General features: G+C 62.3%; 53 protein-coding genes and 1 pseudogene (2 of these 54 running past the window's edge). 41 read left to right on the forward strand and 13 right to left on the reverse strand.

Annotated elements, in window-relative coordinates:
* Together argE and argA are read left to right on the forward strand one after the other, a co-directional pair.
* Positions 1-425 carry the 3' portion of an acetylornithine deacetylase gene (argE, locus tag WM94_RS01575; protein WP_061550274.1) on the forward strand. The gene continues 718 nt to the left of window position 1, outside the view, so only the last 425 of its 1,143 coding nucleotides appear in the window; its start codon lies off the left edge, out of view; the stop codon is at positions 423-425.
* Positions 426-549: 124 nt separating this feature from the next.
* Entirely contained in the window at positions 550-1,848 is a 1,299-nt protein-coding gene (gene argA / locus WM94_RS01580; RefSeq protein WP_013974710.1) for an amino-acid N-acetyltransferase, read from the forward strand.
* Positions 1,849-1,998: 150 nt separating this feature from the next.
* On the opposite strand, the gene WM94_RS01585 is transcribed toward argA, so the two are convergent.
* A complete protein-coding gene (locus WM94_RS01585) occupies positions 1,999-3,375 on the reverse strand; it encodes a glutamine synthetase family protein (RefSeq protein ID WP_003259348.1) in 1,377 nt (458 codons plus the stop codon).
* Positions 3,376-3,647: 272 nt separating this feature from the next.
* Positions 3,648-3,908, reverse strand: coding sequence for a hypothetical protein (locus WM94_RS01590; protein ID WP_023663073.1), 261 nt, complete (start codon positions 3,906-3,908; stop codon positions 3,648-3,650).
* A gap of 41 nt (positions 3,909-3,949) precedes the next feature.
* Here WM94_RS01590 and WM94_RS01595 point away from each other — a divergent pair, with 41 nt between their 5' ends.
* From WM94_RS01595 to WM94_RS01625, 7 genes are all read left to right on the forward strand, one after another.
* Positions 3,950-5,308, forward strand: a complete 1,359-nt coding sequence (locus tag WM94_RS01595; RefSeq protein WP_013974708.1) for a glutamine synthetase family protein — start codon at positions 3,950-3,952, stop codon at positions 5,306-5,308.
* Positions 5,309-5,354: 46 nt separating this feature from the next.
* Entirely contained in the window at positions 5,355-6,716 is a 1,362-nt protein-coding gene (locus WM94_RS01600) for an aspartate aminotransferase family protein (protein ID WP_061550275.1), read from the forward strand.
* 170 nt (positions 6,717-6,886) lie between these two features.
* Positions 6,887-7,984 carry a polyamine ABC transporter substrate-binding protein gene (locus WM94_RS01605; RefSeq protein WP_023660780.1) on the forward strand — a complete coding sequence of 366 codons (1,098 nt, stop codon included), beginning with the start codon at positions 6,887-6,889 and terminating at the stop codon, positions 7,982-7,984.
* A 158-nt stretch (positions 7,985-8,142) separates the two neighbouring features.
* Positions 8,143-9,237, forward strand: a complete 1,095-nt coding sequence (locus WM94_RS01610; RefSeq protein WP_015272218.1) for a polyamine ABC transporter substrate-binding protein — start codon at positions 8,143-8,145, stop codon at positions 9,235-9,237.
* A 71-nt stretch (positions 9,238-9,308) separates the two neighbouring features.
* Positions 9,309-10,451: a polyamine ABC transporter ATP-binding protein gene (gene potA / locus WM94_RS01615; RefSeq protein WP_013974704.1), complete on the forward strand. Its 1,143-nt coding sequence runs from the start codon at positions 9,309-9,311 to the stop codon at positions 10,449-10,451.
* Positions 10,448-11,368 (forward strand): ABC transporter permease subunit, encoded by a 921-nt coding sequence (locus WM94_RS01620; protein ID WP_015272217.1) that lies wholly within the window; start codon positions 10,448-10,450, stop codon positions 11,366-11,368. The genes potA and WM94_RS01620 overlap by 4 nt, the downstream gene beginning before the upstream one ends.
* Positions 11,365-12,258 carry an ABC transporter permease subunit gene (locus WM94_RS01625; protein WP_003258560.1) on the forward strand — a complete coding sequence of 298 codons (894 nt, stop codon included), beginning with the start codon at positions 11,365-11,367 and terminating at the stop codon, positions 12,256-12,258. The genes WM94_RS01620 and WM94_RS01625 overlap by 4 nt, the downstream gene beginning before the upstream one ends.
* 105 nt (positions 12,259-12,363) lie before the next feature.
* On the opposite strand, the gene WM94_RS01630 is transcribed toward WM94_RS01625, so the two are convergent.
* A complete protein-coding gene (locus tag WM94_RS01630) occupies positions 12,364-12,819 on the reverse strand; it encodes a transposase (protein WP_061550276.1) in 456 nt (151 codons plus the stop codon).
* Positions 12,820-13,346: 527 nt separating this feature from the next.
* Between WM94_RS01630 and WM94_RS01635 the strand changes: the two genes are divergently transcribed.
* From WM94_RS01635 to WM94_RS01690, 14 genes and pseudogenes are all read left to right on the forward strand, one after another.
* Entirely contained in the window at positions 13,347-13,619 is a 273-nt protein-coding gene (locus WM94_RS01635) for a DUF3077 domain-containing protein (RefSeq protein WP_061550277.1), read from the forward strand.
* A gap of 213 nt (positions 13,620-13,832) precedes the next feature.
* The gene (locus tag WM94_RS01640) at positions 13,833-14,921 is read left to right on the forward strand and encodes an efflux RND transporter periplasmic adaptor subunit (protein ID WP_015272214.1); all 1,089 of its coding nucleotides are present in this window, start codon (positions 13,833-13,835) and stop codon (positions 14,919-14,921) included.
* Positions 14,918-15,985 carry an efflux RND transporter periplasmic adaptor subunit gene (locus tag WM94_RS01645; RefSeq protein ID WP_013974699.1) on the forward strand — a complete coding sequence of 356 codons (1,068 nt, stop codon included), beginning with the start codon at positions 14,918-14,920 and terminating at the stop codon, positions 15,983-15,985. The genes WM94_RS01640 and WM94_RS01645 overlap by 4 nt, the downstream gene beginning before the upstream one ends.
* Positions 15,982-19,038, forward strand: a complete 3,057-nt coding sequence (locus tag WM94_RS01650) for an efflux RND transporter permease subunit (protein WP_061550278.1) — start codon at positions 15,982-15,984, stop codon at positions 19,036-19,038. The genes WM94_RS01645 and WM94_RS01650 overlap by 4 nt, the downstream gene beginning before the upstream one ends.
* Before the next feature lie 257 nt (positions 19,039-19,295).
* Complete coding sequence (gene oscA / locus WM94_RS01655) at positions 19,296-19,478, forward strand: sulfur starvation response protein OscA (RefSeq protein WP_003258557.1); 183 nt, start codon at positions 19,296-19,298, stop codon at positions 19,476-19,478.
* Positions 19,479-19,526: 48 nt separating this feature from the next.
* Positions 19,527-20,534, forward strand: coding sequence for a sulfate ABC transporter substrate-binding protein (locus tag WM94_RS01660; RefSeq protein ID WP_061550279.1), 1,008 nt, complete (start codon positions 19,527-19,529; stop codon positions 20,532-20,534).
* A 100-nt stretch (positions 20,535-20,634) separates the two neighbouring features.
* The gene (gene cysT / locus WM94_RS01665) at positions 20,635-21,453 is read left to right on the forward strand and encodes a sulfate ABC transporter permease subunit CysT (protein WP_013974695.1); all 819 of its coding nucleotides are present in this window, start codon (positions 20,635-20,637) and stop codon (positions 21,451-21,453) included.
* Positions 21,454-21,464: 11 nt separating this feature from the next.
* A complete protein-coding gene (gene cysW, locus WM94_RS01670; protein WP_015272212.1) occupies positions 21,465-22,337 on the forward strand; it encodes a sulfate ABC transporter permease subunit CysW in 873 nt (290 codons plus the stop codon).
* 3 nt (positions 22,338-22,340) lie between these two features.
* On the forward strand, positions 22,341-23,330 hold the full coding sequence (locus WM94_RS01675; protein ID WP_013974693.1) for a sulfate/molybdate ABC transporter ATP-binding protein: 990 nt from the start codon (positions 22,341-22,343) through the stop codon (positions 23,328-23,330).
* Positions 23,331-23,717: 387 nt separating this feature from the next.
* Positions 23,718-24,497 (forward strand): RHS repeat-associated core domain-containing protein, encoded by a 780-nt coding sequence (locus WM94_RS28660; protein WP_082810456.1) that lies wholly within the window; start codon positions 23,718-23,720, stop codon positions 24,495-24,497.
* Between the two features lie 111 nt (positions 24,498-24,608).
* A pseudogene (locus WM94_RS30660) lies at positions 24,609-24,683 on the forward strand (MotA/TolQ/ExbB proton channel family protein); the annotation flags it as partial.
* 156 nt (positions 24,684-24,839) lie between these two features.
* A complete protein-coding gene (locus tag WM94_RS01680; protein ID WP_061550280.1) occupies positions 24,840-25,421 on the forward strand; it encodes an alpha/beta hydrolase in 582 nt (193 codons plus the stop codon).
* Between the two features lie 64 nt (positions 25,422-25,485).
* Positions 25,486-26,316, forward strand: a complete 831-nt coding sequence (locus WM94_RS01685; RefSeq protein WP_061550281.1) for a sigma 54-interacting transcriptional regulator — start codon at positions 25,486-25,488, stop codon at positions 26,314-26,316.
* Positions 26,317-26,491: 175 nt separating this feature from the next.
* Positions 26,492-27,277 carry a MetQ/NlpA family ABC transporter substrate-binding protein gene (locus tag WM94_RS01690; protein WP_003258552.1) on the forward strand — a complete coding sequence of 262 codons (786 nt, stop codon included), beginning with the start codon at positions 26,492-26,494 and terminating at the stop codon, positions 27,275-27,277.
* Positions 27,278-27,362: 85 nt separating this feature from the next.
* Here the strand turns inward: WM94_RS01690 and WM94_RS01695 are convergent, their stop codons facing one another.
* Positions 27,363-28,181 (reverse strand): alpha/beta fold hydrolase, encoded by an 819-nt coding sequence (locus WM94_RS01695; RefSeq protein WP_061550323.1) that lies wholly within the window; start codon positions 28,179-28,181, stop codon positions 27,363-27,365.
* An 85-nt stretch (positions 28,182-28,266) separates the two neighbouring features.
* Positions 28,267-30,672: a penicillin acylase family protein gene (locus tag WM94_RS01700; RefSeq protein ID WP_061550282.1), complete on the reverse strand. Its 2,406-nt coding sequence runs from the start codon at positions 30,670-30,672 to the stop codon at positions 28,267-28,269.
* A gap of 86 nt (positions 30,673-30,758) precedes the next feature.
* Between WM94_RS01700 and WM94_RS01705 the strand changes: the two genes are divergently transcribed.
* The gene (locus WM94_RS01705) at positions 30,759-31,325 is read left to right on the forward strand and encodes a sugar O-acetyltransferase (protein ID WP_015272200.1); all 567 of its coding nucleotides are present in this window, start codon (positions 30,759-30,761) and stop codon (positions 31,323-31,325) included.
* On the opposite strand, the gene WM94_RS01710 is transcribed toward WM94_RS01705, so the two are convergent.
* Positions 31,304-31,873, reverse strand: coding sequence for a DUF6436 domain-containing protein (locus tag WM94_RS01710; RefSeq protein ID WP_061550283.1), 570 nt, complete (start codon positions 31,871-31,873; stop codon positions 31,304-31,306). The genes WM94_RS01705 and WM94_RS01710 overlap by 22 nt on opposite strands.
* Positions 31,874-32,085: 212 nt before the next feature.
* Here WM94_RS01710 and WM94_RS01715 point away from each other — a divergent pair, with 212 nt between their 5' ends.
* A complete protein-coding gene (locus WM94_RS01715; protein ID WP_061550284.1) occupies positions 32,086-33,012 on the forward strand; it encodes an alpha/beta hydrolase in 927 nt (308 codons plus the stop codon).
* Here the strand turns inward: WM94_RS01715 and WM94_RS01720 are convergent, their stop codons facing one another.
* On the reverse strand, positions 33,013-33,765 hold the full coding sequence (locus WM94_RS01720; protein WP_003258544.1) for a DUF2059 domain-containing protein: 753 nt from the start codon (positions 33,763-33,765) through the stop codon (positions 33,013-33,015). It lies immediately after the preceding gene.
* 113 nt (positions 33,766-33,878) lie between these two features.
* On the opposite strand from WM94_RS01720, the gene WM94_RS01725 reads away from it, so the two are divergent.
* A complete protein-coding gene (locus tag WM94_RS01725) occupies positions 33,879-34,511 on the forward strand; it encodes a 2OG-Fe(II) oxygenase (RefSeq protein WP_061550324.1) in 633 nt (210 codons plus the stop codon).
* Positions 34,498-35,001: a DUF523 domain-containing protein gene (locus WM94_RS01730; RefSeq protein WP_061550285.1), complete on the forward strand. Its 504-nt coding sequence runs from the start codon at positions 34,498-34,500 to the stop codon at positions 34,999-35,001. The genes WM94_RS01725 and WM94_RS01730 overlap by 14 nt, the downstream gene beginning before the upstream one ends.
* A 122-nt stretch (positions 35,002-35,123) precedes the next feature.
* Here WM94_RS01730 and WM94_RS01735 read toward each other — a convergent pair whose 3' ends face one another.
* On the reverse strand, positions 35,124-35,612 hold the full coding sequence (locus tag WM94_RS01735; protein WP_061550286.1) for an ABC transporter substrate-binding protein: 489 nt from the start codon (positions 35,610-35,612) through the stop codon (positions 35,124-35,126).
* Between the two features lie 224 nt (positions 35,613-35,836).
* On the opposite strand from WM94_RS01735, the gene WM94_RS01740 reads away from it, so the two are divergent.
* A complete protein-coding gene (locus WM94_RS01740; RefSeq protein WP_024087878.1) occupies positions 35,837-36,313 on the forward strand; it encodes a DUF4399 domain-containing protein in 477 nt (158 codons plus the stop codon).
* Positions 36,314-36,418: 105 nt separating this feature from the next.
* Here WM94_RS01740 and serA read toward each other — a convergent pair whose 3' ends face one another.
* The gene (gene serA, locus WM94_RS01745; protein WP_003258542.1) at positions 36,419-37,648 is read right to left on the reverse strand and encodes a phosphoglycerate dehydrogenase; all 1,230 of its coding nucleotides are present in this window, start codon (positions 37,646-37,648) and stop codon (positions 36,419-36,421) included.
* Positions 37,649-37,818: 170 nt separating this feature from the next.
* Between serA and WM94_RS01750 the strand changes: the two genes are divergently transcribed.
* From WM94_RS01750 to WM94_RS01765, 4 genes are all read left to right on the forward strand, one after another.
* Entirely contained in the window at positions 37,819-39,216 is a 1,398-nt protein-coding gene (locus WM94_RS01750; protein ID WP_061550287.1) for an FAD-binding oxidoreductase, read from the forward strand.
* 25 nt (positions 39,217-39,241) lie between these two features.
* Positions 39,242-39,907 carry a fumarylacetoacetate hydrolase family protein gene (locus tag WM94_RS01755; RefSeq protein ID WP_015272191.1) on the forward strand — a complete coding sequence of 222 codons (666 nt, stop codon included), beginning with the start codon at positions 39,242-39,244 and terminating at the stop codon, positions 39,905-39,907.
* Positions 39,908-40,089: 182 nt separating this feature from the next.
* Positions 40,090-41,010, forward strand: a complete 921-nt coding sequence (locus WM94_RS01760) for an SdiA-regulated domain-containing protein (RefSeq protein WP_061550288.1) — start codon at positions 40,090-40,092, stop codon at positions 41,008-41,010.
* A gap of 90 nt (positions 41,011-41,100) precedes the next feature.
* The gene (locus tag WM94_RS01765) at positions 41,101-42,003 is read left to right on the forward strand and encodes an SdiA-regulated domain-containing protein (protein WP_061550289.1); all 903 of its coding nucleotides are present in this window, start codon (positions 41,101-41,103) and stop codon (positions 42,001-42,003) included.
* A gap of 116 nt (positions 42,004-42,119) precedes the next feature.
* Here the strand turns inward: WM94_RS01765 and rpiA are convergent, their stop codons facing one another.
* Entirely contained in the window at positions 42,120-42,794 is a 675-nt protein-coding gene (rpiA, locus tag WM94_RS01770) for a ribose-5-phosphate isomerase RpiA (RefSeq protein ID WP_061550290.1), read from the reverse strand.
* Positions 42,795-42,928: 134 nt separating this feature from the next.
* On the opposite strand from rpiA, the gene ilvA reads away from it, so the two are divergent.
* Both ilvA and WM94_RS01780 read left to right on the forward strand, forming a co-directional pair.
* On the forward strand, positions 42,929-44,443 hold the full coding sequence (gene ilvA, locus WM94_RS01775) for a threonine ammonia-lyase, biosynthetic (protein ID WP_013974671.1): 1,515 nt from the start codon (positions 42,929-42,931) through the stop codon (positions 44,441-44,443).
* 148 nt (positions 44,444-44,591) lie between these two features.
* The gene (locus tag WM94_RS01780; RefSeq protein WP_061550291.1) at positions 44,592-45,017 is read left to right on the forward strand and encodes a DUF2269 domain-containing protein; all 426 of its coding nucleotides are present in this window, start codon (positions 44,592-44,594) and stop codon (positions 45,015-45,017) included.
* 129 nt (positions 45,018-45,146) lie between these two features.
* Here WM94_RS01780 and WM94_RS01785 read toward each other — a convergent pair whose 3' ends face one another.
* On the reverse strand, positions 45,147-45,803 hold the full coding sequence (locus WM94_RS01785) for an HAD family phosphatase (RefSeq protein WP_061550292.1): 657 nt from the start codon (positions 45,801-45,803) through the stop codon (positions 45,147-45,149).
* Positions 45,804-45,944: 141 nt separating this feature from the next.
* Between WM94_RS01785 and WM94_RS01790 the strand changes: the two genes are divergently transcribed.
* Together WM94_RS01790 and ptsP are read left to right on the forward strand one after the other, a co-directional pair.
* Positions 45,945-46,424 carry an RNA pyrophosphohydrolase gene (locus WM94_RS01790; RefSeq protein WP_003249017.1) on the forward strand — a complete coding sequence of 160 codons (480 nt, stop codon included), beginning with the start codon at positions 45,945-45,947 and terminating at the stop codon, positions 46,422-46,424.
* Between the two features lie 22 nt (positions 46,425-46,446).
* Positions 46,447-48,726, forward strand: a complete 2,280-nt coding sequence (gene ptsP / locus WM94_RS01795; RefSeq protein ID WP_023660917.1) for a phosphoenolpyruvate--protein phosphotransferase — start codon at positions 46,447-46,449, stop codon at positions 48,724-48,726.
* Between the two features lie 134 nt (positions 48,727-48,860).
* On the opposite strand, the gene WM94_RS01800 is transcribed toward ptsP, so the two are convergent.
* Entirely contained in the window at positions 48,861-49,607 is a 747-nt protein-coding gene (locus WM94_RS01800) for an NRDE family protein (RefSeq protein ID WP_061550293.1), read from the reverse strand.
* Between the two features lie 128 nt (positions 49,608-49,735).
* Between WM94_RS01800 and WM94_RS01805 the strand changes: the two genes are divergently transcribed.
* Genes WM94_RS01805 through WM94_RS01815 form a run of 3 tightly spaced genes read left to right on the forward strand, consistent with a single transcriptional unit; the run spans position 49,736 to position 52,364 of the window.
* The gene (locus tag WM94_RS01805; RefSeq protein ID WP_061550294.1) at positions 49,736-50,518 is read left to right on the forward strand and encodes a sulfite exporter TauE/SafE family protein; all 783 of its coding nucleotides are present in this window, start codon (positions 49,736-49,738) and stop codon (positions 50,516-50,518) included.
* A gap of 16 nt (positions 50,519-50,534) precedes the next feature.
* The gene (lgt, locus tag WM94_RS01810; protein ID WP_013974665.1) at positions 50,535-51,341 is read left to right on the forward strand and encodes a prolipoprotein diacylglyceryl transferase; all 807 of its coding nucleotides are present in this window, start codon (positions 50,535-50,537) and stop codon (positions 51,339-51,341) included.
* Between the two features lie 51 nt (positions 51,342-51,392).
* Positions 51,393-52,364: a thymidylate synthase gene (locus WM94_RS01815; protein ID WP_061550295.1), complete on the forward strand. Its 972-nt coding sequence runs from the start codon at positions 51,393-51,395 to the stop codon at positions 52,362-52,364.
* Between the two features lie 117 nt (positions 52,365-52,481).
* Here the strand turns inward: WM94_RS01815 and cadR are convergent, their stop codons facing one another.
* Positions 52,482-52,925, reverse strand: coding sequence for a cadmium resistance transcriptional regulator CadR (gene cadR, locus WM94_RS01820; protein ID WP_015272183.1), 444 nt, complete (start codon positions 52,923-52,925; stop codon positions 52,482-52,484).
* Between the two features lie 84 nt (positions 52,926-53,009).
* Here cadR and WM94_RS01825 point away from each other — a divergent pair, with 84 nt between their 5' ends.
* Together WM94_RS01825 and WM94_RS01830 are read left to right on the forward strand one after the other, a co-directional pair.
* On the forward strand, positions 53,010-55,223 hold the full coding sequence (locus WM94_RS01825) for a heavy metal translocating P-type ATPase (RefSeq protein ID WP_061550296.1): 2,214 nt from the start codon (positions 53,010-53,012) through the stop codon (positions 55,221-55,223).
* A gap of 9 nt (positions 55,224-55,232) precedes the next feature.
* Positions 55,233-55,831: the 5' portion of a LysR family transcriptional regulator gene (locus tag WM94_RS01830; RefSeq protein WP_013974661.1), read on the forward strand. The gene runs 265 nt beyond the window's last position; only the first 599 of its 864 coding nucleotides appear in the window; the start codon lies at positions 55,233-55,235; its stop codon lies off the right edge, out of view.

Consider the following 55,831-nt stretch of genomic DNA (forward strand, 5'->3'; position numbering starts at 1 on the left):
TTCACGGCGGCGACAACCCCAACCGCATCTGCGGCCAGTGCGCCCTGGAGTTCGACCTGCGTCCGCTGCCAGGCATGGACGTGGAGCAACTGCGCGCAGCCATCCGCGCCAAGCTGGTGCCGGTGGCAGAGCGCTTTGAGGTGCGCATCGACTATGCGCCGCTGTTCCCGGAGGTGCCGCCGTTCGAGCAGGCAGCCGACGCCGAGTTGGTGCAAGTGGCGGAGCGCCTGACCGGCCATCGCGCCGAAGCGGTGGCGTTCGGCACCGAAGCACCTTATCTTCAGCAACTGGGTTGCCAGACCATCGTGCTGGGCCCCGGCGACATCGCCTGTGCTCACCAGCCCGGCGAATACCTTGAAATGTCACGAATCGAGCCTACCGTGCGTCTATTGCGTGACCTGATCCGGCACTATTGCCTGGACTAAACGTCAACCGAACTGTTTCGTTCCTGCCTAGAGGAGACCGCGCGTGACCGCAAGCCTGTTCCGACGATGATCCTGAACGCCCCCTGTATCGCCGTTCTCCGTCCACTTATCCACAGGCCCTGTCATGCCCGACTACGTCAACTGGCTGCGTCATGCCTCCCCGTATATCAATGCCCATCGCGACTGCACCTTCGTGGTCATGCTCCCTGGCGATGGGGTGGAACATCCTAATTTCGGCAACATCGTCCACGACCTGGTGCTGCTGCACAGCCTGGGCGTGCGCCTGGTGCTGGTGCATGGCTCGCGCCCGCAGATCGAAAGCCGCCTGGCTGATCGCGGCCTGACCCCGCACTACCACCGTGGCCTGCGCATCACCGATGCCGCCACCCTGGATTGCGTGATCGATGCCGTCGGCGCCTTGCGCCTGGCCATCGAGGCACGCCTGTCGATGGACATCGCCGCTTCTCCGATGCAGGGCTCGCGCCTGCGCGTGGCGTCCGGCAACCTGGTCACTGCGCGGCCGATAGGCGTGCTCGAAGGCGTGGACTACCACCACACCGGCGAAGTGCGCCGGGTCGACCGCAAGGGCATCAGCCGCCTGCTCGACGAGCGCTCCATCGTGCTGTTGTCACCGCTGGGCTACTCGCCCACGGGGGAAATCTTCAACCTGGCCTGCGAAGACGTGGCCACCCGCGCCGCCATCGAACTGGGTGCCGACAAGCTGCTGCTGTTCGGTGCCGAGCCGGGCCTGCTGGATGCCGATGGCAAGCTGGTGCGTGAGCTGCGCCCGCAGCAGGTTGCCCCGCATCTGCAGCGCCTGGGCAGCGATTACCAAGGCGAATTGCTGGATGCCGCGGCCGAAGCCTGCAAAGGCGGCGTGGCGCGCAGCCATATCGTCAGTTATGCCGAGGACGGCGCCTTGTTGACCGAGCTGTTCACCCGTGGCGGTGGCGGCACGCTGGTGTCGCAGGAGCAGTTCGAAGTGGTACGCGAGGCGACCATCGAGGACGTGGGCGGTTTGCTGGAGCTGATCAGCCCGCTGGAAGAGCAGGGCATCCTGGTACGCCGTTCGCGTGAGGTGCTGGAGCGGGAGATCGAGCAGTTCAGCGTGGTCGAGCGCGAAGGCATGATCATCGCCTGTGCGGCGTTGTACCCGATTGCCGACTCCGACGCCGGCGAACTGGCGTGCCTGGCGGTGAACCCGGAGTACCGCCATGGCGGGCGTGGCGACGAGCTGCTGGAGCGCATCGAAAGCCGGGCGCGACAGTTGGGGCTGAACACCCTGTTCGTGCTGACGACGCGTACCGCGCACTGGTTCCGCGAACGCGGGTTTGCTCCGAGTGGGGTCGAGCGACTGCCAGCGGCGCGGGCTTCGCTGTACAACTACCAGCGTAATTCGAAGATTTTCGAGAAGCCCTTGTAAACCTGTACTGGCCTCTTCGCGGGTGAACCCGCTCCCACAGGATCTTCACCGGACTGAGGCCGGCGCGGTCCCTGTGGGAGCGGGCAAGCCCGCGAAGCAGTCGACACCGATCTCGAACAAAAACGCCGCCCTTGTGGGCGGCGTTTTCGTTTACACGGTATGCAGGTACCAGTTGTACTCGAGGTCGGAGATCGAGTGCTCGAACTCCTCCAGCTCGCTCTCCTTGCACGCGACGAAGATGTCGATGTACTTCGGATCGATGTACTTGTTCAGGATCTCGCTGTCGTCCAGCTCGCGCAGGGCATCGCGCAGGTTGTTCGGCAGGCTCTGCTCCAGCTGCTCGTACGAGTTGCCTTCGATCGGCTCACCCGGTTCTACCTTGTTGGTCAGGCCATGGTGCACGCCGGCCAGTACGGCGGCCATCATCAGGTACGGGTTGGCGTCGGCACCGGCCACGCGGTGCTCGATGCGTACGGCGTCCGGCGAGCCGGTCGGCACGCGCAGGGCCACGGTGCGGTTGTCCAGGCCCCAGCTTGGCGCGTTCGGTACATAGAACTGCGCGCCGAAGCGGCGGTACGAGTTGACGTTCGGGCAAAGGAACGCCATGGACGCGGGCAGGGTCTCGAGCACACCGCCGACAGCGTGACGTAGCGCGGCGTTCTGCTCGGGATCCTCGCTGGTGAAGATGTTGTTGCCATCTTTGTCCAGCACGGAAATGTGTACATGCAGGCCGTTGCCTGCCTGGCCCGGGTAGGGCTTGGCCATGAAGGTGGTGTCCATTTCATGGTCGTAGGCGATGTTCTTGATCAACCGCTTGAGCAGTACCGCATAGTCGCAGGCCTTGAGCGGGTCGGCCACGTGGTGCAGGTTGACTTCGAACTGCGCCGGGGCGCTTTCCTTGACGATGGCATCGGCCGGGATGCCTTGCTCCTTCGCGCCTTCCAGGATGTCCTGCAGGCAGTCGGCGTATTCGTCGAGGTCGTCGATCAGGTACACCTGGGTCGACTGCGGGCGCTTGCCCGAAATTGGCGAGCGCGGCGGCTGCGGGCGACCGTTCACGTTCTCCTGGTCGATCAGGTAGAACTCCAGCTCGAACGCGGCACAGATGGTCAGGCCCAGTTCGTCGAACTTGCTCACCACCTGACGCAGCACTTCACGCGGGTCGGCGAAGAACGGCTCGCCTTCGAGTTCGTGCATGGTCATCAGCAGCTGAGCGGTAGGGCGCTTTTGCCACGGCTCGTTACAGAGGGTGTCAGGGATTGGATAGCAGATGCGGTCAGCATCGCCGATGTCCAGGCCCAGCCCGGTGCTTTCAACGGTGGAACCGTTGATGTCCAGGGCGAAGAGGGAGGCAGGCAGGTTGATGCCTTTCTCGTAAACCTTGTGGAGGCTGGTGCGCTCTATGCGCTTGCCACGCACCACACCATTCATATCTGCAATCAGAAGGTCAACGTAGAGAACCTCAGGATGTTCCTTAAGGAACGCGTTCGCTTCGTTAAGCTGAACGGCACGCGGGGGTACCGACATGATGCAACACCTTTGTTGTTAAAAATATCAATCAAGGGGGGCTTGCAAGACCAGTCAATCGAAAAGACAAACTGATGTCAAGCCAACCCCATGATGCCCTGAAATGGCACATCGACGGCAGATTTGCTGCATATCGGGGCAAGCCATTATCCGCTATTTCCCTCGCAAAGGGCTATCTCCGACCAGCCGTGTTTTATTTTTTACGGAGGTGTTGTGTAAAAAAATGAACAAGGCTAAGCTCGGTCTCAACCCAGAACACAATAATACGAGGGTCACATGGTCCGCTTGCCGAGACCTGAAAGTACTGCCTGCGCAGTGCCATCGGGTACATCCGTCATTTTTGCAAGCTTCGTCAATGGCGTGGCCGCCCTGGCCGCAATAATTGACGTTTGGCGCTCCCGGACCTGCCCTCGTAGCGGCTTGCCGCCCTTCGTTTCGTCTTCCTGCCTTTCGAACTCATTACGGACACACTTGTTTTCAGTGTATCCACTGCGGCTCTGCGCGGGGGTTTTTGCTTTAGCAATGTACTCCATCCAGAATCAGTGCGCGGACCACCTTACCTCCTGAGGTATTTATGAGTAACAACCTCGACCAGCTCACCGATTGGTTGAAAGAGCACAAGATCACCGAAGTCGAATGCATGATCAGTGACCTGACCGGCATCACGCGCGGCAAGATTTCGCCTACCAACAAGTTCATCGCCGAAAAAGGCATGCGCCTGCCCGAGAGCGTGCTGCTGCAGACCGTGACCGGCGACTACGTCGACGACGACATCTATTACGAACTGCTGGACCCGGCGGACATCGACATGATCTGCCGCCCCGACGAGAACGCCGTGTTCCTGGTGCCATGGGCCATCGAGCCGACCGCCCAGGTGATCCACGACACCTACGACAAGAAGGGCAACCCGGTCGAACTGTCGCCGCGCAACGTGCTGAAGAAAGTCCTCAAGCTATACGCCGACAAGGGCTGGCAGCCGATCGTCGCGCCGGAGATGGAGTTCTACCTGACCAAGCGCAGCGAAGACCCGGACTTCCCGCTGCAGCCCCCGGTAGGCCGTTCGGGCCGCCCGGAAACCGGCCGCCAGTCGTTCTCGATCGAAGCCGCCAACGAATTCGACCCGCTGTTCGAAGACGTCTACGACTGGTGCGAACTGCAGCAGCTGGACCTCGACACGCTGATACATGAAGACGGCACGGCGCAGATGGAGATCAACTTCCGTCATGGCAACGCCCTGCACCTGGCCGACCAGATCCTGGTGTTCAAGCGCACCATGCGCGAGGCCGCGCTCAAGCACAATGTGGCCGCCACCTTCATGGCCAAGCCCATGACCGGTGAGCCAGGCAGTGCCATGCACCTGCACCAGAGCGTGGTCGACGTGGCCACCGGCAAGAACATCTTCAGCAACGACGACGGCAGCATGAGCGAACTGTTCCTGCACCACATCGGTGGCCTGCAGAAGTTCATCCCCGAGGCGTTGCCGCTATTCGCTCCCAACGTCAACTCGTTCCGCCGCTTCCTGCCCGACACCTCGGCGCCGGTGAACGTGGAGTGGGGCGAGGAAAACCGTACCGTCGGCCTGCGCGTGCCGGACGCCGGCCCGCAAAGCCGCCGGGTCGAGAACCGCCTGCCAGGCGCCGACGCCAACCCATACCTGGCCATCGCTGCAAGCCTGCTGTGTGGCTACATCGGCATGGTCGAAGGCATCGACGCCAGCGCGCCGGTGCAGGGCCGTGGCTACGAACGCCGCAACCTGCGCCTGCCACTGACCATCGAAGATGCCCTGGAACGCATGGAAAACAGCCGTGCACTGGTGCAGTACCTGGGCAAGAAGTTCATCACCGGCTACGTCGCTACCAAGCGCGCCGAGCACGAGAACTTCAAGCGAGTCATCAGTTCCTGGGAGCGTGAGTTCCTGCTGTTTGCTGTCTGATCAACTTGGTGCCGCAGGACGCGGCTGTCGAACAACGGAGAAGCACATGAGCGTCAACAACCCGCAAACCCGTGAATGGCAAACCCTGAGCGGGGAGCATCACCTCGCGCCCTTCAGCGACTACAAGCAGCTGAAGGAGAAGGGGCCGCGCATCATCACCAAGGCCCAGGGTGTGCATTTGTGGGATAGCGAGGGGCACAAGATCCTCGACGGCATGGCTGGCCTGTGGTGCGTGGCAGTGGGCTATGGCCGTGAAGAACTGGTGCAGGCGGCAGAAAAGCAGATGCGCGAGCTGCCGTACTACAACCTGTTCTTCCAGACTGCCCACCCGCCTGCGCTGGAACTGGCCAAGGCGATCTCCGACGTGGCGCCGCAAGGCATGACCCATGTGTTCTTCACCGGCTCCGGCTCCGAAGGCAACGACACCGTGCTGCGCATGGTCCGCCATTACTGGGCGCTGAAAGGCAAGCCACAGAAGCAGACCATCATCGGCCGCATCAACGGCTACCACGGCTCCACCGTGGCAGGTGCCAGCCTGGGTGGCATGAGCGGCATGCACGAGCAGGGCGGCCTGCCGATTCCTGGCATCGTGCATATCCCGCAGCCTTACTGGTTCGGCGAAGGCGGTGACATGACCCCGGACGAGTTCGGGGTGTGGGCGGCCGAGCAGCTAGAGCAGAAAATCCTCGAAGTCGGCGAAGACAACGTCGCCGCCTTTATCGCCGAGCCGATCCAGGGCGCCGGCGGCGTGATCATCCCGCCGGAAACCTACTGGCCGAAGGTGAAGGAGATCCTCGCCAAGTACGACATCCTGTTCGTCGCCGACGAAGTGATCTGCGGTTTCGGTCGTACCGGCGAGTGGTTCGGTTCCGACTACTACGACCTCAAGCCCGACCTGATGACCATCGCCAAGGGCCTGACTTCCGGTTACATCCCCATGGGCGGTGTGATCGTGCGTGACACCGTGGCCCAGGTACTCAGCGAAGGCGGCGACTTCAACCACGGCTTCACCTACTCTGGCCACCCGGTAGCGGCGGCGGTGGGCCTGGAAAACCTGCGCATCCTGCGCGACGAGAAAATCGTCGAGAAGGCGCGCACCGAAGCGGCACCTTATTTGCAAAAGCGTTTGCGTGAGCTGCAGGACCACCCTCTGGTGGGCGAGGTACGCGGCCTGGGCCTGCTCGGCGCGATCGAGCTGGTCAAGGACAAGGCCACCCGCAGCCGTTACGAAGGCAAGGGCGTAGGCATGATCTGCCGCACCTTCTGCTTCGAAAACGGCCTGATCATGCGCGCAGTGGGTGACACCATGATCATTGCGCCGCCGCTGGTGATCAGCCATGCAGAGATCGACGAACTGGTGGAAAAGGCACGCAAATGCCTGGACCTGACGCTCGAAGCGATTCGTTGACAGTTTGCTAGGCTAGCGATGTGACATTAAGACGTTACAAGGCCCTGCTTTCCTTGATACAGAGCCTTGTAACTTGCCAGACTAGCGACTGTTTCAGTCGCCGCGCGCTCTGCACTGTAGGTCCTGGCTGCTGAACAGATGGCTAAATAAAAAATTCTGGAGCATTACGCATGAATAAATTGGGCAAGACGTTGCTGGCCACCGCCCTGATGGGTGCCATGGCTACCGCTGTTCAGGCTGAAGACAAGGTGTTGAACGTCTACAACTGGTCGGACTACATCGCTCCGGACACTATCGCCAAGTTCGAGAAGCAGTCGGGCATCAAGGTCAAGTACGACGTCTTCGACAGCAACGAAACCCTCGAGGCCAAACTGCTGGCCGGCAAGTCCGGCTACGACATCGTGGTGCCGTCCAACAACTTCCTGGCCAAGCAGATCAAAGCTGGCGTGTATGAGGAACTGGACCGCTCCAAGCTGCCGAACTGGAAGAACCTCGACCCTGACCTGCTCAAGGCCGTTGGCGATGCCAGCGACAAGGACAACAAGCACGCCTTCCCGTACATGTGGGGCTCGATCGGCATCGGCTACAACCCGGAGAAGGTCAAGGCCGCGCTGGGCGTAGACAAGATCGACTCGTGGGACGTGGTGTTCAAGCCTGAGAACATCGCCAAGCTCAAGAGCTGCGGCGTGAGCTTCCTCGATGCCCCGACCGAAATGCTCCCGGCTGCGCTGCACTACCTGGGCCTGCCGAGCAACAGCACCAAGAAGGAAGACCTGAAGGCCGCCGAGGACCTGTTCCTCAAGATCCGTCCTTCGATCACCTACTTCCACTCGTCCAAGTACATCGGCGACATGGCCAACGGCAACATCTGCGTAGCTGTCGGTTACTCGGGTGACCTGGAGCAGTCCAAGGCCCGTGCCCACGAAGCTGGCGACAAGGTCAAGGTGGACTACGTCATTCCGAAGGAAGGTGCCGGTACCTTCTACGACATGGTCGCCATCCCCAAGGATGCCGAGCATAAAGACGCTGCCTACCAGTTCATGAACTTCCTGATGCAGCCGGAAATCATGGCCGAGATCACCAACGCCGTGCGCTTCCCGAACGGCAACGCTGCCGCCACCCAGTTCGTGGACAAGGAAATCACCAGCGATCCGAGCATCTATCCGCCAGCTGAAGTGAAGAAGCAGCTGTACGCGATCGCTGCGCCTGAAGCGTCTGCCCAGCGTGTGATCACCCGCAGCTGGACCAAGATCAAGTCGGGCAAATAAGCCCGATGCGGTACCTCTGGGCCGGGGAATCCCGGCCCAGAGCCAGTGAAAGGCAATTGATGATTGCGGCATCGAAGCTGCGAAGGTAAGTTGCGCGCCGGTTTTGCGTGTGCGGCAGCATTGTCGCTACCCAGGCACTGATTGTGAGGACCACCCACTTGTCCATTTCTGTATTCCGCAAGGCCTTGATGGCTGGAGCGGGCCTGACGCTGGCATGCAGCGTCCAAGCGGCGCCTACGGTGCACTTCTACAACTGGTCCGACTACATCGGCCCGACCACACTCGCGGACTTCGAGAAAGCCACGGGCATCAAGCCCGTGCAAGATGTGTTCGATTCCAACGAAACCCTGGAAGGCAAGCTGCTGGCCGGCAATACCGGCTATGACGTGGTAGTGCCGTCCAACCATTTCCTCGGCAAGCAGATCAAGGCGGGCGCGTTCCAGAAGCTCGACAAGAACCTGCTGCCCAATTATTCCAACCTGGACCCGGCGCTGATGAAGCGCCTGGAAAGGAACGACCCGGGCAACCAGTACGCCGTGCCTTACCTGTGGGGCACCAACGGCATCGGTTACAACGTCGACAAGGTGAAGGCCGCGCTGGGCGTGGACACCATCGACTCCTGGGCGGTGCTGTTCGAGCCCGAGAACATGAAGAAGCTCGCCAAGTGCGGCGTGGCCTTCCTCGACTCGGCGGACGAAATGCTGCCGGCGGTGCTCAACTACATGGGGCTGGACCCCAACAGCACCAATGCCAAGGACTACCAGGCCGCCGAGAAGAAACTGCTGGCGGTACGCCCGTACGTGACCTACTTCCACTCGTCCAAGTACATCACCGACCTGGCCAACGGCGACATCTGCGTCGCGGCAGGTTTCTCGGGTGATGTGTTCCAGGCCAAGACCCGCGCCGAAGAAGCGAAGAAGGGCGTGAACCTGGCCTACGCCATTCCCAAGGAAGGCGGCAACCTCTGGTTCGACGTGCTGGCGATCCCCAAGGACGCCAAGAACGTCAAAGAGGCGCATGCCTTCATCAACTATTTGCTGAAGCCTGAGGTTATCGCCCAGGTCAGTGATTACGTCGGTTACGCCAACCCGAACCCCAAGGCTGGCGACCTGATGGACCAGGCCGTGAGGACTGACGCCGCGGTTTACCCACCGCAGGAAGTGCTGAACAAGATGTTCGTGAATTCAGAGTTGCCACCCAAGGTGCAACGGCTGATGACCCGTAGCTGGACCAAGGTCAAGTCGGGCAAGTAAAAATCCAGGCCCGTGGCGGCACCTGTAGAACAGGGCTCGCGGGCACAAAAATCTTGTTGGGAGTTTCACTCATGGCAGTTGCCTCCGGTGCCTATAAAAAAGCCCTCGAGGGTGGCCAGCAACCCAAGCAGGTGCTGGTCAAGATCGACCGGGTCACGAAAAAGTTCGACGAAACGGTAGCCGTGGACGATGTGTCCCTGGAAATCCGCAAGGGCGAGATCTTCGCTCTTCTGGGGGGCTCCGGTTCCGGCAAGTCCACCTTGCTGCGCATGCTGGCCGGCTTCGAACGCCCGACCGAAGGGCGGATCTTCCTCGATGGCGTCGACATCACCGACATGCCGCCCTACGAGCGGCCGATCAACATGATGTTCCAGTCCTACGCGCTGTTCCCGCACATGACCGTGGCGCAGAACATCGCCTTCGGCCTGCAGCAGGACAAAATGCCCAAGGCCGAGATCGACGCCCGCGTGGCCGAGATGCTCAAGCTGGTGCACATGACCCAGTACGCCAAGCGCAAGCCGCACCAGCTGTCCGGCGGCCAGCGCCAGCGCGTGGCCCTGGCCCGCTCGCTGGCCAAGCGCCCCAAGCTGCTGCTGCTCGACGAGCCGATGGGTGCACTGGACAAGAAACTGCGTTCGCAGATGCAGCTGGAACTGGTGGAGATCATCGAGCGCGTTGGCGTGACCTGCGTGATGGTGACCCACGATCAGGAAGAGGCCATGACCATGGCCCAGCGCATCGCCATCATGCACCTGGGCTGGATCGCCCAGATCGGCTCGCCGGTGGACATCTACGAGACGCCTACCAGCCGCCTGGTGTGCGAATTCATCGGCAACGTCAACCTGTTCGAAGGTGAAGTGGTCGACGACGCCGAAGGCCACGCGATCATTGCCAGCCCGGAGCTGGAGCGCAAGATCTATGTCGGCCATGGCATCACCACGTCGGTGGAAGACAAGCACATCACCTACGCCCTGCGCCCGGAAAAGATGCTGGTCACCACCCAGCAACCGACCTGCGAGCACAACTGGTCGCGCGGCAAGGTTCACGACATTGCCTACCTGGGTGGCCACTCGGTGTTCTACGTCGAGTTGCCGAGCGGCAAGGTCGTCCAGTCGTTCGTCGCCAACGCCGAGCGCCAGGGCACGCGCCCGACCTGGGGCGATGAAGTGTACGTGTGGTGGGAAGACGACAGCGGCGTGGTACTGCGGTCATGAAACTGCGCAAGCTCAAGCGAGCCTTCCAGCGTATTACCCCGGAGGGGCGGCACCTGGTGATCGGCGTGCCTTTCATCTGGCTGTTCCTGTTCTTCATGCTGCCGTTCTTCATCGTGCTGAAGATCAGCTTCGCCGAAGCCGACGTGGCGATCCCGCCGTATACCGAGATCTACAGCTACGTCGAAGACAAGGTCCAGCTGGTGCTCAACCTGGCCAACTATGGCCTGTTGACCGAGGATGAGCTGTATATCTCGGCCTACCTGGGCTCGCTGAAGATGGCCTTCTTCAGCACCCTGCTGTGCCTGCTGATCGGCTACCCGATGGCCTATGCCATTGCCAACGCCAAGAAGGAGACCCAGACGGTCCTACTGTTGCTGATCATGATGCCGACCTGGACCGCGATCCTGATCCGCGTCTATGCCTGGATGGGCATTCTCAGCAACAACGGCCTGCTCAACGGCTTCCTGCTGTGGACCGGGTTGATCGACCAGCCGCTGCAAATCCTCAACACCAACCTGGCGGTGTACATCGGCGTGGTCTATTCGTACCTGCCGTTCATGATCCTGCCGCTGTTCGCCAACCTGGTGAAGCACGATCCGAGCCTGCTCGAGGCCGCTTCGGACCTGGGTTCGAGCACCTTCAACAGCTTCTGGAAGATCACCGTACCGCTGTCGAAGAACGGCATCATCGCCGGCTGCATGCTGGTGTTCATCCCGGTGGTGGGCGAGTTCGTGATTCCTGAACTGCTTGGCGGCCCGGAAACCCTGATGATCGGCAAGGTGCTGTGGCAAGAGTTCTTCAACAACCGTGACTGGCCGGTGGCCTCTGCGCTGGCGGTAGTGATGCTGGCGATCCTGATCGTGCCGATCCTGCTGTTCAACCGCAGCCAGGCCAAAGAAATGGAGGGCAGGGCATGAAGCGCTTCAGTTTCTCCAAGCTGATGCTGGTGCTCGGCTTGCTGTTCATCTACCTGCCGATGCTGATCCTGGTGATCTACTCGTTCAACGCCTCCAAGCTGGTGACGGTGTGGGGTGGCTGGTCGGTGAAGTGGTACGTCGGCCTGCTCGACAACACCCAGTTGATGGGTTCGGTGATGCGTTCGCTGGAAATCGCCTGCTACACGGCGGTGGCGGCGGTGGCGCTGGGTACCTTGGCGGCGTTCGTGCTGACCCGGGTTACCCGCTTCAAGGGCCGCACGCTGTTCGGTGGCCTGGTCACCGCGCCGCTGGTAATGCCCGAGGTGATCACCGGCCTGTCGCTGTTGCTGCTGTTCGTGGCCATGGCGCAGATGATCGGCTGGCCGCAGGAGCGTGGCATCGTCACCATCTGGATCGCCCATACCACGTTCTGTGCCGCGTATGTGGCGGTGGTGGTGTCGGCACGCCTGCGGGAGCTGGACCTGTCGATCGAGGAAGCGGCGATGGACCTGGGTGCCAAGCCGTGGAAGGTGTTCTTCCTGATCACCATCCCGATGATCGCGCCGTCGCTGGCGGCGGGCGGCATGATGTCGTTCGCCCTGTCGCTGGATGACCTGGTACTGGCCAGCTTCGTCTCCGGCCCTGGTTCGACCACCTTGCCGATGGAAGTGTTCTCGGCGGTGCGCCTGGGCGTGAAGCCGGAGATCAACGCCGTGGCAAGCCTGATCCTGCTGTCGGTGTCGCTGGTGACCTTCTTCGTCTGGTACTTCAGCCGCCAGGCCGAAGAGCGCCGTCGCAAGGCGATTCAGCAGGCGATCGAAGAGGGCGCTGCGGCGAATGCTTCGCAGCCACAGGTCAAGCGCCCGGCGCAGGTGGCTGCGTCGGCTTGATCCGGCCCTTTCGCGGGCTCGCCCGCTCCCACAGAAATATCACTGCCTCGAGCCTGTGTTAATCCCTGTGGGAGCGGGTTTACCCGCGAAGGCCCCAGCACAGATTCAAAGCCAGATTGCATCCCAATGTGGATAGTCCCTGACACTTCTGACCAGGCCTGCCCGCAAGGGGTTGGCAACAATGTACCTGGCGACATGCACCATGCATTCTTCCCTTCTCAATGCCCGGTCCTGATACCCAGGCTGCCATACCGGATCCTGCTCAACCCCCGACTGATGCAAAACCAGACTGGACCTGGACTTGAACCTGCGCATCAAGGTGCCCAACGTCGTACCTTTCAACTCGATCAGCCAATGCAGATGGTCCGGCATCAGCACCCAGGCCAATGATCGGCAGGCATGTTCCTGGTCTGATTGTCGCAGTTGGTGAATGACCAGCCGGGCATGGTGGAAATCATGGAACAGCGGCTTGCGCTGGTGGGTGACGGTGGTCAGCAGATAGAGCCGGCCAAGTTCTAAATAGCGACCACGGCGAAGCAGGTGAGACTGGGCTCGCGACATTGGCTTCTTCCTTGAAAAGCAGGTGACTTTTCAAAGGTAGTGGCTGAGATACAGGTGCTGTGTAGATCATGGTTTCTGGATATGGCAGAAGCTTGCGGATGGCAGTACCGGCCCTTTCGCGGGTGAACCCGCTCCCACAGGTATTGCGCAGGTCCTGAAGGCTGCACATAACCCTGTGGGTGCGGGTTCACCCGCGAAGAGGACCTGAAGGTGTACGACTTTTCATCAACTCAAACCAAAGGCTTCAGTTGGATCGGCTTGGGAATTATCCTACGAGCCGTGTGGAAGCTGCTCTGTTGTAGGGGAAATGCCCCAGGGATAACGTCGTCGAGTCGCCAATCAAGGTGACCGGGTGTGAGAAACCCGCTCGATGTTGAACAGGCTTCCTGTCATGGCGGCTTTGCGTGGGCAGGCCTCGGCCTGGCCGGGTTCAATGTCCTCGGTTTTCTCACCCCGCGTACGGCTGCCACCCCTTATCCGTGAGAAAGATGAGCTGGCGGTTCCATAAACGACATTGGATTCCGACCATGACAACGCACGTTCCAAATCACCCACAAAACAGCAGCACCGTCGGTAAAGAAACCTGCATGGACCTTTTCCGCGTCCAGGCCAACATCCCCTTCAACCATGCCTTCTCCGAACTCTCCGTAATGCTCGGGTGCATTAATCACCTGACGACCGAAGCCGAGATGGAAAATGACCGGCTGGCTGGTAGTGCCGCGAGAATTCTCAGTGGCTTTGCCAAAGCATTGATTGATGACATAGAGCTGGGGTTGAACAAGGCTTCAGTTCAGCTCTGACCTGTACCGGCCCTTTCGCGGGCACGCCCGCTACCACAGGTACAGCGCAGGCTTGAGGCTGGCGACCATCCTGTGGGAGCGGGCGTGCCCGCGAAGAGGCCCGCGCAGGCGCCGAAAATGCCAGCTTGATCGCGGTCAGTGCCGTTTATCGAACCCTGATCTACGCTAACAGTCGCATCCCACGAATCATTTGCGCGCAAGCAAGGAGCCTGCATGACGTTGATACGTCCGCTGTTGGTCGTCTGCCTGGGGCTTGTGTCCCTGCTGTCGGGCTGTAGTAAGGAAGAAACCACCGAAACACTGCCTCGCGTAGGCGTGCAACAGGTATCACCCACCGATTTCGCTGCCAGGGTCACCCTGACTGGCGATGTGCAGGCGCGGGTGCAGACAGACCTGTCATTCCGTGTGGGCGGCAAGATCATTTCGCGCAGTGTCGATGTCGGCGACCACGTCAAGGCCAACCAGGTGCTGGCGCGGCTGGACCCGAAAGACCTGCAGAACAATGTCGACTCGGCCAAGGCCGAGGTGTTCGCCGCGCAGGCGCGGGTCACCCAGACCAGCGCTGCCTTCGTACGCCAGCAAAAGCTGTTGCCCAAGGGCTACACCAGCCAGAGCGAATACGATTCCGCCGAAGCCGCGCTGCGTAGCAACCAGAGCGCGCTCAAGGCCGCACAGGCACAATTGGCCAATGCCAACGAACAACTGAGCTATACCGCGCTGGTCTCCGAGGCCGATGGGGTCATCACCGAGCGCCAGGCCGAGGTTGGCCAGGTGGTGCAGGCGACCATGCCGATCTTCAGCCTGGCCACCGATGGTGACCGTGATGCCGTGTTCAATGTCTACGAATCGCTGCTGGTGGCTCCGCCAAGCGACGCCGGCGTGATCGTCAGCCTGCTGGACGACCCCAAGGTCCAGGCCCGTGGCTTCGTGCGCGAAATCACCCCCACGGTATCCGCGCAAAGCGGCACGGTACAGGTCAAGGTCGGGCTGAGGGATGTGCCGCCAGGGATGCAACTGGGTGCACCGGTGACGGCCACCACCAATGCCCAGGGCCGACCAAGTATCGAGCTGCCATGGTCGGCACTGACCAAGGCCCTGCATGAGCCTGCCGTGTGGGTGGTGGGCGAGGGTGACAAGGTAGAGCTGCGCAAGGTCGAGGTCAGCCGTTACCTCACCGGCAGGATCGTGGTCGCCAGTGGCCTGAAAGGCGGCGAGACCGTGGTGGTCAATGGCGGGCAGTTGCTGCACCCCGGCATGCAGGTGCTGAAGGTCGATGCCAAGGCCAAAGGGGGTGAGCTATGAAGCGCCTGCTGCTGATGCTGTCGGCCGGCGTGCTGTTGGCCGGCTGCAGTAGCGAGGATGAAGTGCCGGAGCCGATTCGGCCGGTGCTGTCGGTCAAGGTCGAACCCCAGGTGCAGTCGCAGCTGGGCCGCTTCGCCGGCAGTATCCAGGCCCGTTTCGAAAGCACCTTGGGCTTCCGGGTTTCCGGGCGTATTGCCCGGCGCTGGCTGGATGTGGGCGCCCAGGTGAAACCGGGTGACACCTTGGCCACCCTCGACCCGACCGACCAGCAGAACCAGTTGCGCGCCGCCGAAGGCGACTTGGCCAAGGTGCAGGCGCAGTGGATCAACGCCCAGGCCGATGCCCGCCGGCAGCAACAGCTATATGACCGTGGCGTAGGCGCCCAGGCCCAGCTGGATATCGCCCAGACCAACCTGAAAACCACCAGCGCGGCGTTGGAACAGGCGCGCTCTGCGCTCAGCCAGGCGCGTGACCAGCTCGACTACAGTACCTTGCGAACCGACCATGCCGCGGTAATCACTGCCTGGCAGGCCGAAGCCGGGCAAACCGTCACCGCTGGCCAGGCCGTGGTAACCCTGGCCAGGCCGGATGTGAAGGAAGCGGTGATCGATCTGCCGATCGGCCTGGCCGAGCAGTTGAGCAAAGGCCTGACCTTCACCGTTGCTTCGCAGCTGGACCCGACCATCAACACCACCGCCAGCTTGCGGGAACTGGAACCCCAGGCCGACGCCACCACGCGCACCCGCCGCGCGCGCCTGACCCTGGCGAGCACCCCGGCGGCGTTCCACCTGGGCACCGCCATCAGCGTGACCCTGAGTTCGGAGGTGTCGCCGCGCAGCGAACTGCCCTTGAGTGCCTTGCTCGAGCGCGACGGCAAGACCCAGGTATGGGTGATCGATACGCAGCAGAAGACCGTGGCCACCCGTGATGTGGCCCTGATCGGTCGAACCGCCGACAGCATCGTCCTGACCTCGGGCGTACAGCCCGGCGAGCGGGTGGTGACTGCGGGCGTGAACAGCCTCAAGCCTGGCCAGAAGGTCACCTTCGACGAGGATGCGCAATGAAAGGAAGCTTCAACCTGTCCGACTGGGCACTCAAGCATCAATCGTTCGTCTGGTACCTGATGTTCGTCGGCCTGCTGATGGGGATCTTTTCCTACTTCAACCTGGGCCGTGAGGAAGACCCGTCGTTCACCATCAAGACCATGGTCATCCAGACCCGCTGGCCCGGCGCGACCCAGGACGAAACCCTGTACCAGGTCACCGACCGTATCGAGAAGAAGCTCGAGGAACTCGACTCCCTCGACTACACCAAAAGCTACACCCGCCCCGGCGAATCCACGGTCTACGTGTACCTGCGCGACACCACCAAGGCCAAGGACATCCCGGAAATCTGGTACCAGGTGCGCAAGAAGATCCAGGACATTCGCGGTGAATTCCCTGCGGGTATACAAGGGCCCGGGTTCAACGATGAATTCGGCGATGTGTTCGGTTCTATCTATGCCTTCACCGCCGACGGCCTGACCCTGCGCCAGCTGCGCGACTACGTGGAACAGGCGCGGGCCGAAGTGCGCGATGTGCCCAACATCGGCAAGATCGAGCTGATCGGCACCCAGGACGAAGTGCTTTACCTGAACTTCTCCACCCGCAAGCTGGCAGCCCTGGGCATCGATCAGCGCCAGGTCATGCAGGCCCTGCAATCGCAAAACGCCGTGACCCCTGCCGGTGTGATCGAGGCCGGGCCGGAACGTATCTCGGTGCGTACCTCTGGGCAGTTCACCTCGGAAAAGGACCTGGAAACCGTCAACCTGAAGATTAACGACCGCTTCTTCCGCCTGGCAGACATCGCCGATATCGAGCGCGGCTACGTCGACCCTCCTTCGCCGATGTTCCGCTACAACGGCCAGACGGCGCTGGGCCTGGCCATCGGCATGAAGGCCGGCGGCAATATCCAGGTGTTCGGCGCGGCGCTGAAAAAGCGCATGGACCAGGTGGTCGAAGACCTGCCGGTGGGCGTCGGGGTACACACTGTTTCCGACCAGGCCGTGGTGGTCAAGCAAGCCGTCGGTGGCTTCACCAGTGCGCTGTTCGAGGCGGTGGTGATCGTGCTGGCGGTGAGCTTCGTCAGCCTCGGTGTGCGTGCCGGGCTGGTGGTGGCCTGCTCGATCCCGCTGGTGCTGGCCATGGTGTTCGTGTTCATGGAATACAGCGGTATCACCATGCAGCGGATTTCGCTGGGGGCGCTGATCATCGCCCTGGGCCTGCTGGTGGATGATGCGATGATCACTGTGGAAGTGATGGTCACACGGCTGGAAATGGGCGAAAGCAAGGAGCAGGCGGCAACTTTTGCCTATACCTCCACAGCCTTCCCCATGCTCACCGGCACTTTGGTGACTGTGGCCGGCTTCGTGCCGATCGGCCTCAACGCCAGCTCGGCGGGTGAATACACCTACACGCTGTTTGCGGTAATTGCCGTGGCACTGATGGTGTCGTGGGTGGTGGCGGTATTCTTCGCTCCGGTGTTAGGCGTGCACATCCTCAGCAGTGCCAAGCTCAAGCACCATGAAGCCGAGCCGGGCCGTGTCGGCCGGGCCTTCGAGCATGGTTTGTTGTGGTGCATGCGCAACCGCTGGCTGACCATCATCGGCACCGTGGTGCTGTTCGCCCTGGCGATCTTCTCCGAACGCTTCGTGCAGAACCAGTTCTTCCCGTCCTCTGACCGCCCGGAAATCCTCGTCGACCTCAACCTGCCGCAGAACGCCTCGATCGAGGAGACGCGCAAGGTGGTCGACCGTTTCGAGGCGCGGATCAAGGACGACCCGGACCTGGTGCACTGGAGTACCTATATCGGCCAGGGCGCGATCCGCTTCTACCTGCCCCTCGACCAGCAGTTGCAGAACCCGTACTACGCGCAGCTGGTGATCGTCAGCAAGGGCTTCGAAGAACGTCAGGCCATGATGGAGCGCCTGCAGAAGATCCTGCATGAAGAATTCGTTGGCGTCGGCACCAACGTGCAATCGCTGGAAATGGGCCCACCGGTGGGCCGACCGATCCAGTATCGGGTAAGCGGTGCCAATATCGACGAGGTTCGCAAGCACGCCATCGAGCTGGCCACCTTGCTAGACCAGAACGAGCACATCGGCGAAATGATCTACGACTGGAACGAGCCGGGTAAGGTGCTGCGCGTGGAAATCGCCCAGGACAAGGCGCGCCAGCTGGGCCTGTCGTCGGAGGACGTGGCCAATGTGATGAACAGCATCGTCAGCGGCGTGCAGATCACCCAGGTCAACGACAACATCTACCTGGTCGACGTGGTCGCCCGTGCCGAGGACAGCGAGCGTGGCTCGCCGGATACCCTGCAGAACCTGCAGATCCTGACACCCAACGGCACTTCGATCCCGCTGCTGGCGTTCGCCACCGTGCGCTACGAGCTGGAGCAGCCGCTGGTGTGGCGTCGCGACCGCAAGCCGACCATCACCATCAAGGCTTCGGTCAACGGCGACATCCAGCCCACCGACCTGGTGGCCCAGCTGAAGCCGAAGATCGACGAGTTCGCCAGCAAGTTGCCGGTGGGCTTCGAGGTGGCCACCGGCGGTACGGTGGAGGAGAGCGCCAAGGCGCAGGGGCCGATCCGCAAGGTCATCCCGCTGATGCTGTTCCTGATGGCGACGTTCCTGATGATCCAGCTGCACAGCGTGCAGAAGCTGTTCCTGGTGGTCAGCGTGGCGCCGCTGGGGTTGATTGGCGTGATCATTGCGCTGGTGCCCACAGGTACGCCCATGGGCTTCGTGGCGATTCTCGGCATTCTCGCGCTGGCGGGCATCATCATTCGTAACTCGGTGATCCTGGTGACCCAGATCGATGAGTTCGAAGCCCAGGGCTTGTCGCCGTGGGATGCGGTGGTGGAGGCAACCAACCACCGGCGCCGGCCGATTCTGCTGACCGCAGCAGCGGCGAGCCTGGGCATGATCCCGATTGCCCGCGAAGTGTTCTGGGGGCCGATGGCCTACGCCATGATTGGCGGGATCATCGTGGCGACCCTGCTGACGCTGCTGTTCCTGCCGGCCTTGTATGTGGCCTGGTACAAGATCCGCGAGCCACAGAAGAAACCCTCCTGACCACGCATCCCCTTGTGGGAGCAGCCTCGTGCTGCGAAGAGGCCGGTAAATTCATCATCAAATGCTGATGGGATTGCCGGCCTCTTCGCAGCACGAGGCTGCTCCTACAAGGGAAATGCGGCGCTTAAAAAATGGTTATATAAACATTCTCAAACAGTATTTTTAAGAATAACCCCGCCTCACTACTATTGCCCTCAAGCCAGGCGCAAATCCCCTTCAAACCTCAGCCCGGCACCCTCACTCCAAGGAGAACGAGCATGAGTGCATCTCTGCGTAGCATCGACGGTCAGGACGAAGCCACCATTCTGCGTGAAATCCAGAGCGCTCTGCGCGACCTGCGATTCGGTGCGGTGGAGATAACCGTGCACAACGCTCAGGTCGTACAGATCGAGCGCAAGGAGAAGTTCCGCCTGCAGCAGCCCGGCAACAAGACCGGCTGATCGCGCCACACATTCAAAACTAGAAAAATGCCAATCAGGAGCTTCACCATGTCCATCCGCCGTTATGCGCTTGCCGCCCTGGCCAGTGCTGTTTTTGCCGGTTCCGCCATCGCCAAGGACTACGAACTGCTGAACGTGTCCTACGACCCGACCCGCGAGCTGTACCAGCAGTACAACGCCGAGTTCATCAAGCACTGGCAGCAGGCCCACCCGGGCGACAAGGTGAAGATCCAGCAATCCCACGGCGGTTCGGGCAAGCAGGCCCGTGCGGTGATCGACGGCCTGGGTGCCGACGTGGTGACCCTGGCCTTGGCCGGCGACATCGATGAAGTCGCCAAGCTCGGCAAGACCCTGCCAGACAACTGGCAGACCCGCCTGCCGGATGCCAGCACCCCGTACACCTCGACCATCGTGTTCCTGGTGCGCAAGGGCAACCCGAAAGGCATCAAGGACTGGGGCGACCTGATCAAGAAGGACGTGTCGGTCATCACCCCCAACCCGAAAACCTCCGGCGGCGCCCGTTGGAACTTCCTGGCTGCCTGGGCCTATGGCCTGAAGGCCGGCGGTAGCGAAGAAAAGGCCAAGGAGTACGTGCAGGAGCTGTTCAAGCACGTCCCGGTGCTGGATACCGGCGCCCGTGGCTCGACCATCACCTTCGTCAATAACGGCCAGGGCGATGTGCTGTTGGCCTGGGAAAACGAAGCCTTCCTGGCGCTGAAGGAAGACGGAGGTGCCGACAAGTTCGAGATCGTCGTGCCGTCGTTGTCGATCCTCGCCGAACCGCCAGTGGCGGTGGTGGACAAGAACGCCGAGAAGAAGGGCAATACCGAGATTGCCACCGAATACCTCAAGCACCTGTACAGCCCGGCCGGGCAGAAGATCGCAGCCGAGAACTTCTACCGCCCGCGTGACGAGAAGGTCGCTGCCGAGTTCGGCAAGCAGTTCCCGAAACTGGACCTGGTGACCATCGACAAGGACTTTGGTGGCTGGAAGACTGCACAACCTAAATTCTTCAATGATGGCGGTGTGTTCGACCAGATCTATCAGGCACAGTAATCGCCAAGGAAAAGCGGGGCCGCGCTGCGGCCCCAGGATTCAGAAGCTTGCACCGACCCGGGATCTGTCCCGGGTTTCGTGCGTTCAACCAGGGATATTTATGTCACGTCGCATTTCCCCCGTCATACCCGGCTTCGGGCTGACGCTGGGCTACACCTTGGTGTACCTCAGCCTGATAGTGCTGATACCGCTGGCCGCCATGTTCGTGCATGCCGCGCAGCTTACCTGGGAGCAGTTCTGGAACATCATCAGTGCACCGCGGGTGATCGCCGCGCTCAAGCTGAGTTTCGGCACCGCCCTGTTCGCCGCCATCATCAATGGTGTGATCGGTACCCTGCTGGCCTGGGTGCTGGTGCGCTACACCTTCCCTGGGCGCAAGATCATCGATGCAATGATCGACCTGCCGTTCGCCCTGCCCACCGCCGTGGCCGGTATTGCCCTGACCGCCCTGTACGCACCCTCGGGCTGGGTCGGCCAGTTCGCCACCGACCTGGGCTTCAAGATCGCTTACACCCCACTGGGCATCACCCTGGCGCTGACCTTCGTCACCCTGCCGTTCGTGGTGCGTACGGTGCAGCCGGTGCTGGCCGACATTCCGCGTGAAGTGGAGGAGGCCGCTGCCTGCCTGGGCGCCAAGCCGCTGCAGGTGTTCCGCCATGTGCTGGCGCCAGCGCTGCTGCCTGCCTGGCTGACAGGTTTTGCCCTGGCCTTCGCCCGCGGCGTGGGCGAGTATGGTTCGGTGATCTTCATTGCCGGCAACATGCCGATGAAAACCGAGATCCTGCCGCTGCTGATCATGGTCAAGCTCGACCAATACGACTACACCGGCGCGACCGCCATCGGCGTGCTGATGCTGGTGGTTTCCTTCATCCTGCTGCTGCTGATCAACCTGCTGCAGCGCCGCATCGAAACCCCTTGAAGGAGGCCGGCATGTCCAGTTCATCCCTGAATGCAACCGCCGCCGCCAACGCCGCCCGCCGGGGCAGCGCCACTTCGCGGCGTATCCTGATCGGCCTTGGCTGGCTGGTGTTCGCGCTGTTCCTGCTGCTGCCACTGGTGATCGTGGTGTCGCAGGCGCTGAAGAACGGCTTTGGCACCTTCTTCGAGGCGATCTTCGAGCCTGACGCATTGTCGGCGCTGAAGCTGACCCTGCTCGCCGTGGCCATTTCGGTGCCGCTGAACCTGGTGTTCGGTGTCAGCGCCGCCTGGTGCGTGAGCAAGTACACCTTCCGTGGCAAGAGTATCCTGGTCACCCTGATCGATCTGCCGTTCTCGGTGTCGCCGGTGATCGCGGGCCTGGTCTACGTGCTGATGTTCGGCGCGCAAGGCCTGTTCGGGCCATGGCTGCAGGACCACGATATCCAGATCGTGTTCGCCCTGCCGGGCATCGTCCTGGCCACCATCTTCGTCACCGTACCGTTCGTGGCCCGTGAGCTGATCCCGCTGATGCAGGAGCAGGGCACGCAGGAAGAGGAGGCCGCGCGCTTGCTCGGCGCCAATGGTTGGCAAATGTTCTGGCACGTGACCCTGCCAAACATCAAATGGGGCCTGATCTATGGGGTGGTGCTGTGCACCGCGCGGGCCATGGGCGAGTTTGGCGCGGTGTCGGTGGTGTCCGGCCACATTCGCGGCGTGACCAACACCTTGCCGCTGCACGTGGAGATCCTCTACAACGAGTACAACCATGTCGCAGCCTTCAGCGTGGCCAGCCTGTTGCTGATCCTGGCGCTCTTCATCCTGCTGCTCAAGCAGTGGAGCGAGAACCGTATTAACCGCCTGCGCCACAGCGCCGCGGAGGAATGATTCATGTCGATCGAAGTTCGTAACGTCAGCAAGCGCTTCAACAGCTTCCAGGCCCTGGACAACATCAACCTGGACATCAACAGCGGCGAATTGGTGGCGCTGCTTGGCCCGTCCGGCTGCGGCAAGACCACGTTGCTGCGCATCATCGCCGGCCTGGAAACCCCCGACCAGGGCAATATCGTGTTCCATGGCGAGGACGTGTCCGGCCATGACGTGCGCGACCGCAACGTCGGTTTCGTGTTCCAGCACTACGCGTTGTTCCGCCACATGAGTGTGTTCGACAACGTTGCCTTCGGCCTGCGCATGAAGCCCAAGGGCGAGCGCCCGAGCGAGAGCAAGATAGCCGAGAAGGTGCATGAACTGCTGAACATGGTGCAGCTGGACTGGCTGTCCGACCGCTACCCCGAGCAGTTGTCCGGTGGCCAGCGCCAGCGTATCGCCCTGGCCCGTGCGCTGGCGGTGGAACCCAAGGTGCTGTTGCTGGACGAGCCTTTCGGTGCGCTGGATGCCAAGGTGCGCAAGGAGCTGCGCCGCTGGCTGGCGCGCCTGCACGAGGACATCAACCTGACGTCGGTGTTCGTCACCCACGACCAGGAAGAAGCCATGGAGGTGGCTGACCGCATCGTGGTGATGAACAAGGGCGTGATCGAGCAGATCGGCTCGCCGGGCGAGGTGTACGAGCACCCGGCCAACGATTTCGTCTACCACTTCCTTGGTGACTCCAACCGCCTGGCCCTGAGCGAAGGGCATCATGTGCTGTTCCGCCCGCACGAAGTGTCGCTGTCGCGGCACGAGACAGAAGGGCACCATGCGGCCGAGGTGCGCGACATCCGGCCGTTGGGCGCGACCACGCGGGTGACATTGAAGGTGGAAGGGCAGAGCGAGCTGATCGAGGCCGAAGTGGTCAAGGACCATGACAGCCTGACCGGGTTGGCGCGGGGGGAGACATTGTTCTTCCGGCCGAAGGTTTGGCAGAAGGTGGCGGATATTTGATTCGCCTTTGACGATGAAAAAGCCCGGGGGGCGGTCCCGGGCTTTTTTTATGCCTGACAGAATGGCGGCGCTAACGCTAAGCAGAAACGTCTGTTTTTTATGAATAAACGATGCGTGCGCAAGATTTAGCGGTTGGTTAAGTAATCGGCTTCTCGCTGTGGATAACGGCGGAGGTCCTATATAGCTGTCGATCTAGAAGCTCTTGATTCTTGGCCTAGTAAATTTGCTAGTTTTCAATCGCCGGGAATCGGCGGAGTATTGGGTTTTTGGGTGGGCCTGAGTCAAGGAATTGCCGAGTGCGCCTTTTCTGGGCTGTTGCCACGGCCATTGTTATTAAGGTCTCCTGAGGTTTAAATTCATCGCGTAGAAAATCATGGGGCTTGTAATATGTTTAATTCATACTCTCCTTATGGATATTTTTTCTCTGTGAGTGCTTTTGTGGGTGCATTGAATTTTAATGGTGAACACCTTGATGCACTAAGTGATCTATATTTTCTAGGGTTCGGATACAGGGCGTTCAGTCCAGCGTTGATGCGTTTCAATGGACCTGATGAGTTAAGTCCTTTCGATAGCGGTGGGTTGAATTGTTACTGTTATTGCTTAGGGGATCCTGTTAATCGTCAAGACCCTAACGGAAAAACTTCTTTCGCGACGCCGGCGTTGACCGCGATTGCGGCGCGTCGCTTTAAAAGTCTGCTCTTTGCCAAGATTAAAGGTCCCGTTGAATGGCGCCCATTACGGAACTGGAAAAAAGAATCGATTGTTCCAGAGGTTAGATATGCCAGAGAAAAAATTTCATCTGGTAAAGAGAGCGTGACGCATGTGGTGAATCAGAAGGGCTTGTCGGTGTTGGACCTTTCTGAGAAAAAGCATAAATTCATTCTAAGGCAGGATGAAAATTTTTTTATCAGTACCTTTTCCGAGTTTGATGATGCTCCTCTTTCTCACGCCAGTCTTGCGGAGCTTGGTCGACGTCAGTTAAGGTCGGCCTCTCCGGTTGTAGCTGCGGGATATATATATAGGGAAAATGGTCAAACTTATGTTGATAATCATTCGGGTCATTATCTTCCTAGTTACAGAAGCTCACAGGCGGCGGTGAATTACTTGAGGTCGATAAATGTACCAGCGATGAGTGTTCGTATGGTTGGTCAAATGATGCGTCGATGAGCGATGCCCCGCGCATTTTTTAGGCATGCAAGGTATGCAGGCCATCATCTAAGAAGTAAAGCTGCGGGGGGCGAGGGGTGTCATCATGAGCCTTCTGGCATACTCTCTCGAATCGGCCTGTTCGGCACCGTCTGGGGCATCATGGAAGCGCTCAAGGGCATCAGCGCGGCCGGCTCCGCCAGCCTAGGTAGTCTTTGGCCCCTTTTTTTCAACCCGAGGCTCCCACAGGGATCGCGTCAGTGGTAGGTTTTGGTTATTAACAAATAGCTTCTTATTCCTTTACTGATATATGTCCGCCCCTATACTTGTCTCCAAGCACGCAAGCTCACTGGAGGCGTCCCCATGCGCAATGAGTCGATTCGTTACCTGATTGTGCCGGGCTGGCAAGGATCGCCAGACAACCATTGGCAAAGTCACTGGCAGCGCACCCTGCCGAACAGTGTGCGGGTCGAGCAGCACGACTGGCTGACTCCGCAACGCCAGGACTGGGTGCAGGCACTGGAGCAGGCGATTGCCGCCGAGCGCTCACCGGTGATTCTGATTGCCCATAGCCTGGGCTGCATAACCGTCGCTCACTGGGCCGCGCAAGCCAGCCCGGCCCTGCTGCGGCGGGTCCGTGGCGCGCTGCTGGTGGCACCCTCTGACGTAGAGCGGCCGACCTGCGCGCCGGCTCTGCGCAACTTCGCGCCGATACCGACCGAAGCACTGCCATTCCCCAGCCAGGTGGTCAGCTCGGACAACGACCCGGCCGTGAGCGTGCCAAGGGCGTTGTACCTGGCCCAGGTCTGGGGCGCCGAAGCAGGGCTGCTGACCAACGCCGGGCACATCAACGTCAAGTCCGGCCATGAGCGCTGGGAACAAGGTTTCGCCTACTTGTATCGCTTGCAGAGCCGGGTCGAGCAGCGCGCACTGCGCCGCGCCTGATCGCCCTTACTGTTTACCGTTTGCCTGACGCCCGGCCATTGAAGGCCTGGGGCGGGAGTTCGTCATGACTTTTCAAAACCCTTTTGGCCAGCCGTTGCTGACCTTCCCTGAATTGGACAAGAGCCCACTGAGCATCCGCGCCAAGGCGCTGGTGTTCATCGACCCACGTTCGCAGCAGCTGCGCGAGGAGCTCGAGCACCTGGCGCCACAATCCTTGCCGGTGCTGATCCGTGGCGAAACCGGCACCGGCAAGGAACTGCTGGCCCGGCAGATCCACCGTGCCAGTGACCGCAGCGGGTTGTTCGTGTCGGTCAACTGCGCGGCCATCAGTCCCACCTACGCCGATGCCGAGTTGTTCGGCTACAGCGCCGGCAGCCAGGGTGGCACAGCCAGCAGCCGCGCCGGCTGGTTTGGCTCGGCCAACGGTGGCACTTTGTACCTGGACGAGATCGCCGACTTGCCGCTGGCAATTCAGGGCAAGCTGCTGGTCGCCCTGGAAAACCGCGAGGTTACCCGGGTGGGCGCGCAGCAGCCGCAACCGGTGGATGTGCGCCTGGTGGCCGCTACCAGCATCGACCTGGCGCGGGTGGTGCGCGCGGGGCGCTTCAACGAGCGCCTGTACCAGTACCTGCGCGAGGGAGCGCTGGAGCTACCGCCACTGCGCGAGCGGCCGGGCGATATCCTGCCGTTGGCCGAGTACTTCGTGGGCATCTACAGCGTGCGCCTGCAACGGCCTGTGCCGCTGGTGAGCGAGGCGGCGCAGCAGGTGCTGGAGGCACACCCCTGGCCCGGCAACACCCGTGAATTGGAGAATGTCATCCACTTTGCCTTGCTGCTGAATGATGGCGAGGAGATCCTGGCAGAGGACCTGGACCTGCCCGACCCTGCGCGCTAGGCACTGCTCAAAAGCAAAATGGCTGATAGCATTTTGTTTTTGGAATAAGCAGCTAAATAAAAGATATTTTTACGGAATAAAAAATCTGGGTATTGTCCGCCTCACGCCCGCTGGTGAACCGGTTGGGCACCCGATTCGCCATCGTCGATGGCCCAGAACCAGAACAAGGACCACCATGAAGAAGACCCTGCTGACCACTGCCCTGGCCGCTGCCCTGTCGTTTGCCGGCCTGGCTACCGCCGCCGAGAAACTGGTTGTCGCCGCCACCCCGGTACCGCACGCCGAAATCCTCGAGCTGATCAAGCCGACCCTGGCCAAGGAAGGTGTGGACCTGCAGATCAAGGTTTTCACCGACTACGTGCAGCCGAACGTGCAGGTTGACCAGAAGCGCCTGGACGCCAACTACTTCCAGACCCTGCCTTATCTGCAGAACTTCAACGAAGGCAAGGGCACCCACCTGGAAACCGTGATCGGCGTGCATGTCGAACCCTTTGGTGGTTACTCGAAGAAGGTCAAGAGCCTGGGCGAACTGAAAGAAGGCGCTACCGTTGCCATCCCTAACGAGGGCAGCAACAGCGGCCGCGCCCTGCTACTGCTGCAGAAAGCTGGCCTGATCACCCTGAAGGATCCGAAGAACGCCCTGGCCACCCCCAAGGACATTGCCGAGAACCCGAAGAAGCTGAAGTTCCGCGAGCTTGAGTCGGCCATGCTGCCGCGCGTGCTGGACCAGGTCGACCTGGACATGATCAACACCAACTACGCCCTGGAAGCCGGCCTGAACCCGGCCAAGGACGCGCTGGTGATCGAAGGCAGCGACTCGCCATACGTGAACTTCCTGGTCGCCCGCCCGGACAACAAGGACAGCGAAGCCATCCAGAAACTGGCCAAGGCCCTGACCAGCCCGGAAGTGAAGGAATTCATCGCCAAGAAGTACCAAGGTGCGGTGCTGCCGGCGTTCTGATGCGCTTGCATTACCTTGCATGACCCAACGCCGACACCCTTGTGTCGGCGTTTTTCACAAGGGCTGCAAAGCAGCCTCGGCAATCTCACTGGTTACGCGGTAGCCAGTTCAACAGGAACTCATTCACCACCCGCGGGTTCTCCAGGCTGGAGATATGCCCCGCAAACGGAATCTGCGCCGCCAGGCAGCCAATGATCCGCGCCATTTCATTGGACTCTTCCGGCGGCCGCGGAATGTCCTGATCGCCGCACATCAGGATGGTTCTCTCGCTCGGCAGCAGCTCGAGTTGCTCCAGAAGGTCGTGTCGTCCAAAGATTATCCGCCCCATGGGATCGAGGCTCTCGCGAATGGTTTGTGCACTGCTTGCCTTCAGCTGAGCACGAAACTGCTCACGGATTTCAGGTACGGTCTGGCCGCCTGCGTGGAAAAAAATAGGTACGATGATGTCGAGCAGAAGGTCGCTGAATTCGCCGGCTGCGCTGGCGGTATCCAGCAAGGCGAAATACTTGAGCCGAGTTTCCTCCGGCTCGGCGCCCAGGTAAGTGTCCATGAGCACCAGGCGATCAATTCGTTCAGGGTGGGTAGCAGCCAGCGGTGCCCCCCACATACCGCCTACCGACAGCCCGACCAGGTGGCACTTGGTAATTTCCAGTTTGTCCAGCAACGTCAGGTGCTGGTCGACCAAGCTGTTCATGTCGATGGTCGTGGCAGGCGGAGCATCGGAGCCGCCGTGGCCCCACAGCTCGGGGACGATGACGCGGAAGTGTGCTGACAAGGCTTCGATTTGTGGCTGCCACATCTCGGCGGACCACAGGTAGCTGTGGCCGAGCAGCACCGGGAAACCCTGGCCCTGGTCGATGTAGCTCATGCGGGCGCCGTCGATTTCGATGAAGTGTCTTTGCATGGAATGGGTCTCGGCTGGGAGTGCTGTAGGGTATTCGAAATTGTCGGGGGCCGCTTTGCGGCCCATTCGCAGCACAAGGCTGCTCCTACAGGGGCTCGCGGTCTCTTGTAGGAGCAGCCTTGTGCTGCGAATGGGCTGGCACCAGACGCAAGGTACTGTGCGCCGGGATCACCCCCATCTGCGCCTTCTGGTACTGCCCCTGCACATACCCTTCGGCCTGATCCGCAAAATGCCTGTCGAACGGCACACCACTCTGCCCGACCGGGTTGGTGGTCAGCGCCTGCCCGGCATCGGCAAAGTCGACCAGCCGCCGCGTCGACGGCCCATAGGTCACCGGCCATGGCGCCGGGCCGATCTTCGCCGAGAGGTTGTTCGGCACTTCATGGGTGCCCGGTGCGGCGAACGGGCCGACGTTGAACAGCAGGTTCAGCGGCTTTTTGACCCCCAGCGGGTGGTTGTGGGTCAGGGTATGGGCCTTGCCCCACTGCCAACTGGCCGGGTTGTTGCCCAGGGTTTCCCGCAGGTGCTTCAAGGTGTTCTGCCACGCCATGCGCACCACGGCGTTACGGTCGGTGCGCTGGTTGGCTCCGCGGGTGTTCCACCACGGCGAATCGGCATCCGCCGCCAGGCGCGGCAGGGCTGCGTCGATGGCGCGGGTGCTGATCAGCACCGGGAACCAGGTGTCGCCCAGTTCGTCATGCAAGGCCGCGAATGCCAGCTCGTAGAGGAACTGGTTGAACAGCGTGGCACTGGTCGAGTCGAGCGGGTAGTCGCCGCTCCAGGCTGCCAGTTGCTCGACCAGCTCCTTCTCTTCGTCACCTTCGGCCACTGCGCGTAGCGTTGCCAGCAGTGGTGCAAGGGTGCGCGGGCCATAGTCGCTTGCAGTGTCCAACTGCAGCGCCTGGCTATTCTGGGTATCCCACTTCACATCGGGGTTGGCCAAGTGGCGATCGAGCTGGCGGCCTCGGTCCGGCAGGTTGTAGTAACCGGGTATCGGCACTGCTGCTGGAGGCTGGTAGTTGGCCGAGACAATGTAGCCGCGTGCCGGGTTCTCCTGCTGCGGGTTGACGCTGAAGGGGTAGAAGCCGAGCTTGTCTGCCTGCGCACTGGCACCATCGAGGATGAACACGGGGTCGACGCCGTCGGGGCGGATCGGCAACTGCGCCGCTGCCCACCAACCGATATCGCCACGGGCATTGGCCCAGACCAGGTTCAGCCCCGGCGCATGCACCTTGGCCGCAGCCTCGCGCATCTTGCCCAGGGTATCGGCGCGGTTGAGCTGGTAGAAACCGTCTAGGATCGGGTTTTCGGTTTCCAGGAACGCCCACCACATGGCGATTGGCGTGGGCCCGGCAGTGGCACCCAGTACGTCGTTGACGATCGGGCCATGGGGCGAGCGGCGGAGGCTGAGGGTGACCGGTGCTTCGCCTTTAACGGCAATCTGCTGCTCGGTCTTTTCCAGCGCATGCCATTTGCCATCGACCATCACCTGGTTGGCGTCGGCAGGGTTGGTGCGCTCGGCGATCAGGTCGACGTCGTCATTCTGGAACATGGTCAGGCTCCAGCCGAAGTCGCGGTTGTGGCCGAGCAGGGCGAACGGGTTGAGCGCCTGGAAGTAGCCATACAGGTTGAAGCCCGGCGCCGACAGCTCGGCCTCGTACCACACCGCCGGCACCGCAAAACCGATGTGCGGGTCGCCGGCCAGCAGCGGCCTGCCGCTGCGGGTGCGGCTGCCGGCCACGGCCCAGGCGTTGCTGCCCTCGAATTGCGGGATGCCCGCATCGCCCAGCGCGTCATGGCTGAGGCGGGCGAGGGCCTCCAGGCTTTGCCAGTCGGCAGCGGCCAGCGGTGTACCCAAGGCGCCCTCGGGCTGCCAGGCGAGATCGAAGATGTTCAGGTACTCAGGGCCCAGCTGGTCGCGGATATAGGTAAGCGCGGGTTCGGTGCGAAACGCGGCGGCGAAGCTGTAGGCCAGGTAGCCGGCGATGCTCAGGGTGTCTTCGGCGCTGAAGGGGCGTGGGGTGATGCCGAGCAGGTCGAACTCCACGGGTTTTGGGTGGCTGGCCTGCCAGCTGTTCACCCCGTCGAGGTAGGCCTGCAGGGCTTGCCAGGCGGGTGACTGGCGGTCCTGACGCTTGGCCATCAGTGCTGCCTGTTCGCGAATGCGCAGGCTGCGGAACAGGGTGTCGGTGGGCAGCAGCTTGTCGCCCAGTACCTCGGCCAGCTCGCCCCGGGCCAGGCGCCGCAGGATCTCCATCTGGAACAGCCGGTCCTGGGCATGCACGTAACCGAGAGCACGATACAGGTCCGGCTCGCTCTGCGCCTGCAGGTGCGGCACCCCACGGGCGTCGTAGCGCACGTTGACCGGCGCCTGCAGACCGGCGATGGCCACCTCGCCCTCGCGTTGCGGCAGCTTGCCCTGCACATACCAGTATCCGGCGCCGGCGGCCACGGCAACCATCACGGCCAATAGGGTCAAGCTGCGCTTCATGCAGGCTCCTTGTGCGTTCAAGCGAAAAATGTGGTCCGATGATCGGCGGATTCGCGACCAGAGCATAGCCCCAGGAAGGAGTTTCCATGTCCCTCAGCGAAAAACAGAAAATGCTTACAGGCCAGCTCTATCACGCTGGCTGTCCCGAGCTGCAGGCCGAGCAGATCGCCAACAAGCACTGGATGCACCGCTACAACAGCAGTGTCGAATTGCTCAACGACGCACGTCATGGGCTCTTGGTAGAGCACTTTGGCCAGGTCGGCGAAGGCGCGGTGATCCGCCCGCCGTTTTATTGCGACTATGGCTACAACATCAGCGTCGGCCGCAACACCTTCATGAATTTCAACTGCGTGATCCTCGATGTGCTGCCGGTGCGTATCGGTGATGACTGCCAGATCGGCCCCAACGTGCAGATCTATACCGCCGACCACCCGCTCGACCCCGAGGTGCGCCGCACAGGGCTGGAGAGTGGCCGGCCGGTGACCATCGGCAACAACGTGTGGATCGGCGGCGCGGCGATCATCCTGCCGGGGGTGACCATTGGCGATAACGCCGTGGTGGGTGCCGGTAGTGTGGTCACCCGTGACGTGCCGGCAGGGGCGGTGGTGGTGGGCAACCCTGCGCGGGTGCGTCAGCCGGCCCAGGGGCAGTAGCAGCCCACCGCCAGGGTATTTGAGGCACTCACCTGGCGGCCGTCGAGTAGCGCCTTGAGGATCGGCTCGATGAAGCTGTTGCTGGCATTGCACACCGCGCCTTCGCTGTAGGGGCCGAAGTAGGCCAGGTGGCCTTGCCGGTCCCAGATGGCCACGGCCGGGGAGGCGGGCAGGTGTTCGCTGCCGGGCAGGCTGGCGAGTGGCTTGAGGGCGGTGAGGTTGGCGGGCAGCTGGCCGTGGCTGTCGGGCTTTTGCAGCACGTGGAAGGTCACGCCCTGGCTGGCGAACTGGTTGATCAGGTCGCCCAGGTGCTGCTGGTTGCCGACGTTGCACGGGCAGGCCGGGTCCCAGAAATGCACTACCCGGATCGGGCCGGGGCCGGCCAGCTCGGGGGGCAACTGCAGCTGGCTGCCGTCGAACAGCGTGGCCTGGTTGTCGAACGGGCGCAGGTAGCGGGCCTGGAAGGTGGTGTAGGCCTGCCAGAGGATGGTCACACCGACCAGAAGGGCGATTGCTGTGCACAGCGGTTTGATGATCCGAGTCTTCATGAAGTTTCCGCGGCCCTCTGTAGGAGCAGCCTTGTGCTGCGAAAGGGCCGGCATGACTGATGGTGTTGTTGTGGCAGTACCGGCCTCTTCGCAGCACAAGGTTGCGCCTACCGGGGGATACCGCTATCGGCCTGAAATCGAGCAAGCTTGCCACGACGCCAGCCAGAGCTGAATATCCCAGATCAATACTTGCTTCACTGTGGATGTACCCGATGCCCGCTGCCTTTCACCCAGACCTCCTGCGCACCAGCCTGGCGCCACTGACCTTTCGCCAGCCGTTGTCGGCGCAGGCGCAGGACTACCAGCGCTTCTATGGCCTGAACCTGTCGGCCCACAGCTGGCTGGGCGGCTTCCAGGCCGCAGGCTTCGAGCTGGTCGGGCAGGCCTGGCTACCCGACCAGCCGAGCGCGACGCTGTTCCTGCTGCACGGCTATTACGACCATATGGGCCTCTATAGGCATGTGATCGATTGGGCGCTCAAACAGGGGTTCGCCGTGATCAGTTGCGACCTGCCCGGCCACGGCCTGTCCAGCGGCGAGCGAGCCAGCATCAGTGATTTCGCGGTGTACCAGCAGGTGCTGGAGGCTTTGTTCGAACAGGCGCGCACGCTGCAACTGCCGCGCCCGTGGCACCTATGCGGGCAAAGCACCGGTGGCGCCATCGCCGTGGACCACCTGTTGTACCAGGGCGCGCGCAGCCCCATCGATGGCCAGGTCATCCTGTTGGCACCGCTGGTGCGGCCCTGTGCCTGGCGCTGGTCGAAGCTGAGCTATCGCGTGTTGCGTCACTTCGTGAATGGCATCGAGCGGCGCTTCAGCGAGAACACCAATGACCCGACCTTCCTGCCGTTCCTCGAAGCCGACCCGCTGCAACCGCGCCGCCTGCCTACAGCTTGGGTGGGGGCCTTGATTGCCTGGGTCAAACGCATCGAGGCCGCGCCGCGCAGCACGCGGCGGCCGTTGATCGTGCAAGGAGAAGCGGATGGCACAGTGGACTGGCCCTACAACCTCGAAGTACTCAAGGCCAAGTTCGCCGAACCACAGATTCTGATGCTGCCCGAGGCCCGTCACCACCTGGCCAACGAGCTGCCGGGCATTCGCCAGCGCTACTTCGACTTCATCGACCAGCGCCTGGGCTGATCACTTAAGGTCGCTGCTGCTCTGGCCAACTGCCAGGCCTGCGCGAACGGCGGCCAAGGCGGCCTGGTAGTAAGCCTTGCCGTCTGGCGACTCGGCAAAGGTAGCGAACTCTTCCAGCTCGGCATCGGACAGGTCGCGATAGACATACAGCAGGGTGTTGTTGAGGTCTTCGCCGATCTGGCCCATCAGGCGCTGGCGCTGGCCGTCGAGCAGGTTCTGGGCCTGACCGCCGCCGAACAGGCCGGGGATCATCGAGCTGAGGCTGTCGGCCGCCACGCCGGCAATGGCCAGGCTCACTTCGGCGCCGGCTTCGCGCGCCGGCAGGGCCTGGGCCAGATGCCCGATTATCAGCAGGCGATCATCGCTGGCCTGGATCTTCGGCAAGCCCTTGGCATTCCTGGCCAGTTCGTCCTTGCGTGTGGCCTTGAGCTCCGCAGCCACCACCTTGCGCCCCAGCGGCGACCGGAAGAACGCCAGCGCCGGTGCCGGGTTGGCCAAGGTTGCGCGCAGCTGCGCCTGGGCGCGACGGTCCACCGCCTGGGCCTGGAAGCGCTGGTTGCTGTTGTTTACCAGCGCCTGGTACACGGCGGGTGGCAAACTGTTGCGGTAGCGTTCCTGGGCAGCGGTCAGGGCATCATTGAAATGGGCGCGCTGGTCGGGCCAGCCGGCGGCCTTGTACAGTTGATCCAGGTTGTCTGCCCAGACAGGCACGGTGCAGATCATCAGCAGAATCAGGGAAAACAGACGGCGCATTCAGGACTCCTGTCGGCAGGTGGCTATTGTCCGTGGCCGGGCGCCGGTTTGTCGAGATATCCGCGTGCTTCTCGGCCAAGTGGCGCTGTGCGCCGGCATGGCTAATGGATATGATGCGCGCCATGCACATCTCCCCTGAACACCCGATGCTTGCGGCCGTCGTCGACGATCTGGCCACCCATGGCTGGTCCCAGCAGGCGCTTTTTCTGCCCGCCGACCTGGTGCGTGCGCTCGCGGCCGAGTGTCGGCGCCGTGATGCCGAAGGCGAACTCAACCCTGCAGGGGTTGGGCGCGGTGCTGCCCAGGAGGTGCGCGAGGCCATTCGCGGCGACCAGATCCAGTGGATCGACCCCGGCCAGGCCGAGGCCTGCGACCAGTACCTGAGCGCCATGGAGCAGCTGCGCCAGGCCATCAACCAGGGCCTGTTCCTTGGCCTGGAAGACTTCGAGTGCCATTTTGCCTTGTACCCGCCAGGGGCGTTCTATCGCCGGCACCTGGACCGCTTCCGCGATGATGACCGGCGCATGGTGTCGGCAGTCCTGTACCTGAATGAAGGCTGGCAGCCGCAGGACGGTGGCCAGTTGCGCATGTTCCTGGCGGACGGTGTCGAGCATGATGTCGAGCCGGTGGCGGGCTGCCTGGTGGTGTTCTTGTCGGGCGAGGTGCCCCATGAGGTGCTGCCGGCAGGGCGTGAGCGGCTTTCGTTGACCGGCTGGTTCCGGCGCCGTGGCAATGACCCCTTCTGACCTGCCCAAGGTGCTGGTCAGCGCCTGCCTGCTGGGGCAGCCGGTGCGCTATGACGGCCGCGCCAGTGGCCACCCCGACCTGTTGCAGCGCTGGCAGGTCGAAGGGCGCGTGGTGCCGTTGTGCCCGGAAGTGGCGGGTGGCTTGCCGACCCCACGGCCGCCTGCAGAGATACCGGGCGGGCAGGGTGGGGAGGTGCTCGACGGTGGTGCGCAGGTGCTGACGGTGGCGGGCGAGGATGTCAGCGCCGAGTTCCTGGCTGGGGCGCAGCGGGCGCTGGAGCTGGTGCACCGGCATGGCATTCGTGTGGCCGTGCTGAAAGCTGGAAGCCCTTCGTGTGGCAACCGGTTGACCTATGACGGCACGTTCAGTGGTGTGAAGGTGGCCGGGGAAGGGGTGACCACGGCATTACTGCGGCGGGCGGGGGTGCTGGTGTTCAGCGAGCTGGAGCTGGACGAGGCACAGCAGGCTCTGGCCGGGCTTTCAGCTTAAGCCTGTTCCGGCCCCTTCGCGGGTGAACCCGCTCCCACAGGGACATCACAAGCGTTGAGGGCTGTGGAGAACTTGTGGGAGCGGGTTCACCCGCGAAGAGGCCGGTACAGGCAGCAAAAATCCTATTGCCCGGCCGCAGTCTCAGGCACACCCTTGAACCACTTTTGCTCAAGTTCGGCAGTCCGCCCGCTGTCCTTGAGCCGCTGCAGTGCATTGTTCACCGCACTCTCGAACGCCGGGTTGTCCTTCTGGAACGGGATCACCAGCTGCTTCTCGCCAAACGGCAGGCTCACATCGAGCGGGCCGTCACCTTTGGGTGATTCGCTCGACGGGGTCAGTGCGATGTCGTACTTGCCACTCTCGACACCGGGCAGTACCTCTGCCGCAGGGGCTTCGATGAACTCGGCGCGCAGGTCCAGTTCCTTGGCCAGCGCCTGGCCGAAGTCGATCTCGAAGCCGCTCAGGTGGTCATTTTCCTTGAATGCGTACGGCGAGTTGTCGGCCTGTACGGCTATGCGCAGTTCGCCCCGGTCGGCAATTTCGTCTATCAGCTCGGCCTGAGCCAATGGCGTGATCAGTATCGCCAGCATTACTCCTATGGTCGAACGCATTAAAGCCCCTTTTCTCTTTGGCAGATGAATAACCTTCGCCACGGCTTTCTTCCTCGCCGTGGTCGAGCGCAGCCTATGACCTTGAAGCCTCGGTATTGTTTAACCCTGATTGAAATATTTCTGCCTGAGGATGTGAACATCTGGGCAAACATATCAACTAAGGTGAACCACCGCCGCCACTGGAATACTGGCGGCGGTCAATAAGTGAATCACAGGAGAAGTGAATGAACAGCCTATTTTCGCGTGCTGCCGTTGCTGGTCTGTTGATGGGAGCGTCGATGTTCGCCAGTGCCGCAGATGCCCTGAAGAGCCAGGAGCCGCCCAAGGATGCCAAGGTCTTCATCGTTTCCCCCGCCGATGGCGCCACGGTCGACAAGACCTTCACCGTCAAGTTCGGCATCGAGGGCATGGCGCTCAAGCCTGCGGGTGACAGCACCCCGCACACCGGGCACCACCACCTGCTGGTGGACGTGGATAAAGAGCCTGTGGCCGACATGGCCCTGCCGGCCAGCCTGATGCCACAGGCCGGCACCGCGTTGCCGGATGGCCCGCAAGTACTGCACTTCGGCAAGGCGCAGACCGAAACCAGCATTACCCTGACCCCAGGCAAGCACACCCTGCAGCTGGTGCTGGGTGACCAGTATCACGTGCCGTTCAAGCCGAGCGTCGTGTCGCAGAAGATTACTGTCGACGTGAAATAGGGGTTGAGCTCTTCGCGGGCAAGCCCGCGAAGCAAGCGACACCAATGTCACAGGCAAAAAAAGGGAGGCCACCAGGGCCTCCCTTTTTTCATGCCGCCAGCGAACTTAGAACAGGACGCGGGAACGGATGGTGCCCTTGACCTGTTGCAGCTTTTCTTGCGCCAGGTCGGAGTACTCGGCGTCAACGTCGATCACCACGTAACCGACTTTCTCGTTGGTCTGCAGGAACTGACCAGAGATGTTGATGCCGTTCTCGGCGAAGACCTTGTTGATCTCGCTGAGCACGCCCGGGATGTTTTCGTGGATGTGCAGCAGGCGGTGCTTGCCTGGGTGCGCCGGCAGGGCCACTTCCGGGAAGTTGACCGAGGATACCGAGGTACCGTTGTCGCTGTACTTGACCAGCTTCTCGGCCACTTCCAGGCCGATGTTGGCCTGGGCTTCGGCAGTGGAACCACCGATGTGCGGGGTCAGGATCACGTTGTCCAGACCACGCAGCGGGCTTTCGAACTGCTCGTCGTTGGAGCGAGGCTCGACCGGGAACACGTCGATGGCGGCGCCGATCAGGTGCTGGTCCTTGATGGCGGCGGCCAGGTGGTCCAGCTCGACCACGGTGCCGCGTGCGGCGTTGATCAGGATCGCGCCCTTCTTCATCGCGCGGATTTCCTTCTCGCCGATCATCCACTGGGTGGACGGCAGCTCAGGCACGTGCAGCGAAACGATGTCGGCCAGGCCCAGCAGCTCGTGCAGGCTGGTGACCTGCACGGCGTTGCCCAGTGGCAGCTTGGTCAGCGGGTCGTAGAAATACACCTGCATGCCCATGTTCTCGGCCAGGACCGACAGCTGGGTGCCGATCGAGCCGTAACCGACGATACCCAGCTTCTTGCCGCGGATTTCGAAGGAATTGGCCGCGCTCTTGATCCAGCCGCCACGGTGGCAGGAAGCGTTCTTCTCGGGGATGCCGCGCAGCAGCAGGATGGCTTCGGCCAGTACCAGTTCGGCTACCGAACGGGTGTTGGAGTATGGCGCGTTGAACACGGCGATACCGCGCTCGCGGGCAGCTTCCAGGTCGACCTGGTTGGTGCCGATGCAGAAGCAGCCAACAGCGACCAGTTTCTTGGCGCAGTCGAAGATCTCTTCGGTCAGCTGGGTGCGCGAACGGATGCCGATGAAGTGGGCATCGGCGATCTTTTCCTTCAGCTCGGCTTCCGGCAGCGAACCAGTGAGGTATTCGATGTTGGTGTAGCCGGCGGCCTTGAGGGTATCGACCGCGTTCTGGTGCACACCTTCAAGAAGAAGGAACCGGATCTTGCTCTTGTCGAGAGAAGTCTTGCTCATCTGCGTAAACCTGTATCCCGGAGAAAAAATGGCGAGGGTGATGCCAGGCGCAAAGGCGGCCTTAGCATGAACAGCGGGAGGGCTATGCTAGCATACGCGACACAATCTGAGCTTATCCCGACAGGTGAAGAGTGCTCAGGGTGACTATGAATAAGTCGAGAGTTCCAGCGATGACCCACCCCGCTGTAATTGATGAACTGATGACCCTTGTCGACCCTGGCAAGGTCCTGACCGACGCAGCTTCCCTGGAAGCCTATGGCAAGGACTGGACCAAGCATTACCCACCGGCACCCAGTGCCATCGTCTTTCCCAAGACGGTGGAGCAGGTGCAGGCGATCGTGCGCTGGGCCAATACGCACAAGGTGGCGCTCGTGCCGTCTGGCGGGCGTACCGGGCTTTCCGCAGGCGCCGTGGCGGCCAACGGCGAAGTGGTGGTCGCCTTCGACTACATGAACCAAATTCTCGGCTTCAATGCATTCGACCGCACCGTAGTCTGCCAGCCAGGGGTTATTACCCGCCAGCTGCAGGCCTACGCCGAAGAACAGGGCTTGTATTACCCGGTGGACTTCGCCTCCAGCGGTTCCAGCCAGATTGGCGGCAATATCGGCACCAATGCCGGTGGAATCAAGGTGATTCGCTACGGCATGACCCGCAACTGGGTGGCCGGGTTGAAAGTGGTGACCGGCAAGGGTGAGCTGCTGGAGCTGAACAAGGACCTGATCAAGAACGCCACCGGCTACGACCTGCGCCAGCTGTTCATCGGTGCCGAAGGTACCCTTGGCTTCGTGGTCGAGGCCACCATGCGTCTGGACCGTGCGCCGCGCAACCTCACCGCGATGGTGCTGGGTACCCCCGATTTCGACTCGATCATGCCTGTGCTGCATGCCTTCCAGGGCAAGCTGGACCTGACTGCCTTCGAGTTCTTCTCCGACAAGGGCCTGGCCAGGATCCTGGCGCGTGGCGACGTGCCGGCGCCGTTCGAGACCGACTGCCCGTTCTACGCGCTGCTGGAGTTCGAGGCCAGCACCGAGGAGGTGGCCAACGAAGCCCTGGCCACCTTTGAGCACTGCGTCGAACAAGGCTGGGTGCTGGACGGGGTGATGAGCCAGAGCGAGACCCAGCTGAAAAACCTGTGGAAACTGCGCGAGTACCTGTCGGAAACCATCTCGCACTGGACCCCGTACAAGAACGACATTTCTGTCACGGTGTCGAAAGTGCCAGCGTTCCTGCGCGATATAGATGCCATCGTCGCCGAACATTACCCGGATTACGAAGTGGTGTGGTACGGCCACATCGGCGACGGCAACCTGCACCTGAACATCCTCAAGCCCGAGCACATGAGCAAGGACGACTTCTTCGCCTCGTGCACCAAGGTCAACAAGTGGGTGTTCGAGATCGTCGAGCGCTACAACGGCTCGATCTCCGCCGAGCATGGTGTGGGCATGACCAAGCGTGACTACCTGGGCTACAGCCGCTCGCCCGAAGAAATTGCCTGCATGAAGGCGATAAAGGCCGTGTTCGACCCTAACGGCATCATGAATCCGGGTAAGATCTTCGCACCTGAATAGAAAGCAGTATCCAGAGGAGTCGGCCATGAGTTACCAGCATCAGTACGTAGACGGCACACGCATTCACTTCCCGCTGGGCAAGGTGGTGTGCATCGGCCGTAACTATGCCGAGCATGCCAAGGAGCTGGACAATCCGATCCCCACCGAACCGCTGCTGTTCATCAAGCCGGGCAGCTGCGTGGTACCAGCCGAGGGTGGCTTCAAGATTCCGACGGAACGTGGCTCGGTGCACTATGAGGCGGAAATTGCCGTGCTGCTGGGCAAGCCGCTGTCGACTCATCCGAGCGAGGAAGAGGTGCTGGACGCCATTTCCGGCTATGCACCGGCGCTAGACCTTACCCTGCGTGACGTGCAGGCCAAGCTGAAAGAGAAGGGCCTGCCCTGGGAGTTGGCCAAGTGCTTCGATGGCGCCTGCGTACTGCCGCCGTTCGTGTCGGCCGCCAGCTTCGAGGATGTGACCGACATCCCGGTGCGCCTGACAGTCAACGGCGAAGTTCGCCAGGATGGTAACAGCGCGATGATGCTTAACCCGATCGTGCCGATGATCCAGCACATGGCCGCGCATTTCTCGCTGCAGGCGGGGGATGTGATCCTTACCGGTACCCCGGCGGGTGTGGGGCCGTTCAATGTCGGTGATGAACTGGTGCTGGAGTTGCCAGGTGTGAGCCGCTTCGAAAGCCGGGTGCTCTGACTCGAGACCGCGTCGCCTTCTTCGCGGGTAAACCCGCTCCCACAGGTACTGCGCAACCCTCAAGGGCGACGCTATGCCTGTGGGAGCGGGTTTACCCGCGAAGAGGCCGGTCCTGTTTACCGATTTTTCACACCTGATCCGGATAATGCGCGAATCTACGCCCATTTCCCCAGGACCCCCGCATGCCATCTCCCTCCAGCGCCCCGGCAACCCCCAAGCGTCGTTTCTTCCTGCGCTGGCCCTTCGGCCTGGCCGCGGCGGCGGTAGTCGGCTATGGCGTGGCCGTAGCCATGCATTGGGATGACCGCGGTGCGCTGTGGGTCAAGGAAAGATTCGAAAGCGCCGCCGAGCGCAGCGAGAGCGTATGGCTACCAGACTACAAGGTCGACATCGATGCCAAACCCTTGCCGGGCATGGACGACGATGAGGCGTCGGATGTGGCCTTCAACCCGCGTACCCGCACCCTGTTCGCAGTCATGGGCAAGAACCCGATCCTGGTCGAACTGAGCCTGGATGGCGATGTGCTGCGCAAGATCCCCCTAAACGGCTGGAACAACCCGGAAGGCGTCGCCGTGCTGGAGGACGGCTACCTGGCAATCACCGATGAGCGCCTGCACGACCTGACCGTGGTCAAGGTGGATGCGCAGACCACCTCGTTGAACCATGATGATTTCCAGAGCCACGACCTGGGCCCGTCGGTGAAGAGCAACAAGGGCTTCGAGGCGGTGGCCTGGGACCCGCTGCGCCAGCGCCTGGTAATCGGCGAGGAGCGCCCGCCCAGGCTGTATACCTGGAATACCGACGGCCGTAGCCCGCTCACGGGTGAAAAACAGCTTTTGCCCAGTGATGAACTGGACCTGCGCAACCTCTCGGCGCTTGGCGTGGATCCGCGTACCGGCCACTTGTTGGTGCTGTCGTCCGACTCCAACATGCTTCTGGAACTGGACGAGCAGGGCCAGCAAGTCAGTTTCATGACCCTGCTCGGCGGTTTCAACGGCCTGCAGGACACCATCCCGCGTGCCGAAGGGGTGGCCATGGACGACAAGGGCAACCTGTACATGGTCAGCGAGCCGGCACTGTTCTATCGCTTCAGCAAAATCTGACCCAAACATCCGACTTTTCGGATGCTGGCATTAAGCTTTACTTCAGTTGTTCGTGATTAGATTCGTCACCCCTGTGTCGAGTCTTCCCTCATGCGCCGTTTTGTTCGTCCGTTCCCTGTTCTGGTCGTTATCGGCCTGATCCTGCTCGGCTTGGCCGGGCAGGAGTTTCGCCTGTTCGAGCGTGGCTGGTTCAACCTCAAGGCCTGGTGGCAGCCAGCCGAGCAAAGCATCGGCCTGGACCGATACCGGGTGGTGGTGGAGGCGCAGCCGATCGAGGGGCTGGATGATGACATCTCGGCGCTGACCTACGACCCCGACCGCAAGACTCTGTTTACCGTTACCAACGCACGCTCGGAGCTGATCGAGCTATCGCTGGACGGGCGCATCCTGCGCCGAGTGCCGCTGACCGGCTTCGGCGACCCGGAAGCCGTGGAGTACGTCGGGCCCAACAGCTATGTGATCACCGACGAGCGTCAGCAGCGGCTGATTCGCGTGCGCCTGGAGGACGACGCGATGTTCCTCGATGCCGGCGATGCCGAGCAGCTGACCCTGGGCATTGGCCTGAATGGCAACAAGGGCTTCGAGGGGCTGGCCTATGATTCGGCGGGCAAGCGCCTGTTCGTGGCCAAGGAGCGTGACCCAATGCTGATCTACGAGGTGCATGGCTTCCCGCACGACAATCCTGAGCAGCCCTATGCGGTGCATGTGGTGCAGGACCGCAAGCGCGATTCGCGGCTGTTCGTGCGGGACCTGTCGAGCTTGCAGTTCGATGAGCGCAGCGGGCACTTGCTGGCGCTGTCGGACGAGTCGCGGCTGGTGCTGGAGCTGGATGTGGAGGGCCGGCCGCTGAGTACCTTGTCGTTGCGCAAGGGGTTCCAGGGGTTGCAGGCGACGGTGCCACAGGCGGAGGGGATTGCGATGGATGAGGCGGGGACCATCTATCTGGTCAGTGAGCCGAACCTGTTCTATGTGTTCAAACAGCCAGCGGAGTGAGCAGGTGGGGCTGCTTTGCAGCCCATTCGCAGCACAAGGCTGCTCCTACAGGAAACCGCGTACCCCTGTAGGAGCAGCCTTGTGCTGCGAATCGAGGGCGAAGCTCTAGCAGAAAGTTACTCGGCCTTGAGGCTCTTCACGCCCTCAGAGGTACCCAGCAGCAGCAAATCCGCCGGCCGTGCCGCGAACAGGCCGTTGGTCACCACGCCAACGATGGCGTTGATCTGCGCTTCCAGCTCCACCGGGTTGGTGATGTGCAGGTTGTGCACATCGAGGATCACATTGCCGTTGTCGGTAACCACGCCCTCACGGTACACCGGGTCACCGCCCAGTTTGACCAGCTGGCGCGCCACGTGGCTGCGGGCCATCGGGATCACTTCGACCGGCAGCGGGAACGCGCCCAGCACCGGTACCAGCTTGCTGGCATCGGCGATGCAGATGAAGGTCTTGGCCACGGCGGCGACGATCTTCTCGCGGGTCAGGGCTGCGCCGCCGCCTTTGATCAGGTTCAGGTGCGCGTCGCTCTCGTCGGCGCCGTCCACGTAGAACTCCAGTTCGCTGACGCTGTTCAGCTCGTAGACCGGGATGCCATGGCCCTTCAGACGCTGGGCAGTGGCTTCGGAGCTGGCGACCGCGCCGTCGAAGGCGGTCTTGTGCTGAGCCAGGGCGTCGATGAAGAAGTTGGCGGTCGAACCGGTGCCGACGCCGACGACGCTCTTTTCATCCAGCTTGGGCAGAATGAAGTCGACAGCGGCCTGGGCGACGGCCTGTTTGAGTTGGTCCTGGGTCATGCGGGCTCCGAGAGGGGCAGGGCGGATTTGAAAAGAGCCTAGTATAACGGCTCGGGCGGCTTTGCTGTGGTCGCCCGACGTAGCGCTGGGGTAGACTCCCAGCCCTTGTCCCGCGGCACAGTGATGCATTCCCGATGCTCGAACAGTACGTCAAGAAGATCCTCACCTCGCGCGTCTACGACGTCGCGGTCGAAACCCCGCTGCAGAGCGCCGGGCAGCTGAGCAAGCGCCTGGGCAACCAGATTCTGCTCAAGCGCGAAGACCTGCAGCCGGTGTTCTCGTTCAAGATCCGCGGGGCCTACAACAAGCTGGCCCAACTGACCCCGGAAGAACTGGCCCGCGGCGTGGTCACCGCCTCTGCCGGCAACCATGCCCAGGGCCTGGCCCTGGCTGCGCGCGAGATGGGTATCAAGGCCACTATCGTGATGCCCAAGACCACCCCGGAGATCAAGGTCGAGGGCGTGCGTTCGCGGGGCGGCAAGGTGGTGCTGCATGGCGACTCGTTCCCCGAGGCGCTGGCCTATTCGCTGAAACTGGTCGATGAAAAGGGCTTCGTCTACGTGCATCCCTACGACGACCCGCACACTATCGCCGGGCAGGGCACCGTGGCCATGGAAATCCTGCGCCAGCACCCAGGCCAGCTGGACGCGATCTTCGTGCCGGTGGGTGGCGGTGGCCTGATCGCCGGCATTGCTGCCTACGTGAAATACCTGCGCCCGGAAATCAAGGTGATTGGTGTCGAGCCGGACGACTCCAACTGCCTGCAGGCGGCCATGGCGGCCGGCGAGCGCGTGGTGCTGCCGCAGGTCGGGCTGTTCGCCGACGGTGTAGCGGTGGCTCAGATCGGCCAGCACACCTTCGACATCTGCCGCCATCATGTGGATGAAGTGGTCACCGTCAGTACCGACGAAATCTGCGCGGCTATCAAGGATATCTACGATGATACCCGCTCGATCACCGAACCTGCTGGTGCCTTGGGCGTGGCGGGCATCAAGAAGTACGTCGAGTTGTACGGCGTGACCGGGCAGACCCTGGTGGCCATCGACTCCGGTGCCAACGTCAACTTCGACCGCCTGCGCCATGTGGCCGAGCGTGCCGAGCTGGGTGAAAAGCGCGAAGCGATCATCGCCGTTACCATCCCCGAGCGCCCGGGCAGCTTCAAGGCCTTCTGCGAGGCTATCGGCAAGCGCCAGATCACCGAATTCAACTACCGCAAGCACACCTCCGACGAGGCGCATATCTTCGTCGGCGTGCAGACCCACCCGGAAAACGACCCGCGTGCGGCGCTGGTACAGCAACTGACCGAGCAGGGCTTCCCGGTTACCGACCTGACCGACAACGAGCTGGCCAAGCTGCATATTCGCCATATGGTTGGTGGTCATTCGGCCGGTGCCAGTGACGAGATGGTGCTGCGTTTCGAGTTCCCCGAGCGGCCGGGGGCGCTGTTCAACTTCCTCAACAAGCTGGGCGGGCGCTGGAACATCTCGATGTTCCATTACCGCAACCATGGCGCCGCTGACGGGCGCGTGGTGGCGGGGTTGCAGGTGCCGGAGGACGAGCGCCACCTGGTGCCGGCGGCGCTGGCCAAGATCGGCTACCCGTACTGGGACGAGACTGACAACCCGGCTTACAAGCTGTTCCTGGGCTGAGAGGCTAAGCTGGGGCTGACGGCCCTTTCGCGGGCTTGCCCGCTCCCACAGGTACTGCGCAGGCTTCAGGGCCTGTGATATCCCTGTGGGAGCGGGCAAGCCCGCGAAGAAGCCTGCACAAAATGGCCTGCTTAAGGACAACCGAGACATGGAACACCTGACCACCCTCAAGACCCTGCACATCATCGCCACCGCGCTCCTGCTGCTGGGTGCTCTGGGCCTGGCGCTCTGGACCGTGCGCGCCCGCCGCCAGGGCGATGCCGAGGCTTACGCCAAGCTGCTGCGTCGGCCGCTGGTGTTCGTCTGGCTGGTGATGGGCCTGTGCCTGGTGAGCATGCCGTTCACCGGCTGGTGGCTGGTGCACCTGGTGGGCTGGCCGCTGGGGCAGGCCTGGGTGCTGGCGTCCAGCGTCATCTATACGCTGGGCGCGTTTGCCGTGTGGTGGCTGCTGGTGCGGTTGAACCGGCTGCGCAAGGCCGAGGTGGTGGGGTTGCGCTTTACCTTGGCACTGGCGGTGTTCAGTGGGGTTTGCTTCCTGTCCATCGCCGGGCTGATGGGGGCCAAGCCGGTCTGACAGCTTTGTGCTGTATGTGCTGGCCTCTTCGCGGGTAAACCCGCTCCTACAGGGTCTGAGCAAGGCTTGAGGGCTGTGCAGTACCTGTGGGAGCGGGTTTACCCGCGAAGAGGCCGGCACAGGAAAACCTCAATCCCGCAGCGAAACCACCGGCCACCCACGCATCTCGGCCTCCGTCCGCAGCTTCGGGTCGGGATCCACCGCCACTGCATGCGCCACCCGCTGCAACAGCGGCAAATCGTTCATCGAGTCGCTATAGAAATAGCTGTCCTCAAGGTCGAAGCCGTTCTCCAGCATCCAGCGCTCCAGCCGCGTCACCTTGCCTTCACGGAAACACGGTATATCGGTACTACGTCCGGTATAGCGGCCATCACGCGTTTCGCATTCGGTCGCCAGCAACACGCGAACCCCCAGGCGCCGGGCAATCGGTGCGGTGACGAAGCGGTTGGTGGCGGTGATGATCACCAGCTGGTCGCCGGCCTCGCGGTGCTGCTGCAGCAAGCTAAGCGCCTTTGGCAGGATGATCGGCTCGATGCAGTCGCGCATGAAATCATGGTGCCATTCGTCGAGCTGGGCTACTGGTGTTGCCGCAAGGATTTCCATGGAAAAGGCCAGGTAGGCCTGCAGGTCCAGGGTGCCGTTCAGGTATTCCTGATAGAAGCCATCGTTGCGTTGCTTGTAGGTAACCGGGTCGAGGATGCCGCGCTGGCAAAGGTAGTCACCCCAGGCATGGTCGCTGTCGCCACCAAGGAGGGTATTGTCCAGGTCGAATAAAGCCAGGCGCATCGCGGTCACTCGCATAAGCCACAGGGTAGGCCCGCAGAATACGGAGTTTTCACGCTGCTGCACATAAGCTTGGCGGGCGCGTTGCTGCGCTCGCAAGCTTTGTGGAACAATGCGGTGACATGCGTTTGCGAGGTTGCTGCCGTGATCGACCCGGATGGTTTTCGCCCCAATGTCGGGATCATTCTCACGAATGATGCCGGGCAGGTGCTATGGGCTCGACGGATCAACCAGGATGCCTGGCAGTTTCCCCAGGGTGGCATCAACCCTGACGAGACGCCGGAAGATGCCCTGTACCGCGAGCTGAACGAAGAAGTTGGCCTTGAACGCGATGATGTGGAAATTCTTGCCTGCACCCGTGGCTGGTTGCGTTATCGTTTACCCCAGCGACTGGTGCGTACGCATAGCCAGCCGCTGTGCATCGGCCAGAAGCAGAAATGGTTCCTGCTGCGTCTGGTCAGCAACGAACAACGGGTGCGGATGGACCTGACCGGCAAGCCGGAATTCGACGGCTGGCGTTGGGTCAGCTATTGGTACCCGCTGGGCCAGGTTGTGACATTCAAGCGCGAGGTCTACCGACGCGCCCTGAAAGAGCTAGCACCGCGTCTGCTGACGCGCGACTGACGACGGAGTTCGACCCCGAGCCATGCTCAATACGCTGCGCAAGATCGTCCAGGAAGTAAACTCCGCCAAAGATCTCAAGTCGGCGTTGGGGATCATTGTCTTGCGTGTCAAGGAGGCCATGGGCAGCCAGGTCTGCTCGGTCTACCTGCTCGACCCGGAAACCAACCGCTTCGTGCTGATGGCCACCGAAGGCCTGAACAAACGTTCCATCGGCAAGGTCAGCATGGCCCCCAACGAAGGCCTGGTCGGCCTGGTCGGTACCCGGGAAGAGCCGCTGAACCTGGAAAACGCTGCCGACCACCCGCGTTACCGCTACTTTGCCGAAACCGGCGAGGAAAAATTCGCCTCCTTCCTCGGTGCGCCGATCATCCACCACCGCCGCGTGGTCGGGGTATTGGTCATCCAGCAAAAGGAGCGCCGCCAGTTCGACGAGGGCGAAGAGGCCTTCCTGGTCACCATGAGCGCCCAGCTCGCCGGGGTTATCGCCCACGCCGAGGCTACTGGCTCGATCCGTGGCCTGGGCCGCCAGGGCAAGGGTATCCAGGAAGCGCGCTTCGTCGGCGTACCGGGCTCGCCCGGTGCCGCCGTGGGGCGCGCAGTGGTTATGCTGCCGCCAGCCGATCTGGAAGTGGTACCGGACAAGACCGTCGATGACATCGACGCCGAACTGAAGCTGTTCCAGAACGCCCTCGAAGGTGTGCGCGACGATATGCGCAAGCTGTCGGCCAAGCTGGCCACCCAGCTGCGCCCGGAGGAGCGTGCACTGTTCGATGTGTACCTGATGATGCTCGAAGATGCGGCCCTGGGCGGTGAGGTGACCGAAGTCATCAAGACCGGCCAGTGGGCCCAGGGTGCCCTGCGCCAGGTGGTGGGCGAGCACGTCAACCGCTTCGAGCTGATGGACGATGACTACCTGCGCGAGCGCGCCTCCGACGTCAAGGACCTGGGCCGGCGCCTGCTGGCCTACCTGCAGGAAGCCCGCGCGCAGTCGCTGGTGTACGCCGACAACACCATCCTGGTCAGCGAAGAGCTGACCCCGGCGATGCTCGGCGAAGTGCCTGAAGGCAAGCTGGTCGGCCTGGTCTCGGTACTGGGGTCGGGCAACTCCCACGTCGCCATCCTGGCTCGCGCCATGGGCATCCCCACGGTGATGGGCCTGGTCGATTTGCCTTATTCCAAGGTCGACGGCATCGAGATGATCGTCGACGGCTACAAGGGCGAGGTGTTCACCAACCCCAGCGAAGTGCTGCGCAAGCAGTACAGCGACGTGGTCGAGGAGGAGCGCCAGCTGGCCCAGGGCCTGGATGCCCTGCGCGAACTGCCGTGCGTTACCCCGGACGGCCACCGCATGCCGCTGTGGGTCAACACCGGTCTGCTCGCCGACGTTGCCCGTGCCCAGCAGCGTGGCGCCGAAGGGGTGGGGCTGTACCGCACCGAAGTGCCGTTCATGATCAACCAGCGCTTCCCCAGCGAGAAAGAGCAGCTGGCCATCTACCGCGAGCAGCTGGCGGCCTTCCACCCGCTGCCGGTGACCATGCGTACCCTCGACATCGGTGGCGACAAGTCGCTGTCGTACTTCCCGATCAAGGAAGAAAACCCGTTCCTCGGCTGGCGCGGCATTCGCGTCACCCTCGACCACCCGGAAATCTTCCTGGTGCAGACCCGCGCCATGCTCAAGGCCAGCGAGGGGCTGAACAACCTGCGTATCCTGCTGCCGATGATTTCCGGCATCCATGAGCTGGAAGAGGCGCTGCACCTGATCCACCGCGCCTGGGGCGAGGTGCGTGACGAAGGCACCGATGTGCCGATGCCACCGGTTGGCGTGATGGTGGAAATTCCTGCTGCGGTGTACCAGACCAAGGAGCTGGCGCGGCAGGTGGACTTCCTGTCGGTCGGTTCCAACGACCTGACCCAGTACCTGCTGGCGGTGGACCGCAACAACCCGCGGGTCGCCGACCTATACGACTACCTGCACCCGGCGGTGTTGCAGGCGCTGAACACGGTGGTGCGCGACGCCCATGGCGAAGGCAAGCCGGTGAGTATCTGCGGTGAGATGGCCGGTGACCCGGCAGCGGCGATCCTGTTGATGGCCATGGGCTTCGACAGCCTGTCGATGAACGCCACCAACCTGCCGAAGGTGAAGTGGATGCTGCGCCAGATCAACCTGGGCAAGGCCAAGGAATTGCTCACCGAGGCCCTGAGCCATGACAACCCGCAGGTTATCCACAGCTCGCTGCAACTGGCCCTGAAAAACCTTGGGTTGGCGCGGATGATCGGGCCTGGGGCCAATAAGACCCTCTGAGTGTGAGGTGGCCTGTTCCGGCCTCTTCGCGGGTAAACCCGCTCCCACAGGTACAGCGCAGCCTTCAGATGCGGCGCAATCCCTGTGGGAGCGGGTTTACCCGCGAAGAGGCCGGAGCAAGCAACGTCAAATTATCAGGCCAGCAACTCAACTTCCCCCAAGTGCCCGCCAAATGGCCCGAAACTGCGCTCAATAAGCCGCCTTTTCCCCTGATCATCCACAATCAGCACCGTGCTCGCCCGCGTCCCGTAGTTCTGGCTGGCAATGAACACGCTCGACAGCAGCTTCTCGGTCGCCAACCCCACGCCCGTCTCTGGCAACTCGCCCTCCGGCGCAGGTTCGGCATCGGCCAGCAATGCCAGCAAGCGCTGTGGCTCTGGCGTTTCCAGTAACCCTTCCAGCCCACTGCGCGCCTTCACCAGCTTAGGCCAAGGCGTATCCAGCCCGGCATTGGAAAGCCCGTAAACCCCAGCCTCCAGCAAGCGCGGCGCCGCGTCTCGGGCATGCAGATAGCCCAGCTGCAGTCCATCGCCCACCAGCAGGTTGAACCCTGAATATTGCCTGCTGCGGCTGGCCACCTGGTCAAGATAGGCCTCGACCCCCAACTCCCCCTGCAGATACGCCGCCACCAGCTCGCCCCGCGAGCGCGGCCCCAAAGCCTGCGCCGGGTCGCGAATATTGGTCAGCGCCGCGAACCGCCCCTGCGGGCCGACGCCCAGCCAGGTGCCGCCGGCCTCCAGGTCGCGCCCGGCATATACCCCGGGAGCATCCTCCCAGGCCGCCAGGGCCTGGGTGGGGCGGGCATAGAACTCATCGCGGTTGGCCGCCACGATCAGCGGCAGGGCGTGCCCCGGTCGCCAGGCGAATACGATCAGGCACATCGGTAGGGCCTCCGGTTTTTTTCCACTGTACCCACTCCGATGGGGCACTTCCAACCTGACACACAGTTCACTAGAGCCGTGAGCCCGGCTTCCGTTACCATGCCGGATTGATTTCTTGGGGAAGACGAATGGAATTCGTGCTCTATCTGCTGTTGGGTGCCTGCGCCGGTGTGCTGGCCGGGCTGTTCGGCGTGGGCGGCGGTATCATCATCGTGCCGGTGCTGGTGTTCAGCTTCACCTTGCAGGGTTTCGATGCCTCGGTGCTGACCCACCTGGCTGTCGGTACGTCGCTGGCAACCATCGTCTTCACCTCGATCAACGCCGTGCTCGAGCACCATCGCAAGGGCGCGGTGCAATGGCCGATCTTCGTCTGGATGACCCTCGGCATCCTTCTTGGGGCCGGTGTCGGCGCCAAGACCGCCTCGCTGATACAGGGGCCGTTGCTGCAAAAGATCATCGGTGTGTTCGCCCTGGTCATCGCCGCGCAGATGGCCCTGGACCTCAAGCCCAAGGCCAGTCGAGGTATTCCCGGCAAGCCCGCGCTGATCGGTGCAGGTGGGGTGATCGGCTGGGCTTCGGCCATTTTCGGCATCGGGGGCGGTTCGCTGACCGTGCCGTTCCTGACCTGGCGCAGCCTGCCCATGCAGCAGGCAGTGGCCACGTCTTCGGCCTGTGGCCTGCCCATTGCCTTGGCCAGTGCCCTGAGTTTCATGCTGCTGGGTTGGCACGAAGAGCACCTGCCGGCCCACAGCCTGGGTTACGTGTACCTGCCGGCGCTGCTCGGCATTGCCGTGACCAGCATGTTTTTCGCCCGCTTCGGCGCGCGCCTGGCGCACAAGCTGTCGCCACGTTTGTTGAAACGCCTGTTCGCAGCCCTGCTGTTCTGTGTCGGTCTCAGCTTTTTGATTTGAATCGAGAGGAAGTTCCATGCTGCCTTACCCGCAGATAGACCCCGTGGCCGTGGCCATCGGGCCGCTGAAAATCCATTGGTACGGCCTGATGTACCTGGTCGGCATCGGCGGTGCCTGGCTGCTCGCCTCGCGCCGGCTGAACCGCTTCGACCCCACCTGGACGCGCGAAAAGCTCTCCGACCTGGTGTTCTGGCTGTCGATGGGTGTGATCGTCGGTGGTCGCCTGGGCTACGTGCTGTTCTACGACCTGCACGCCTACCTGGCCAATCCGACGCTGATCTTCGAGGTGTGGAAGGGTGGCATGTCGTTCCACGGCGGTTTCATCGGCGTGATGCTGGCGGCCTTGTGGTTCGGCAAGCGCAACAACAAGTCGTTCTTCGAGCTGATGGACTTTGTCGCCCCGCTGGTGCCGATCGGCCTGGGGGCCGGGCGCATCGGCAACTTCATCAACGCCGAGCTGTGGGGCAAGGCCACCGACGTGCCATGGGCGATGGTCTTCCCGCCGTTCAGCGACCCGGCGCAGCTGCCGCGTCACCCATCGCAACTGTACCAGTTCGCACTCGAAGGTGTGGCGCTGTTCCTCATCCTCTGGGCGTTCTCGCGCAAGCCGCGGCCGACCATGGCGGTATCCGGCATGTTCGCGCTGTTCTACGGCATCTTCCGCTTCATCGTCGAATTCGTCCGCGTACCGGATGCCCAACTGGGCTACCTGGCCTGGGGTTGGCTGACCATGGGTCAGATTCTGTGCGTGCCGATGATCCTGGCTGGCCTTGGCCTGATCTGGTGGGCTTATAATCGCAAGCCTACGGCGAAACCCGCCTGATTAATCCCACGGCAGGGGCGATCCCCCTGCCGTTTTTGCTACAGGTAAGCCATGAAACAGTATCTGGACCTGGTCCGCGACGTCATCGACAACGGCACGCTGCAGGGCAACCGCACCGGCATCCGCACCATCAGCCTGCCGGGCGCCATGCTGCGTTTCGACTTGCAGAAGGGCTTCCCGGCCATTACCACGCGCAAACTGGCGTTCAAGTCGGCGATCGGCGAAATGGTCGGTTTCCTGCGTGGCGTCAAGAACGCCGGTGAATTCCGCGAACTGGGCTGCAAGGTCTGGGACCAGAACGCCAACGAGAACGCCCAGTGGCTGGCCAACCCGTTCCGCCAGGGCCATGACGACCTGGGCGAGATCTACGGCGTGCAATGGCGCCAGTGGCCGGGCTACAAGCGCATCCCGCTGAGCAACCCGGCGGCCATCGAAATGGCCGAGAAGGCGGGCTTCCGCCGCATCGCCCAGGACGAGGAGGACGGCGTCGCGTTCGTCATCCTGTACAAGGCCATCGACCAGGTGCGCCAGTGCCTGGACACCATCGCCAATGACCCGGGCAGCCGCCGTATCCTGTTCCACGGCTGGAACTGCGCGCAGCTGGACGAAATGGCCTTGCCGCCGTGCCACCTGCTGTACCAGTTCCACCCGAACGTTGAGACCAGGGAAATCTCCCTGACCCTCTACATCCGCTCGAACGACCTGGGCCTGGGTACGCCGTTCAACCTCACCGAAGGCGCGGCGCTGCTGTCGCTGTTCGGCCGCCTGACCGGCTACACCCCGCGCTGGTTCACCTACTTCATCGGCGATGCCCATGTGTATGAGAACCACCTGGACATGCTCAACGAGCAGCTCAAGCGTGAGCCGCTGGAGGCGCCGAAGCTGGTGATCAGCGACCGCGTGCCGGCGTTTGCCGACACAGGGAAGTACGAGCCGGAGTGGCTGGAGAAGATCGAGCCTAGCGATTTCTGGCTGGAAGGGTATGAGCACCATGCGCCGATGACGGCGCCGATGGCGGTGTGACAGATCTCTATTGCCTGTACCGGCCTCTTCGCGGGTAAACCCGCTCCCACAGGGACCGCACAAAGCTCAGGCCTGTGCAGTACCTGTGGGAGCGGGTTTACCCGCGAAGCTTTTGGCTTAATGCCCGTGGCTTCGCCCTACATGCGAATGCTCGGTTTCCGGCACCGATACCGCCCCGTTCGTCTCCAGTTGCTGCAAGATCGCACACTCCGCCCCTTGTGCATTGCAGCGCCGCCGCAGCTCCACCAGCTGTTCCTGCAACGCCACCAGACCATCGATCCGTGCCTGCACATGCTCGATATGCTCGTCGATCAGCGCATTGACGCTGCCGCACGAATCATCGGGGCTGTCGCGCAGGCGTAGCAGGCTGCGGATTTCATCCAGGGTCATGTCCAGGGTGCGGCAGTTGCGGATGAACGTCAGCCGCTCGACGTGGGCCTGGGTGTACAGCCGGTAGTTGCCGTCGCTGCGCGCCGGCTCCGGCAGCAGCTGTTCACGCTCGTAGTAGCGGATGGTTTCCACGGCGCAGTCGGTGGCTTTGGCCAGTTCTCCGATCTTCATCACGAAATTCTCCAGCAAGTGTCTTGACCCTATAGTGGCTACAGGGTGTTCACTTGGCAACAGGCTCAAATTAAGGATGACCCCATGAACCAGCCTGTCAGCCACGAACACAAGCACGATCACCACGCCCACAGCTGCTGTGGCAGCGCTGCTACGCCAGCCTTGGTCCAGCTGAGCGAAAAGGCCAGCAGCCACGCCCAGTTCAGCCGTTTCCGCATCGAGGCCATGGACTGCCCTACCGAGCAGACCCTGATCCAGGACAAGCTGGGCAAGCTGGCCGGTATCGAGCAGCTGGAGTTCAACCTGATCAACCGTGTGCTCGGCGTGCGCCACACCCTGGGTGGCACTGCTGAAATCGAGCAGGCCATCGACAGCCTGGGCATGAAAGCCGAGCCGCTTGGCGCCGAAGACGATGGCACTGCCAGCGCACCGCAAGTGGCCAAGACCCGCTGGTGGCCGCTGGCGCTGTCCGGTATTGCCGCGATCGCCGCCGAAATCGTGCACTTTGCCGCGCTGGCCCCGGAGTGGGTGGTGGCGGCGCTGGCGCTGGCAGCGATCCTCGGCTGTGGCCTGGGTACCTACAAGAAGGGCTGGATCGCCCTGAAAAACCGCAACCTCAACATCAACGCGCTGATGAGCATTGCCGTGACTGGCGCGGTGCTGATTGGCCAGTGGCCGGAAGCGGCCATGGTGATGGTGCTGTTCACCGTCGCCGAGCTGATCGAAGCCCGCTCGCTGGACCGCGCGCGCAACGCCATTGGCGGCCTGATGCAGCTCGCCCCGGACATGGCCACCGTGCGCCAGGCCGATGGCCAATGGCGGGAAGTGGAGGTGCGGGAGGTGGCCATCGGGGCCCTGGTGCGGGTGCGCCCCGGCGAACGCATTGGCCTGGACGGTGAAGTGACCAGCGGGCAATCCACCGTCGATCAGGCGCCGATCACCGGCGAAAGCCTGCCTGTGGAGAAGACCGTGGGCGACAAGTTGTTCGCCGGCACCATCAACCAGGCAGGGGCGCTGGAGTTCCGCGTTACCGCCGCTGCCGGGCAATCGACCCTGGCGCGGATCATCAAGGCCGTCGAGGAAGCGCAAGGCGCGCGGGCGCCTACCCAGCGTTTCGTCGACCGCTTCTCGCGCATCTACACCCCAGTGGTGTTTGCCATTGCCCTGGCCGTTGCGGTGATACCGCCGCTGTTCATGGCCGGTGCCTGGTTCGACTGGGTCTATCGCGCCTTGGTGCTGCTGGTGGTGGCCTGCCCGTGTGCCCTGGTGATCTCGACCCCGGTGACCATCGTCAGCGGCCTGGCCGCTGCCGCGCGCAAGGGCATCCTGATCAAGGGTGGCGTGTACCTGGAAGGCGGGCGCCAGCTGGACTTTCTGGCCCTGGACAAGACCGGCACCATCACCCACGGCAAGCCGGTGCAAACCGATGCCAAGATACTGGAGCCGCTGTTCGAAGGCCGCGCGCAAGCCCTGGCCGCCAGCCTGGGCGAGCGTTCCGACCACCCGGTCTCCCGCGCCATTGCCCATTTCGGCAAGGAGCAAGGCCTGGCCTTGAGCGAGGTTGATGACTTCGCCGCCCTGGCCGGGCGCGGTGTGCGCGGTACCATCGCGGGTGAGGTTTACCACTTGGGTAACCACCGTCTGGTCGAGGAGCTGGGGCTGTGCTCGCCCGAGCTCGAGGCCCAGCTGGATGCGCTGGAGCGCCAGGGCAAGACCGTGGTGCTGCTGCTCGACCGCTCCGGCCCGTTGGCGCTGTTCGCGGTGGCCGACACGGTCAAGGAAAGCAGTCGCCAGGCCATCGCCGAGCTGCACGAACTGGGCATCAAGACTGTCATGCTGACCGGTGACAATCCGCATACCGCCCAGGCCATCGCCACCGTGGTGGGTATCGACCGTGCCGAAGGCAACCTGCTGCCTGCCGACAAGCTCAAGAGCATCGAAACCCTGTACGCCCAGGGCCATCGGGTGGGCATGGTCGGTGATGGCATCAACGACGCCCCGGCGCTGGCTCGTGCCGAGATCGGTTTTGCCATGGCGGCGGCCGGTACCGACACTGCCATCGAGACCGCCGATGTGGCGCTGATGGACGACGACTTGCGGAAAATCCCGGCCTTCGTCAGGCTGTCGCGCCAAAGTGCGGCGATCCTCATGCAGAACATCGTTCTGGCGTTGGGCATCAAGGCGATATTCCTGGCGATCACCTTTGCCGGCATGGCCACCATGTGGATGGCGGTGTTTGCCGACATGGGCGTGAGCCTGCTGGTGGTGTTCAACGGCTTGCGCCTGTTGCGCAAATAGAGGACGTGCATGCTGAGTTCGGAGCTTAAAGCCTTCTACATGGTGGCCCGCCTGGGCAGCATCACCCTGGCGGCGAAGAAGCTCGGCCTCAGCCAGCCCACGGTGACCACGCAGATTCGCAACCTGGAGAGCCAGTACGCGGTCGAGCTGTTCTACCGCGGCGGGCGGCGCCTGGTGCTGAGCGAGGAGGGCGTGCGCCTGCTGCCGATGGTCAAGGCACTGCTGCAGCAGGAGGCCGACATCGAGTTCGAGCTGCGCAACAGCGGCCAGGCACAGGGCAGCCTGCGCATCGCGGCCACGGCGCCTTACTACATCCTCGACCTGGTGAAGATCTACCGCGAACGCCTCCCGCAGGTGGAAGTGGCGGTGGAAATCGGCAACTCGCAGCAGGTGCTGGAGATGCTCGAGGACTACCGGGTGGATATCGCCGCTTCGTCGCAACTGCTGGAAGATGCTCGGCTGGTGCGGCGGGTGCTGGGGACCGACCCGTTGGTGGTGGCGGTGCACCGCAACCACCCGTTGGCACACCGCCAGGCGGTGTCCATTGACGTGGTGGCCGGGCATTGCCTGCTGATGCGCGAGAAGGGCTCGACCACACGCAAGCTGAC

Source organism: Pseudomonas sp. ABFPK, assembly GCF_001586765.1.
In the GTDB taxonomy this organism is placed as follows: domain Bacteria; phylum Pseudomonadota; class Gammaproteobacteria; order Pseudomonadales; family Pseudomonadaceae; genus Aquipseudomonas; species Aquipseudomonas asiatica.

Coding starts and splice junctions, on each gene's coding strand:
- argA (WP_013974710.1), top strand. CDS start 550: ATGCCCGACTACGTCAACTGGCTGCGTCATGCCTCCCCGTATATCAAT.
- WM94_RS01585 (WP_003259348.1), bottom strand. CDS start 3,375: ATGTCGGTACCCCCGCGTGCCGTTCAGCTTAACGAAGCGAACGCGTTC.
- WM94_RS01590 (WP_023663073.1), bottom strand. CDS start 3,908: ATGGAGTACATTGCTAAAGCAAAAACCCCCGCGCAGAGCCGCAGTGGA.
- WM94_RS01595 (WP_013974708.1), top strand. CDS start 3,950: ATGAGTAACAACCTCGACCAGCTCACCGATTGGTTGAAAGAGCACAAG.
- WM94_RS01600 (WP_061550275.1), top strand. CDS start 5,355: ATGAGCGTCAACAACCCGCAAACCCGTGAATGGCAAACCCTGAGCGGG.
- WM94_RS01605 (WP_023660780.1), top strand. CDS start 6,887: ATGAATAAATTGGGCAAGACGTTGCTGGCCACCGCCCTGATGGGTGCC.
- potA (WP_013974704.1), top strand. CDS start 9,309: ATGGCAGTTGCCTCCGGTGCCTATAAAAAAGCCCTCGAGGGTGGCCAG.
- WM94_RS01620 (WP_015272217.1), top strand. CDS start 10,448: ATGAAACTGCGCAAGCTCAAGCGAGCCTTCCAGCGTATTACCCCGGAG.
- WM94_RS01625 (WP_003258560.1), top strand. CDS start 11,365: ATGAAGCGCTTCAGTTTCTCCAAGCTGATGCTGGTGCTCGGCTTGCTG.
- WM94_RS01630 (WP_061550276.1), bottom strand. CDS start 12,819: ATGTCGCGAGCCCAGTCTCACCTGCTTCGCCGTGGTCGCTATTTAGAA.
- WM94_RS01635 (WP_061550277.1), top strand. CDS start 13,347: ATGACAACGCACGTTCCAAATCACCCACAAAACAGCAGCACCGTCGGT.
- WM94_RS01640 (WP_015272214.1), top strand. CDS start 13,833: ATGACGTTGATACGTCCGCTGTTGGTCGTCTGCCTGGGGCTTGTGTCC.
- WM94_RS01645 (WP_013974699.1), top strand. CDS start 14,918: ATGAAGCGCCTGCTGCTGATGCTGTCGGCCGGCGTGCTGTTGGCCGGC.
- WM94_RS01650 (WP_061550278.1), top strand. CDS start 15,982: ATGAAAGGAAGCTTCAACCTGTCCGACTGGGCACTCAAGCATCAATCG.
- oscA (WP_003258557.1), top strand. CDS start 19,296: ATGAGTGCATCTCTGCGTAGCATCGACGGTCAGGACGAAGCCACCATT.
- WM94_RS01660 (WP_061550279.1), top strand. CDS start 19,527: ATGTCCATCCGCCGTTATGCGCTTGCCGCCCTGGCCAGTGCTGTTTTT.
- cysT (WP_013974695.1), top strand. CDS start 20,635: ATGTCACGTCGCATTTCCCCCGTCATACCCGGCTTCGGGCTGACGCTG.
- cysW (WP_015272212.1), top strand. CDS start 21,465: ATGTCCAGTTCATCCCTGAATGCAACCGCCGCCGCCAACGCCGCCCGC.
- WM94_RS01675 (WP_013974693.1), top strand. CDS start 22,341: ATGTCGATCGAAGTTCGTAACGTCAGCAAGCGCTTCAACAGCTTCCAG.
- WM94_RS28660 (WP_082810456.1), top strand. CDS start 23,718: ATGTTTAATTCATACTCTCCTTATGGATATTTTTTCTCTGTGAGTGCT.
- WM94_RS01680 (WP_061550280.1), top strand. CDS start 24,840: ATGCGCAATGAGTCGATTCGTTACCTGATTGTGCCGGGCTGGCAAGGA.
- WM94_RS01685 (WP_061550281.1), top strand. CDS start 25,486: ATGACTTTTCAAAACCCTTTTGGCCAGCCGTTGCTGACCTTCCCTGAA.
- WM94_RS01690 (WP_003258552.1), top strand. CDS start 26,492: ATGAAGAAGACCCTGCTGACCACTGCCCTGGCCGCTGCCCTGTCGTTT.
- WM94_RS01695 (WP_061550323.1), bottom strand. CDS start 28,181: ATGCAAAGACACTTCATCGAAATCGACGGCGCCCGCATGAGCTACATC.
- WM94_RS01700 (WP_061550282.1), bottom strand. CDS start 30,672: ATGAAGCGCAGCTTGACCCTATTGGCCGTGATGGTTGCCGTGGCCGCC.
- WM94_RS01705 (WP_015272200.1), top strand. CDS start 30,759: ATGTCCCTCAGCGAAAAACAGAAAATGCTTACAGGCCAGCTCTATCAC.
- WM94_RS01710 (WP_061550283.1), bottom strand. CDS start 31,873: ATGAAGACTCGGATCATCAAACCGCTGTGCACAGCAATCGCCCTTCTG.
- WM94_RS01715 (WP_061550284.1), top strand. CDS start 32,086: ATGCCCGCTGCCTTTCACCCAGACCTCCTGCGCACCAGCCTGGCGCCA.
- WM94_RS01720 (WP_003258544.1), bottom strand. CDS start 33,765: ATGCGCCGTCTGTTTTCCCTGATTCTGCTGATGATCTGCACCGTGCCT.
- WM94_RS01725 (WP_061550324.1), top strand. CDS start 33,879: ATGCGCGCCATGCACATCTCCCCTGAACACCCGATGCTTGCGGCCGTC.
- WM94_RS01730 (WP_061550285.1), top strand. CDS start 34,498: ATGACCCCTTCTGACCTGCCCAAGGTGCTGGTCAGCGCCTGCCTGCTG.
- WM94_RS01735 (WP_061550286.1), bottom strand. CDS start 35,612: ATGCGTTCGACCATAGGAGTAATGCTGGCGATACTGATCACGCCATTG.
- WM94_RS01740 (WP_024087878.1), top strand. CDS start 35,837: ATGAACAGCCTATTTTCGCGTGCTGCCGTTGCTGGTCTGTTGATGGGA.
- serA (WP_003258542.1), bottom strand. CDS start 37,648: ATGAGCAAGACTTCTCTCGACAAGAGCAAGATCCGGTTCCTTCTTCTT.
- WM94_RS01750 (WP_061550287.1), top strand. CDS start 37,819: ATGACCCACCCCGCTGTAATTGATGAACTGATGACCCTTGTCGACCCT.
- WM94_RS01755 (WP_015272191.1), top strand. CDS start 39,242: ATGAGTTACCAGCATCAGTACGTAGACGGCACACGCATTCACTTCCCG.
- WM94_RS01760 (WP_061550288.1), top strand. CDS start 40,090: ATGCCATCTCCCTCCAGCGCCCCGGCAACCCCCAAGCGTCGTTTCTTC.
- WM94_RS01765 (WP_061550289.1), top strand. CDS start 41,101: ATGCGCCGTTTTGTTCGTCCGTTCCCTGTTCTGGTCGTTATCGGCCTG.
- rpiA (WP_061550290.1), bottom strand. CDS start 42,794: ATGACCCAGGACCAACTCAAACAGGCCGTCGCCCAGGCCGCTGTCGAC.
- ilvA (WP_013974671.1), top strand. CDS start 42,929: ATGCTCGAACAGTACGTCAAGAAGATCCTCACCTCGCGCGTCTACGAC.
- WM94_RS01780 (WP_061550291.1), top strand. CDS start 44,592: ATGGAACACCTGACCACCCTCAAGACCCTGCACATCATCGCCACCGCG.
- WM94_RS01785 (WP_061550292.1), bottom strand. CDS start 45,803: ATGCGCCTGGCTTTATTCGACCTGGACAATACCCTCCTTGGTGGCGAC.
- ptsP (WP_023660917.1), top strand. CDS start 46,447: ATGCTCAATACGCTGCGCAAGATCGTCCAGGAAGTAAACTCCGCCAAA.
- WM94_RS01800 (WP_061550293.1), bottom strand. CDS start 49,607: ATGTGCCTGATCGTATTCGCCTGGCGACCGGGGCACGCCCTGCCGCTG.
- WM94_RS01805 (WP_061550294.1), top strand. CDS start 49,736: ATGGAATTCGTGCTCTATCTGCTGTTGGGTGCCTGCGCCGGTGTGCTG.
- lgt (WP_013974665.1), top strand. CDS start 50,535: ATGCTGCCTTACCCGCAGATAGACCCCGTGGCCGTGGCCATCGGGCCG.
- WM94_RS01815 (WP_061550295.1), top strand. CDS start 51,393: ATGAAACAGTATCTGGACCTGGTCCGCGACGTCATCGACAACGGCACG.
- cadR (WP_015272183.1), bottom strand. CDS start 52,925: ATGAAGATCGGAGAACTGGCCAAAGCCACCGACTGCGCCGTGGAAACC.
- WM94_RS01825 (WP_061550296.1), top strand. CDS start 53,010: ATGAACCAGCCTGTCAGCCACGAACACAAGCACGATCACCACGCCCAC.